The sequence below is a fragment of the Flavobacterium sp. C4GT6 genome, from assembly GCF_036347315.1.
Lineage (GTDB): Bacteria > Bacteroidota > Bacteroidia > Flavobacteriales > Flavobacteriaceae > Flavobacterium.
Genome location: NZ_JAZGZU010000001.1, coordinates 401,210 through 458,880 on the forward strand (window position 1 = coordinate 401,210; position 57,671 = coordinate 458,880).

At 35.6% G+C, this 57,671-nt stretch carries 51 protein-coding genes and 1 riboswitch (2 of these 52 running past the window's edge); of the genes, 34 read left to right on the forward strand and 17 right to left on the reverse strand.

Annotation, left to right across the window (positions count from 1 at the left end; all coding sequences use genetic code 11):
- On the reverse strand, nt 1–1,360 hold the 5' portion of the coding sequence (gene menD / locus V3Z67_RS01865) for a 2-succinyl-5-enolpyruvyl-6-hydroxy-3-cyclohexene-1-carboxylic-acid synthase (protein ID WP_330441718.1). It extends 296 nt beyond the left edge of the window; the window shows 1,360 of its 1,656 coding nt (coding positions 1–1,360); the start codon lies at nt 1,358–1,360; its stop codon lies off the left edge, out of view.
- A 49-nt stretch (nt 1,361–1,409) separates the two neighbouring features.
- The gene (locus tag V3Z67_RS01870) at nt 1,410–2,015 is read right to left on the reverse strand and encodes a glutathione peroxidase (protein WP_330441719.1); all 606 of its coding nucleotides are present in this window, start codon (nt 2,013–2,015) and stop codon (nt 1,410–1,412) included.
- Between the two features lie 87 nt (nt 2,016–2,102).
- Here V3Z67_RS01870 and V3Z67_RS01875 point away from each other — a divergent pair, with 87 nt between their 5' ends.
- Entirely contained in the window at nt 2,103–2,426 is a 324-nt protein-coding gene (locus V3Z67_RS01875; RefSeq protein ID WP_330441720.1) for a potassium channel family protein, read from the forward strand.
- 37 nt (nt 2,427–2,463) lie between these two features.
- Here the strand turns inward: V3Z67_RS01875 and ccsA are convergent, their stop codons facing one another.
- Nucleotides 2,464–5,622, reverse strand: coding sequence for a cytochrome c biogenesis protein CcsA (gene ccsA, locus V3Z67_RS01880; protein WP_330441721.1), 3,159 nt, complete (start codon nt 5,620–5,622; stop codon nt 2,464–2,466).
- A 306-nt stretch (nt 5,623–5,928) separates the two neighbouring features.
- Between ccsA and V3Z67_RS01885 the strand changes: the two genes are divergently transcribed.
- The 7 genes from V3Z67_RS01885 (at nt 5,929) to V3Z67_RS01915 (ending at nt 15,111) form a co-directional block, all read left to right on the forward strand.
- The gene (locus V3Z67_RS01885) at nt 5,929–7,860 is read left to right on the forward strand and encodes a M1 family metallopeptidase (protein ID WP_330441722.1); all 1,932 of its coding nucleotides are present in this window, start codon (nt 5,929–5,931) and stop codon (nt 7,858–7,860) included.
- A 63-nt stretch (nt 7,861–7,923) separates the two neighbouring features.
- Entirely contained in the window at nt 7,924–8,682 is a 759-nt protein-coding gene (locus tag V3Z67_RS01890; protein ID WP_330441723.1) for a Rossmann-like and DUF2520 domain-containing protein, read from the forward strand.
- A complete protein-coding gene (locus tag V3Z67_RS01895; RefSeq protein WP_035131070.1) occupies nt 8,666–9,193 on the forward strand; it encodes a KdsC family phosphatase in 528 nt (175 codons plus the stop codon). The genes V3Z67_RS01890 and V3Z67_RS01895 overlap by 17 nt, the downstream gene beginning before the upstream one ends.
- A 36-nt stretch (nt 9,194–9,229) precedes the next feature.
- Complete coding sequence (locus V3Z67_RS01900; RefSeq protein ID WP_330441724.1) at nt 9,230–10,138, forward strand: geranylgeranylglycerol-phosphate geranylgeranyltransferase; 909 nt, start codon at nt 9,230–9,232, stop codon at nt 10,136–10,138.
- Nucleotides 10,131–10,718: a Maf-like protein gene (locus V3Z67_RS01905; protein ID WP_330441725.1), complete on the forward strand. Its 588-nt coding sequence runs from the start codon at nt 10,131–10,133 to the stop codon at nt 10,716–10,718. The genes V3Z67_RS01900 and V3Z67_RS01905 overlap by 8 nt, the downstream gene beginning before the upstream one ends.
- Before the next feature lie 27 nt (nt 10,719–10,745).
- Complete coding sequence (locus tag V3Z67_RS01910; RefSeq protein ID WP_330441726.1) at nt 10,746–13,235, forward strand: PIG-L family deacetylase; 2,490 nt, start codon at nt 10,746–10,748, stop codon at nt 13,233–13,235.
- 169 nt (nt 13,236–13,404) lie between these two features.
- Nucleotides 13,405–15,111: a sodium:solute symporter gene (locus V3Z67_RS01915; protein ID WP_330441727.1), complete on the forward strand. Its 1,707-nt coding sequence runs from the start codon at nt 13,405–13,407 to the stop codon at nt 15,109–15,111.
- A 46-nt stretch (nt 15,112–15,157) separates the two neighbouring features.
- On the opposite strand, the gene V3Z67_RS01920 is transcribed toward V3Z67_RS01915, so the two are convergent.
- Nucleotides 15,158–16,012: a DUF2911 domain-containing protein gene (locus V3Z67_RS01920; protein ID WP_330441728.1), complete on the reverse strand. Its 855-nt coding sequence runs from the start codon at nt 16,010–16,012 to the stop codon at nt 15,158–15,160.
- Between the two features lie 155 nt (nt 16,013–16,167).
- Here V3Z67_RS01920 and V3Z67_RS01925 point away from each other — a divergent pair, with 155 nt between their 5' ends.
- The 6 genes from V3Z67_RS01925 to V3Z67_RS01950 all read left to right on the forward strand — a co-directional run bounded on the left by V3Z67_RS01925 (nt 16,168) and on the right by V3Z67_RS01950 (nt 20,530).
- On the forward strand, nt 16,168–16,629 hold the full coding sequence (locus V3Z67_RS01925; protein ID WP_330441729.1) for an SRPBCC family protein: 462 nt from the start codon (nt 16,168–16,170) through the stop codon (nt 16,627–16,629).
- A gap of 6 nt (nt 16,630–16,635) precedes the next feature.
- The gene (locus V3Z67_RS01930) at nt 16,636–17,919 is read left to right on the forward strand and encodes a cryptochrome/photolyase family protein (RefSeq protein WP_330441730.1); all 1,284 of its coding nucleotides are present in this window, start codon (nt 16,636–16,638) and stop codon (nt 17,917–17,919) included.
- Nucleotides 17,920–17,979: 60 nt separating this feature from the next.
- Entirely contained in the window at nt 17,980–18,846 is an 867-nt protein-coding gene (locus tag V3Z67_RS01935; RefSeq protein WP_330441731.1) for a bestrophin family protein, read from the forward strand.
- 63 nt (nt 18,847–18,909) lie between these two features.
- Entirely contained in the window at nt 18,910–19,089 is a 180-nt protein-coding gene (locus tag V3Z67_RS01940; RefSeq protein WP_157481487.1) for a hypothetical protein, read from the forward strand.
- A gap of 105 nt (nt 19,090–19,194) precedes the next feature.
- Nucleotides 19,195–19,725 carry a GNAT family N-acetyltransferase gene (locus V3Z67_RS01945; protein ID WP_330441732.1) on the forward strand — a complete coding sequence of 177 codons (531 nt, stop codon included), beginning with the start codon at nt 19,195–19,197 and terminating at the stop codon, nt 19,723–19,725.
- Between the two features lie 103 nt (nt 19,726–19,828).
- Entirely contained in the window at nt 19,829–20,530 is a 702-nt protein-coding gene (locus V3Z67_RS01950) for a hypothetical protein (protein ID WP_330441733.1), read from the forward strand.
- Nucleotides 20,531–20,594: 64 nt separating this feature from the next.
- Here the strand turns inward: V3Z67_RS01950 and V3Z67_RS01955 are convergent, their stop codons facing one another.
- Entirely contained in the window at nt 20,595–22,223 is a 1,629-nt protein-coding gene (locus tag V3Z67_RS01955) for an ABC-F family ATP-binding cassette domain-containing protein (protein WP_330441734.1), read from the reverse strand.
- Nucleotides 22,224–22,352: 129 nt separating this feature from the next.
- Here V3Z67_RS01955 and V3Z67_RS01960 point away from each other — a divergent pair, with 129 nt between their 5' ends.
- Complete coding sequence (locus tag V3Z67_RS01960; protein ID WP_330441735.1) at nt 22,353–23,759, forward strand: TlpA family protein disulfide reductase; 1,407 nt, start codon at nt 22,353–22,355, stop codon at nt 23,757–23,759.
- Here the strand turns inward: V3Z67_RS01960 and V3Z67_RS01965 are convergent, their stop codons facing one another.
- Nucleotides 23,760–24,233, reverse strand: coding sequence for a GyrI-like domain-containing protein (locus tag V3Z67_RS01965; protein ID WP_330441736.1), 474 nt, complete (start codon nt 24,231–24,233; stop codon nt 23,760–23,762).
- A gap of 140 nt (nt 24,234–24,373) precedes the next feature.
- Between V3Z67_RS01965 and V3Z67_RS01970 the strand changes: the two genes are divergently transcribed.
- Complete coding sequence (locus tag V3Z67_RS01970) at nt 24,374–24,931, forward strand: acetate uptake transporter (RefSeq protein WP_330441737.1); 558 nt, start codon at nt 24,374–24,376, stop codon at nt 24,929–24,931.
- Nucleotides 24,932–24,938: 7 nt separating this feature from the next.
- On the opposite strand, the gene V3Z67_RS01975 is transcribed toward V3Z67_RS01970, so the two are convergent.
- On the reverse strand, nt 24,939–25,532 hold the full coding sequence (locus V3Z67_RS01975; protein WP_330441738.1) for a hypothetical protein: 594 nt from the start codon (nt 25,530–25,532) through the stop codon (nt 24,939–24,941).
- Nucleotides 25,533–25,665: 133 nt separating this feature from the next.
- On the opposite strand from V3Z67_RS01975, the gene uvrA reads away from it, so the two are divergent.
- The 4 genes from uvrA (at nt 25,666) to V3Z67_RS01995 (ending at nt 34,826) form a co-directional block, all read left to right on the forward strand.
- Complete coding sequence (gene uvrA, locus V3Z67_RS01980) at nt 25,666–28,497, forward strand: excinuclease ABC subunit UvrA (protein WP_330441739.1); 2,832 nt, start codon at nt 25,666–25,668, stop codon at nt 28,495–28,497.
- 28 nt (nt 28,498–28,525) lie between these two features.
- A complete protein-coding gene (locus V3Z67_RS01985; protein ID WP_330441740.1) occupies nt 28,526–29,248 on the forward strand; it encodes a TIGR00730 family Rossman fold protein in 723 nt (240 codons plus the stop codon).
- A 229-nt stretch (nt 29,249–29,477) separates the two neighbouring features.
- Nucleotides 29,478–32,225 carry an aminopeptidase gene (locus V3Z67_RS01990; protein ID WP_330441741.1) on the forward strand — a complete coding sequence of 916 codons (2,748 nt, stop codon included), beginning with the start codon at nt 29,478–29,480 and terminating at the stop codon, nt 32,223–32,225.
- A gap of 195 nt (nt 32,226–32,420) precedes the next feature.
- Nucleotides 32,421–34,826: an alpha-ketoacid dehydrogenase subunit alpha/beta gene (locus tag V3Z67_RS01995; protein WP_330441742.1), complete on the forward strand. Its 2,406-nt coding sequence runs from the start codon at nt 32,421–32,423 to the stop codon at nt 34,824–34,826.
- Nucleotides 34,827–34,887: 61 nt separating this feature from the next.
- Here V3Z67_RS01995 and V3Z67_RS02000 read toward each other — a convergent pair whose 3' ends face one another.
- On the reverse strand, nt 34,888–36,243 hold the full coding sequence (locus V3Z67_RS02000) for an NAD-dependent succinate-semialdehyde dehydrogenase (RefSeq protein WP_330441743.1): 1,356 nt from the start codon (nt 36,241–36,243) through the stop codon (nt 34,888–34,890).
- A gap of 100 nt (nt 36,244–36,343) precedes the next feature.
- On the opposite strand from V3Z67_RS02000, the gene V3Z67_RS02005 reads away from it, so the two are divergent.
- Nucleotides 36,344–37,606, forward strand: a complete 1,263-nt coding sequence (locus tag V3Z67_RS02005; protein ID WP_330441744.1) for an OmpA family protein — start codon at nt 36,344–36,346, stop codon at nt 37,604–37,606.
- A 74-nt stretch (nt 37,607–37,680) separates the two neighbouring features.
- Nucleotides 37,681–38,082, forward strand: coding sequence for a glyoxalase (locus V3Z67_RS02010; protein ID WP_330441745.1), 402 nt, complete (start codon nt 37,681–37,683; stop codon nt 38,080–38,082).
- Nucleotides 38,083–38,128: 46 nt separating this feature from the next.
- On the opposite strand, the gene V3Z67_RS02015 is transcribed toward V3Z67_RS02010, so the two are convergent.
- From V3Z67_RS02015 to V3Z67_RS02030, 4 genes are all read right to left on the reverse strand, one after another.
- Nucleotides 38,129–38,557: an META domain-containing protein gene (locus tag V3Z67_RS02015; RefSeq protein WP_330441746.1), complete on the reverse strand. Its 429-nt coding sequence runs from the start codon at nt 38,555–38,557 to the stop codon at nt 38,129–38,131.
- A 68-nt stretch (nt 38,558–38,625) separates the two neighbouring features.
- The gene (locus tag V3Z67_RS02020; protein WP_330441747.1) at nt 38,626–40,653 is read right to left on the reverse strand and encodes a hypothetical protein; all 2,028 of its coding nucleotides are present in this window, start codon (nt 40,651–40,653) and stop codon (nt 38,626–38,628) included.
- A gap of 56 nt (nt 40,654–40,709) precedes the next feature.
- Nucleotides 40,710–41,456: a 3-oxoacyl-[acyl-carrier-protein] reductase gene (gene fabG / locus V3Z67_RS02025; protein ID WP_035131108.1), complete on the reverse strand. Its 747-nt coding sequence runs from the start codon at nt 41,454–41,456 to the stop codon at nt 40,710–40,712.
- Nucleotides 41,457–41,616: 160 nt separating this feature from the next.
- Complete coding sequence (locus tag V3Z67_RS02030) at nt 41,617–41,955, reverse strand: hypothetical protein (RefSeq protein WP_330441748.1); 339 nt, start codon at nt 41,953–41,955, stop codon at nt 41,617–41,619.
- A 751-nt stretch (nt 41,956–42,706) separates the two neighbouring features.
- On the opposite strand from V3Z67_RS02030, the gene V3Z67_RS02035 reads away from it, so the two are divergent.
- A complete protein-coding gene (locus V3Z67_RS02035; RefSeq protein ID WP_330441749.1) occupies nt 42,707–42,904 on the forward strand; it encodes a hypothetical protein in 198 nt (65 codons plus the stop codon).
- Between the two features lie 30 nt (nt 42,905–42,934).
- The gene (locus tag V3Z67_RS02040) at nt 42,935–43,204 is read left to right on the forward strand and encodes a hypothetical protein (protein ID WP_330441750.1); all 270 of its coding nucleotides are present in this window, start codon (nt 42,935–42,937) and stop codon (nt 43,202–43,204) included.
- Nucleotides 43,205–43,280: 76 nt separating this feature from the next.
- Here V3Z67_RS02040 and V3Z67_RS02045 read toward each other — a convergent pair whose 3' ends face one another.
- Both V3Z67_RS02045 and V3Z67_RS02050 read right to left on the reverse strand, forming a co-directional pair.
- Nucleotides 43,281–43,901, reverse strand: coding sequence for an L-threonylcarbamoyladenylate synthase (locus V3Z67_RS02045; protein WP_330441751.1), 621 nt, complete (start codon nt 43,899–43,901; stop codon nt 43,281–43,283).
- A 79-nt stretch (nt 43,902–43,980) separates the two neighbouring features.
- Entirely contained in the window at nt 43,981–46,329 is a 2,349-nt protein-coding gene (locus V3Z67_RS02050; protein WP_330441752.1) for an ATP-dependent helicase, read from the reverse strand.
- A gap of 189 nt (nt 46,330–46,518) precedes the next feature.
- On the opposite strand from V3Z67_RS02050, the gene V3Z67_RS02055 reads away from it, so the two are divergent.
- From V3Z67_RS02055 to V3Z67_RS02080, 6 genes are all read left to right on the forward strand, one after another.
- The gene (locus V3Z67_RS02055; protein ID WP_330441753.1) at nt 46,519–47,043 is read left to right on the forward strand and encodes a DUF7935 family protein; all 525 of its coding nucleotides are present in this window, start codon (nt 46,519–46,521) and stop codon (nt 47,041–47,043) included.
- A 48-nt stretch (nt 47,044–47,091) separates the two neighbouring features.
- Nucleotides 47,092–47,272, forward strand: a riboswitch (cobalamin riboswitch).
- A gap of 100 nt (nt 47,273–47,372) precedes the next feature.
- Nucleotides 47,373–48,071 (forward strand): ATP-binding protein, encoded by a 699-nt coding sequence (locus V3Z67_RS02060; RefSeq protein ID WP_330441754.1) that lies wholly within the window; start codon nt 47,373–47,375, stop codon nt 48,069–48,071.
- A 15-nt stretch (nt 48,072–48,086) separates the two neighbouring features.
- Entirely contained in the window at nt 48,087–48,470 is a 384-nt protein-coding gene (locus V3Z67_RS02065; protein ID WP_157481508.1) for an acyl-CoA thioesterase, read from the forward strand.
- Between the two features lie 58 nt (nt 48,471–48,528).
- A complete protein-coding gene (locus tag V3Z67_RS02070) occupies nt 48,529–49,122 on the forward strand; it encodes a hypothetical protein (protein WP_330441755.1) in 594 nt (197 codons plus the stop codon).
- A 7-nt stretch (nt 49,123–49,129) separates the two neighbouring features.
- Complete coding sequence (locus V3Z67_RS02075) at nt 49,130–49,387, forward strand: DUF7660 family protein (protein WP_330441756.1); 258 nt, start codon at nt 49,130–49,132, stop codon at nt 49,385–49,387.
- Between the two features lie 48 nt (nt 49,388–49,435).
- On the forward strand, nt 49,436–50,266 hold the full coding sequence (locus tag V3Z67_RS02080) for a DUF5694 domain-containing protein (protein ID WP_330441757.1): 831 nt from the start codon (nt 49,436–49,438) through the stop codon (nt 50,264–50,266).
- Here the strand turns inward: V3Z67_RS02080 and V3Z67_RS02085 are convergent, their stop codons facing one another.
- Nucleotides 50,267–52,339: a M1 family metallopeptidase gene (locus tag V3Z67_RS02085; RefSeq protein WP_330441758.1), complete on the reverse strand. Its 2,073-nt coding sequence runs from the start codon at nt 52,337–52,339 to the stop codon at nt 50,267–50,269.
- 104 nt (nt 52,340–52,443) lie between these two features.
- On the opposite strand from V3Z67_RS02085, the gene V3Z67_RS02090 reads away from it, so the two are divergent.
- Nucleotides 52,444–53,358 (forward strand): hypothetical protein, encoded by a 915-nt coding sequence (locus V3Z67_RS02090; RefSeq protein WP_330441759.1) that lies wholly within the window; start codon nt 52,444–52,446, stop codon nt 53,356–53,358.
- A gap of 17 nt (nt 53,359–53,375) precedes the next feature.
- Nucleotides 53,376–55,478: an ATP-dependent DNA helicase RecG gene (gene recG, locus V3Z67_RS02095; protein ID WP_330441760.1), complete on the forward strand. Its 2,103-nt coding sequence runs from the start codon at nt 53,376–53,378 to the stop codon at nt 55,476–55,478.
- Nucleotides 55,479–55,532: 54 nt separating this feature from the next.
- Here the strand turns inward: recG and V3Z67_RS02100 are convergent, their stop codons facing one another.
- Both V3Z67_RS02100 and V3Z67_RS02105 read right to left on the reverse strand, forming a co-directional pair.
- Complete coding sequence (locus V3Z67_RS02100; RefSeq protein ID WP_330441761.1) at nt 55,533–56,189, reverse strand: HAD family hydrolase; 657 nt, start codon at nt 56,187–56,189, stop codon at nt 55,533–55,535.
- Nucleotides 56,189–56,845 (reverse strand): HAD family hydrolase, encoded by a 657-nt coding sequence (locus tag V3Z67_RS02105; protein ID WP_157481517.1) that lies wholly within the window; start codon nt 56,843–56,845, stop codon nt 56,189–56,191. Before V3Z67_RS02105 ends, V3Z67_RS02100 begins: the two co-directional genes overlap by 1 nt.
- A gap of 193 nt (nt 56,846–57,038) precedes the next feature.
- On the opposite strand from V3Z67_RS02105, the gene V3Z67_RS02110 reads away from it, so the two are divergent.
- Together V3Z67_RS02110 and V3Z67_RS02115 are read left to right on the forward strand one after the other, a co-directional pair.
- Entirely contained in the window at nt 57,039–57,581 is a 543-nt protein-coding gene (locus V3Z67_RS02110; protein WP_330441762.1) for an RNA polymerase sigma factor, read from the forward strand.
- Between the two features lie 30 nt (nt 57,582–57,611).
- A protein-coding gene (locus V3Z67_RS02115) for a hypothetical protein (protein WP_330441763.1) crosses the window boundary here: on the forward strand, nt 57,612–57,671 show its beginning. The gene runs 348 nt beyond the window's last position; the window shows 60 of its 408 coding nt (coding positions 1–60); its start codon is at nt 57,612–57,614; the stop codon falls past the right edge of the window.

The following is a 57,671-nucleotide window of genomic DNA, read 5'->3' on the forward strand; positions in this document are numbered from 1 at the left end:
TCGGAATATAACTGTTCCAAAGGGCATTACTGTCGTAAAAGAAACTTACATCTCCGGTGATTAGTATATTTTCTTTACCACTGGCAACTGAGGCACCAATAGCGGTAGATGTGCAGCCATCTATACCGCTGGTTCCCCTATTACAAAATACTTCTACCGATGGTTTCATATCAAAAAGCTGCATATATCGTACGGCAGAGCTGTTACTTATCTGTACCTGTGAATTTTCGGGTAATGAAGTAAGAACCGATTCAAACACCTTGAAATCACTAAACGGAATTTGAGTCATGTATTCATCATGTTTCAGTTTCCTGTATGCTTTTATTTCCTGAGCTCTATGATTGTAATTACTCTCCACAAAATGTGTAGCCGGTAAAAAACGATTTAAAAATGTATTTGGTTCGGCTAAAAAATGTTTGGTAAGTACTCCAAAGGTATCATAAGCCCTTAATGTATCAATGTGCCAGTGATCGTGAGGTTTATAGCTCCTTAAAAAGGCTTTAATTCTTTTAGATACTACCATTCCGCCAAAGGTAACAAGTATGTCAGGACAAAATGCCTTAAAGTCCTCTTCTTTAAACGGCGTGATTATAACATCAATACTGTTTAAAAACTTTTTATGATGAATATTTGAAGTCGATTCTGTCATTACCACTACAGAAGGATCTTCCGCAAGGCGTTCCAGTATTTCTTTATCTATAGTGTTTGGTTGATTTACACCTACTAAAACCAGTTTCTTTTTAGCAAGATTCCATTTTTCTATAAACGGACTCAAATCCTCACTAAAAGAATTTTCAAAAGAAACATCAAGTATTTTAGGCTCAACAGTAAGCTGATCTGTAACATCATACAAAGGCTCTTCAAACGGAGCATTTATATGTACAGGACCTTTTTCACTTATAGCCTTTTCTATAGCTACATTAATTTTATTATCATTTTCGGCAGAAGCCTCTTCTTGAAGATTAGCTGAATAAACAATATGATTGGCATATACATTTTCCTGACGAATGGTCTGTCCGTCACCTATGTCAATTTTATCATGCGGCCTGTCGGCAGATATTATTACAAGCGGAATCTGACTGTAAAAAGCCTCTGCAACTGCAGGATAATAATTAAGTAATGCAGAACCCGAAGTACACAGTACAGCTACCGGTTTTTTAAGCTGTTGTGCCATACCTGTAGCAAAAAATGCTGCACAGCGCTCATCGGCTATACTATAGCATTTAAAAGCCGGATTAGTTGCAAAACCTATAGTTAGAGGTGCATTACGCGACCCCGGAGATATTACGATATCAGTTATTCCCTTAGCACGGCATATTTCAATAATGCTTTGTGCCAAAGGTATTGTTGGGTACATCATTATGTGCATATTCTAGATTATAAATGCGGGTGTAAACTAAAATAACCCGTTATGAGTTAATCCAGTTTACAATTTCAGGATCTTTTGGAGTTGTACGCGGGCTAACTACTTTTTCCAATTCTCCGTTAGTATTGATAAGGTATTTTTGGAAGTTCCACTCTACCTCACTATCCTGAAGTCCGTTTTTATCCTTTTGTGTAAGGAACTGGTATATAGGAGCCATATCTTCCCCTTTTACAGATATTTTAGACATCATAGGGAAACTTACACCATAGTTTTGCTTACAAAAAGTAGCAATCTCCTCATTAGTACCCGGTTCCTGGCTCGCAAAGTTATTTGCAGGAAAACCTACAATAACAAGACCTTTATCCTGATATTCTTTATAAAGTGCCTCAAGTTCTTCATACTGCGGAGTTAATCCACATTTTGAAGCGGTGTTTACTACAATTACTTTTTTACCTTTAAGTGTAGAGAAGTCAAACTCTTTACCATAAAGATCTTCTACTTTAAACTGGTATATGTTTTCTTTAGACATGTTTATTGGATTTTCAACTGCCTGTGCAGTCTCAGTTGTTTCAGTTGTTGTATCCTGTGTGTTGTTTTTGCAGGAAGCAAAAAGCACAATTGAACAGGCTAATATTGCTATTTTTTTCATGGTTTTATTTTACTGTAAAATTAAATAAAAATTCGCTTAAGCTAAAGAATTGAGTATATTTAAAGTCTATATATAAATATACTAAATATGTTGTTTTTTAATACCATTACCAGTTTTTTAAGAAACAGGGAATACAGGGACTTACTGTATACCACAACCATAATACTGATAGTTGGTACAATTTCTTATCATTATATAGAGGGCTGGAGTCTTGTTAATTCTCTTTATTTTTCGGTAATTACCCTAACAACCATAGGTTATGGTGATTTTTCTCCACAAACCGATTTAGGCAAAATGTTCACTATTGTTTATATACTTATGGGGCTTGGTATAATACTCCAGTTTATCAATACCGTGAAAAACCATTATAGTGAAACCCGAAACAAACATCATCATAAAAAAGACCGATAAAAAAAGCCTCTTTTTAAAGAGGCTTTTTTGTTATTAATTATTTCTTTGAATAATGTTTTTTGTACTGTACAAAGGATATTGCTCCTATTATCAATGCTCCAAGAGCCATCCAGTAGAAATATGAAGGTGTTCTCACCTCTCCACTTGCATAAGAGTGTAAACCTGTAAGATAGAAGTTTACACCAAAATAAGTCATTAATATAGAAGCAAAAGCCAGAACACTGAAGAAACTAAATGCCCAACGTCCTCTTAAACCAGGAACCAAGCGCATATGTATTACAAAAGCATATACCATAATACTTACTAGTGCCCAAGTTTCTTTTGGATCCCATCCCCAGTAGCGTCCCCAACTTTCGTTAGCCCATTGCCCGCCAAGGAAGTTACCTATAGTAAGCATAACTAAACCTACCGTTAGAGCCATTTCTGTGATGTATGTTATTTCTTTTATGTTTAAGTCCATTTCCACTTTATTTTTATTATTAGTGAAAATCATTAGTAACATAGAAACAAGCCCAAGTATCATACCTAGAGTGAACGGGCCATAACTCGCTACAATTACCGCAACGTGAATCATTAACCAGTAAGAGTTAAGTACTGGCACCAAGTTTCCTATTTCAGGGTCTGTCCAGTTCCAGTGAGCAACCATTAGTATAATTGAAGCTACAAAGCCTGCTGATGCAATTGTAAGTTTTGATTGTCTTCCAAAAGCTAACCCGAAAAATGCTGTAGCCCAGCCTACATAAATCACAGATTCATAAGCATTACTCCAAGGTGCATGCCCTGATATGTACCAGCGGGTAATTAATCCAATTGTATGTAATATGAAAAGTAAACCAATAATAGCATGAAAAAGGTTTACTGTATATTTAACCCATTTTTTAGTATAAAATATATTAATAATTACAAAAAATAACATTAATACACCTGCATACATATACCACTCAAATAATTTTTTAAAAATATCATATTTGTTATATAATATTTCTGCATCAATTTTTTTATCTGAAGGCATAACCTTACCTCCAAACTTATGTTGATAATTGGTTAAACCTTCAATTAGGCTATTTGGCATGGTATAGTCATTTTTTTCGGCAGCTGCCTCAAGTGACTGTGCATAGTAAGGAAGTAAATTCTTTATTTTTTGCAGATCTTCATTTTGTATTTCTGAAGCTTCTAAATAGGAAACCCATTTATTATTTGGGTCATTAGGTACAGGGAAAACTTTTAGAATACTTCCGCTAAGTGCAGAATATAAAAGGTTTATCCTTTTGTCAATATCCATATAATCCTTATCAAACTGATTAGGAATTGTCTCTCTGTAAGCTCTTTCTAAAGTATGCGATAATTTATAGTTCCCTTGCTCATCAAAGAAATCAGCAAGCGATGCATATTTAGCTTTTTTATCAACTCCTGCAACAATACGCAAACTATCGTTTCCTCGTTTCAGGTATATTACAGGTACATTGTACCAAACTTCCGGTAAATGTGTAATAGATATAAAAACCTGGTCAGCATTCATATCCTTATAAGTATCACTCTTACTTACTTTTCGTAAAAGCTCTGATGAAAATGTATTTACAGGCTTCATTCTACCTCCGGCATCCTGTATAATAATACGACCAAATTTAGCAGCATGCTCTTCACTTACCTTATACTTCTCAATTATAGAGTCTAACTGCTTTTCAGTTGGTTTGTCATGAATGTGTTGAGAATATCCACTCAAACCAATAAATAACATTAATACTGCTAATATTTTTTGTTTTTTCTCTTCTATCTTTTTAAGTTTTTTCTTTAAATCACCAAAACGTGTATTTTTATCAAAAAGTAAAGCCATTAACCCAATGTATAAAAGAAAATACCCTATGTAACTCGTCCATGTTCCTGCTACATCATGATTAACAGAAAGCTTAGTTCCTTTTTCATCTGGGTCAAACCCTGCCTGAAAGAAACGGTAGCCACGATAATCCAGAATATTATTCATATATATATGAGAATCAAAAGTATTATTTTCTTCCTGATCTATAACAGTAACTTTACTTTCAAAAGAAGAATAACTTGATTCTGTACCAGGATATTTATCGGCAATAAAATCATTAAGTTTTATACTAAAAGGAAGCTCATATGTTTTACTTCCGTATATAAAAGTATATTCAAGACTACCTATCTTGATAGACTGTGGCACTCCCATTTTTTGTTTACCACCTACAAGTGTAACCTCTTTTTCTACTCCTTCATTTTTAACTACAATAGTAAGAGCACCGTCTTCTTTTGTTTTATAGTCTCCGTTTGACTTGTATACCATCTTACCTTTAATAGGTGCTTCAGGGAATACAAATCGTGAACCTGCAACATTATATAATGACCTAAACATTAAAGGCTGGATAGAGTCGGCATATACTGTACCCTCCATCCTATCGGCCATACGCATAAAATCACCTCCAAAAGATGACTGTAGCATGTATATGTCATTTACAGAAGTAATGTTTACTGCACCCTGAGTAGGCTTGTTAAAAGCATATAGAATATTGTGGATACTTTGTACTTCACCTTCTTTAAGGTAGTGTTCATGGCGTCCGCCGTCTCCGGCTTCAACCATCTTTATGTAGTTAACACCGTCTTTATCCTCTACAATAGTATCTTTAGCACCAAGTATATAATCTTTATACTCAATAGTAAAAGGAATACCATTAAACTCTTCGTTCATAGTAAAGTGATTACTACCCAGCATACCTATAAACCAGGGCTTATCACCTTCGGGAGTCATTAACAAATGTTTCTCAAAGGTTCTTCTTCTCATTTCTCCCTGATATTCACCATCAACCATTACAGTTAAATAAGCTTTATCCGAATAAAAATGGCTTTCGGTAGCACCTTCTCTAATAGGCATCATACCTTCATAACTAATATATCTTGTTATACCGGCACCCAGAATAATGAAGATAAATGAAAGGTGAAGTAAAAGAGTGGCCCACTTCTCTTTTTTATGTAACTGGTAACGTTTTATATTACCTATAAAGTTAATTACAAAAATGAGCATGATGGCTTCAAACCATTTTGCATTGTAAATGTATAATCGGGCTGTTTCGGTATTATAAGCATCTTCTATAAATGTGCCTATCCCCATTGCTAAAGCAAAAGCTATAAAAAGGACGGCCATTAAACGCGTAGAAGAAAGAAAGGAAATAACTTTATCCATGTTGTGAAGCGGAAAATGGTTTTTAAATTGATGCAAAAGTACTCAAAACTTCATTTTTAAAGTTTATTTTAACGATTAAAAATTAAGGAAATTTCTGCCCGAGGCGGTTTTTACAAAATCTCTTTAATTATTTTCGCCTTAAAGACATTCAAAAAACAAAATTCTTTAAAATTATAGTGTCGCAATATTGCATTACAATGTATTGCATTAACTTTATGACTTTTTACAAATTATTGTTTTAAGGGCATGGCTTTTGTGAAATAAAAATCAAATACAAACTAAAAGAAAACTAAACAACCATATTTAATGAAAAGAATTTATTGTACTCTTTTAGTCGGCTTTTTGGGTATAACTGCTTTTGCTCAGGAAGTTGATGCTAACAACCAAAATAAGTTTGACGATTTTATGTACAGGCGCGGTAATGTATACCGCTCTGCATCGGGGATTCCCGGACCGGAATATTGGCAAAACAGTGCCGACTATGTTATTGAGGCCGAACTCGATGATGTAAATAATATACTTAAAGGTAAAATGACAATGACATACCATAATAACAGTCCGCAGGAACTGAAATATGTATGGATGTATGTGGAACAAAATCGTTTTACCGAAGATTCAAGAGGTACACTTACAACCCCTATTGCCGGAAACAGATATTCGGGCGATACAAATGGTGGACTATCAATTAGTAATCTTGTAGCAAAGTCTAAGGGTAAAGAGTCTGGGAAATACCTGATTAGCGATACCCGTATGCAGGTATTTTTTGACAACCCAATTAAAGCAAACGGAGGTAAAGCAACTGTTTCCATGAACTTTGAATTCAAAATTCCGGAAGAAGGAATGGACAGAATGGGACAATATAAAACCGAAGATGGTATTACCTACTCTATGGCACAATGGTACCCAAGAGCAGCTGTTTATGATGATGTTGTAGGCTGGAATACTGAGCCTTATCTTGGAGCAGGTGAATTTTATGTAGAATACGGCAACTTTGATTATAAAGTAACTGTACCGTATAATTTTATAGTAGTAGGATCTGGAGAATTGGTTAACGCTAAAGATGTACTTACCAAAAATGAGATAAACAGGCTTGAAGAGGCTTCAAAAAGTGATAAAACAGTTTATATTATATCACCTGAAGAAGTTGGAAATACCAGTATTACACGACCTGTGCAAAACGGGAAGCTAACCTGGCGTTTTAAAATGGAAAACACACGTGATGTAGCTTTTGCGGCTGCTAAAAACTTTATTTGGGATGCAGCCCGTATTAATCTTCCAAGCGGTAAAAAAGCTATGGCACAATCGGTTTACACAAAAGAAAGCGATGGAAATGACAGGTGGAGTCGTTCTACCGAATATACTAAAGGTTCAATAGAGCATTATTCATCTATGTGGTACGAATACCCATACCCTAATGCGGTAAATGTAGCCTCAAATGCAGGAGGTATGGAATATCCCGGTGTTTCTTTTTGTCATGCCAGAAGTTGGGGAGCTGATTTATGGGATGTAACCGATCACGAATTCGGGCACAACTGGTTCCCTATGATAGTTGGTTCTAACGAGCGCCGTTATGCCTGGATGGACGAAGGTTTCAATACTTTTATAAACTACTATAGTACTGTTAACTTTAATAATGGTGAATACACTTCGGATGTAGCGAAAAGCCGTAACAGGGTTATGTGGTTCAGATGGAAAGGAAGAGAAAGTATCTCTACCTACCCTGATGTTGCAAAAGCAATGAACCTTGGTTATACTGCTTACTATAAACCTGCAACAGGACTTATAATGCTTCGTGAATATATTTTAGGACACGAGCGTTTTGATAATGCTTTTAAAATCTATATCAATAAATGGGCATTTAAACACCCTCAACCATCAGATTTTTATAACTGTATTGAAAATGTGGCAGGAGAAAATTTAAATTGGTTTTGGAAAGGATGGTTTGTTGGAAACGGCAATGTGGACTTAGGGATAACTAAAGTTTCACAATACGATGACAATTCTACCATTATCACATTTGTAAATAAAGGTGATATACCAATGCCTGTAGTGTTTAAAATTTTCTATGAAGATGATTCGAGCGAAATAAAAACACTTCCTGTAGAGGTATGGCAAAGAGGTAATGAATGGAAATACCTGCTTAAATCTCCTAAAAAAGTAAAAATTGTAGATATAGATCCGGGACGTTTTTTACCGGATATCGATTCTACAGACAATACATGGATTAAAGAAGAATAAATACAATAATTTATAAAGCTGGCATTTTTTCTAAGCCAGCTTTTTTTTAATAATTTAGCCTCCATGTTAAAAGTAGTAGTTATAGGGAGTGGTAATGTAGCTCAGCATCTGATATCGGTCTTTAAAGAGAATGAAGCTGTGCAGTTGGTTCAGGTTTATGCCCGTAATCCCGAAAGTTTATATCATGTTATTGATAAAGAGAAAACTACCGCCTCTTTTGAGGAAATAACTGATGCCGATATATATATCATTTCAGTAACAGATGATGCCATAGCGCGGGTATCTTCCTCTCTACCATTTACTAACAAATTAGTTGTCCATACTTCCGGAAGTGTAGCTTTAGAACAGCTAAATAGTAAAAACAGACGCGGAGTTTTTTATCCGTTACAAACATTTTCCAAAAATAAGGCTGTAAATTTTAATACAGTTCCGCTATGTTTGGAAAGTGAATTTGAGAAAGATTATACTATTTTGGAACAACTTGCCAACAGCTTTTCTCAAAGCGTATATAATATAAGTTCAGAACAACGAAAAGCACTGCATGTTGCAGCCGTATTTGTGAGCAACTTTGTAAATCATATGTATGTACAGGGTAAAAACATATGTAACGAACATAATATTCCGTTTGATATCCTTAAGCCTCTTATACTGGAAACGGCAGATAAAGTACAGCAAATGGATCCTATAGCTGCCCAAACAGGCCCTGCAGTAAGAAATGATAAGCAAACTATTGAAAAGCATATTGGTTTTATAAACAACGATATACAAAAAGAAATATATAAGTTAATTACACAATCTATACAGGATGTCAAAAAGTTATAAAGAGATAATGAACGATATTACCACATTTGTTTTTGATGTGGATGGCGTACTAACCGATGGTACAATACACGTAACCCCTACAGGAGAAATGTTAAGAAATATGAACATTCGTGATGGCTATGCCATGAAGGCTGCCGTAGAGAACGGATACACGGTTTGTATCATTTCCGGAGGAAGTAATGAAGGTGTAAGAGTAAGGCTAAGAAATTTAGGAATTACAGATATTCATCTAGGTGTACCAAATAAAGTAGAAACTTTTGATGAGTTTACCGATATTTACAACATAAAGCCTGAAAATGTACTTTATATGGGAGATGATATCCCTGATTATCATGTAATGAAGCTGGTAGGCTTACCTACATGCCCGCAGGATGCAGCTCCCGAAATTAAAGAGATTAGTAAATACATATCTCATAAAAATGGCGGTACAGGGTGTGTGCGTGATGTTATAGAACAGGTAATGAAAGTACAGGGAAAATGGATGGAACATTTTAATGCTAAGTACGATTAATATATAATAAATACTAAACAGGAATTTATAAGCTTAATGAAAATAGCCCGACTTATACAATACGGAAACCTTTTACTTATTGCATTTGCCTTTTGCACATTCAGATATGGATTTTTAGAAATGCAGTCTGGCCTTCCACTGGCATTAAACAACCTCCAGTTTTTACTTCTAACTATATCGGCTGTATGTATAGGAGCCGGTGGTTTTCTTATCAATAACATAATTGATAATGATGTAGAAGAAAAATACGGTATAACCGAAAGTATGGCTTACAACCTATATATGGGGCTTAATATTGTAGGTGTTGGGATTGGGTTTTATATATCCAATTATATTGGCACTCCTAGCTATACACTTGTATTTATAATATTATCCGGTACTATGTATTTGTATGCTACAAGCCTTAAATATACTATTGCAATTAATAACATTATCGTTGCCTGTATTGTAGCAGTGAGTGTTGTGTTAATAGGGGTATTTAATTTATACCCTTCAATAACACCAGATAACAAATTATACATGGCTACTATATTCAGTATATTTCTGGACTATGCAGCTTTTGCTTTTATAATAAGCCTTATCAGGGAAATAATAAAAAATATTAGGGATACTGATAAAGATTATAACAACGGAATCAATACATTACCCATTGCTTTAGGAAAAAGCAGAGTAGCAAAAATAGCAGTAGGACTTACGCTTATACCTGTTGCTATGACGCTTTACTACATTGACAGTTATTTTATTAATGAAAACGGAATGTTACTATATGCTCTACTTTATGTATTGATATTTATACTGGGTCCACTTACTTACTTTATGATAAAACTATGGACTGCTAAAACAGCCAAAGATTTTGACAGGTTAAGCCTTACATTAAAAGTGGTTCTTGCTTTTACTATATTATCCATAGTAGTTATAACTTTTAATATTCAAAACAATGCTTAATGATAAACTGAAACATTACAATATTATACTTGCTTCAGGATCCCCCCGAAGGCAAAAGTTTTTAAAAGAACTTGATATTGATTTTGAAATACGCCTTAAAGATGTTGAAGAAATATACGCAGGTCATTTAAAGGCAGAAGAAATAACTGATTTCCTTGCAGAACTTAAAGCTGCTGCACTTACAGATACACTTTCTGACAATGATATACTTATTACCAGTGATACCATTGTTTGGCATAAGGGTAAGGCTTTAGGGAAACCAACTGATAAGGAAGATGCTTTTGAAATGCTAAAATCACTATCGGGTAATACTCATGATGTAATTACATCAGTCTGTATTAAAAACAGTTTAAAATCAGTAACATTTAATGAGACTACAAAAGTTACTTTCAATACACTGACAGACGAGGAAATAAACTATTACCTTGAAAACTACAGACCTTATGATAAAGCAGGGGCTTATGGTATACAGGAATGGATAGGTCTTGTCGCTATTGCAAAAATTGAAGGTTCGTATGTAAATGTTGTTGGCCTGCCTGTAGATAAGGTATATCAGCATTTAGTTTCTTTTACAAAATAATTACAAGGCTAAATGCCTATTATAACCATGCATAAATATTTTAGTTACCTCCTACTCTTCTGTTATGTTTCTGTGTTTGCACAGCAGCCACAAAAACCATCATCGGTAGAGATTTATCATAAAATTGAAAAACTTAATTTCTTAGGTACAGCATTATATATAGCTGCTCACCCTGATGACGAGAATACAAGGCTTATTTCGTTTCTTTCAAATAAAAAAATGGCTCGTACCGGCTATCTTGCCCTAACTCGTGGTGATGGCGGACAAAACCTTATAGGGCTTGAATTAAGAGAGCTATTAGGTGTTATCCGTACTCAGGAACTGATTGAAGCCCGTAAGATTGATGGAGGCGAACAGTTTTTTAGTCGGGCGAATGATTTTGGTTTCTCCAAAGTGCCAGATGAAACCTTACAAATATGGGATAAGGAAGAAGTATTACAGGATATGGTTTGGATAATCAGAAAATTCAGACCTGATATTATCATTAACCGTTTTGATCACCGTACACCAGGAACGACACACGGGCATCATACATCATCAGCGATGTTAACTCAGGAGGCTTTTGGTTTAGCTAACGACCCTAACTATGCTCCTAACCAACTTAAATTTGTAAATACATGGCAAACACAGCGCGTGTTTTTTAATGTATCATGGTGGTTTTTTGGAGGAAAAGAACAGTTTGATAAAGCCGATAAGTCTAAATACATAAATCTTTCTACAGGAGTATACTACCCTATGCTGGGTAAATCCAATCAGGAAATAGCGGCGCTTAGCCGTAGCAGACACCGTTCACAAGGTTTTGGTACTACAGGAGCCCGTGGTGATGATATGGAATACCTTGAACTTATAAAAGGTGACAACCTAAAAGATAAGCAAAACCTTTTTGAAGGAATTGATACATCATGGAACCGGGTTAAAAACGGAAAGAAAATCGGTAAAGCAGTACAAAACATACTGGATAACTACGATTATAAAAATCCTTCTGCTTCATTACCTGCTTTAATAACAGTTTATAAAGATATACAGGCTCTTGATGACGAATACTGGAAGGAGATAAAAACAAAAGAAATAAAAGATATTATTGCGGCATGCAGCGGACTGTTTGTTGAAGCATTGGCCAATAATCAGTCGGCAACACCAGGTAGCGAAATAACAATAAACTGGGAAGCTATTAACCGTAGTGCAGTACCAATGACTTTAAAGTCTGTTACGGTTTATCCTGATGATGAGACCTTTATTCATAATATTCAGTTACAAAACAATGTAGATAAAGGCGATAGCTTTACGGTTACCATACCTCAGGATATAGAATATACTTCACCTTATTGGCTTAAAGAAAAAGGGAATAAGGGTATGTATACCGTAAACGATCTACAAAAAATAGGTATACCCGATATTATAAGGGAATTATATGTAAGCTTTGAAGTTGAAATTAACGGTATAATAATTCCTTTTAAAAGAGAACTGGTATATAAATACAATGACCCTGCTTTTGGCGAAGTGTATCAGCCTTTTGATGTAGTTCCGGCTGTAACAACAAAAATCCTTAATAAGGTACAGTTGTTTAAAGACAATAAAAAGCAGACTGTACAGGTTAAAATAAGTGCCGGTAGAGATAACTGTATTGGTGAACTTCAATTAAAATTGCCTAACACATGGAAGGTGAGTCCTGCTTCAATTCCGTTTAACTTGGAAAACAAAGGAAGCGAACTAATAGTATCATTTGAGGTTACTCCTCCATCACATTCTGAAGAAGCCATAGCTGAAAGTATAGCTTTAGTTAATAATGAACAATATGATAAAGAACAGGTGATTATAGATTATCCACATATTGCAAAACAGCAGGTATTATTAACATCTATAGCTAAGTTTACAAAAGCAGATATTGAAATTAAAGGCAGAAGGATTGCCTACATAATGGGTGCTGGAGATAACGTGCCTGAAAGCCTTAGGCAAATGGGATATGAAGTAAGCTTACTTAGTCCGCAGTTAATTACTCCAGACATTTTAAAAGACTTTGATGCGATTGTTTTAGGTATTCGTGCCTACAATGTATTGGACGATTTGGTATACAAACAACAAATCCTTTTTGATTATGTGAAAGAAGGTGGTAATATGATTGTACAATATAATACCACAGGCCATTTATCTATCAGGGATTTTGCACCTTATCACCTTCGTTTATCAAGAGATAGGGTTACCGAAGAAGATGCCGAAGTTACCTTTTTAGCGCCCGAAAATCCTGTTTTGAACAAACCTAACAAGATAACTGAGAACGACTTTAAAGGATGGGTACAGGAGCAGGGATTGTATTATCCTGACGAATGGGGAGCAGAATTTACTCCTATCCTATCGTCTCATGATAAAGGCGAGTCTCCTAAAAAAGGAGCACTACTTATAGCAAAGCACGGAAAAGGTTATTATATTTATACCGGATTGAGCTTTTTCAGGGAGTTACCTGAAGGGGTTTCCGGGGCTTACAGGCTCATGGCAAACATAATTGCACTGGGCAAATAAAATTAACAGCTGGTGTAACAAATATGATGTTTGCCATTCCTATTTAAAGCTAAAAAAGAATTGTATGAAAGATAATCCCAATGCTTGGAAAAAAAGTTATTCGTTAGTAATACTACTCAACATTATCTACATACTAGTGTTTTATTTTATAATGCAAATATTTACATAGATGCAGGCAATAGACTGGATTATACTTTCGGTTACACTACTTTTTATTGTTGTTTATGGTGTTATGAAAACCCGTGGCAGTAAAAACGTAGAGGAATTTATACTTGGAAATAACGAAACACCTTGGTGGACAGTAGGGCTATCGGTTATGGCTACACAGGCCAGTGCCATTACGTTTCTTTCTACCCCCGGGCAAGCCTACCATGATGGTATGGGTTTCGTACAGTTTTACTTTGGTATGCCTTTGGCAATGGTGGTTATATGTATCACCTTTATACCTTTATATCACAAACTAAAGGTATTTACAGCCTATGAATTTTTAGAACAACGATTTGATCTTAAAACGCGTTCGCTTGCCTCAATAATATTTTTAATTCAACGAGGGCTTGGTACAGGGCTTACTATTTACGCACCGGCTATTATACTATCATCACTTTTAGGATGGAATCTTAACTTAATGAACCTTATAATTGGTGTATTGGTTATTATCTATACCTTCTCTGGTGGGACAAAGGCTGTAAATGTTACCCAAAAACAACAGATGTTTGTTATCATGTCGGGTATGATAATCACTTTCTTTATCATATTGAGCTACCTGCCTGATGAGCTTAGTTTTGCCAATGCATTACATATTGCAGGCGCTAACGATAAAATGAACATTGTTGACTTTTCATTTGATCCTGCCGAAAAATATACCATTTGGAGTGGTATTGCAGGAGGTTTCTTTTTGATGCTGGCTTATTTCGGGACCGATCAGTCTCAGGTACAACGTTACTTATCAGGTAAATCTATCAGAGAAAGTCAAATGGGACTTATAATGAACGGACTATTAAAAGTACCAATGCAGTTTTTTATACTGCTTATAGGTGTAATGGTTTTCATCTTCTTTCAGTTCCACTCTGCCCCATTGCACTTTAACCCTAATAACGTTAAGGTTTTAAAGGAATCACAATACAGTGATGAGTATGCCGGACTGGAAAAACAGCTTGAAGACCTTGCCCTGGAGAAAAAGGAAATAAGTATGATTTATGTAAATCAACTTAATCAGGATTACGACAATAAGGAGCTTCATAATAAAATGGTTACCCTAAATGCAAGGGAAAAAAGCCTAAGAGATAAAGCAAAAGGACTAATAAAGAAAGTAAACGAGAAAGCTGAAACTAACGATAAGGATTATGTTTTTCTGTACTTTATATTGAACTTCCTTCCAAGAGGACTTGTAGGGTTACTACTTGCTGTAATATTCTCGGCAGCAATGTCATCATCGGCTTCAGGATTAAATGCCCTTGCCTCTACTACCGCAATAGATATTTACAAGCGTAATGTAGGGGAAAAATCAGAGAAGCATTATGTAAATGCCACAAAAATGTTTACCCTTTTGTGGGGAGTTATAGCCATACTTTTTGCTTGCGTGGGCACCTTGTTCGAAAATCTTATCCAGCTCGTTAATATAATAGGTTCTATTTTCTACGGAACCGTACTGGGTATTTTCCTTGTTGCTTTCTATATCAAATATATAAAGGCACAGGCCATATTTTGGGGAGCTTTAATAACACAAACAGCAGTTATTTATATATGGTACGATTACGTAAGAACAGATCATATAGGTTACCTGTGGCTTAACTTTATAGGTGCTATGTTGACTATATTCCTATCGTTAATATTACAACCGTTTCTGGATAAGAATAAACCAATGCAGGAAGCATAAAAAATGCGGGTTTAAAAACCCGCATTTTTTATATAATTTTGAAAAATTACTTTCTGCTCCATTCAAGGATAGAATCCTTATTCATTTTCACATAATCGTAGTTGTTTGCTTTCTCGGCTCCTGCTAACGATTGTTTTGCTGTTTCAATAGCACCTTTCTTGTCTCCCATTTTAGCCTGTATAAGAGATTTTTGTCTCAAAATATAGAACGGCACATCCTGTCCGCTTGGTGTTTTAGCAATAGAATTATTAATCCACTCTAAAGCTTTGTTCATATCGGCGTTAGACTGGTAGTAGTATTGTGCTGCAGAGAAATAATCACCTGCACTTGGTCCAGCCATCGCAGTTTCAATACTTTCAATAGCTTTCTCTTTAGTAGGAACAACGAATTTTAAAGTAACCTTAGTTCTTTCCCATGATAGCTCAAGATTTGCAAAATCATTGTCAAGATCAGCAATATTAATAGTAAAAGTTTCTATGTTTTTAGGAAGGAACTCCGGTTTAACAGTAGTTCTTAAAACCTCTTTTTTCTCATCCCATTTTTCAGGTAATCCCCAGTTGTGTGTATCACCATAAAAAATAATATCCCAACTATCTGCTTTTGGTAAAGTATATAATGCATACTCTCCTTTTGGAAGCGTTTTACCATCAATAACCACGTCGTCACTAAAAGTAATAACAGTATTGGTATTCGCACCGGTTCTCCATAATTTCCCAAAAGGAACTAACTCACCGTAAACAGATCTGCCTCTTGCACTTGGGCGTGAATAATCAATTTTAACATTTGTAAGACCCACAGTCTGTTCAATTTTTGCCGACGGACTTGCCATTGGAGTCTGCACCTGAGCATTTGTTGTTAAACAGCCCAGCATTATAGCACCTGCAATAAGTAATTTTTTCATTTTAACCTGATTTTGTTTTATATATTGATACTGCGAAATTAATCATTATGCGTTTTACGATTGTTAAAAAATACTAAAAATAAGGTTCAACAAAGCTTAAAATTCCCTTGTGTTTCCTAACTTCACACAGTTTAACGCTTTAAATATAGCCTGTTTTGTATACACTACATAAAACACAAAAAATACCTGTAAGTTTAAATGCAGCCTGGAACTTTATTTCTACTCCCAAAAACCTTGCCGTAATTACCCCACCCTCAATGGGTTTCGTAACATTATCAGGTGATGATAGAGAAATGTTTGCCGGACAGATTATACACTACCATGTTAGTCCGCTACTGGGTTTAAAAATGGAATGGGTAACTGAGATAACCCATGTTGAGGATAAGCGTTTTTTTGTTGATGAACAGCGCTTCGGGCCTTATAAGTTTTGGCATCATAAACACTTTTTAAAAGAAATACCCGGAGGTGTAGAAATGGAAGATATTATACACTACAAACTTCCTATGGGTATATTAGGTAAAATGGTACATCCGTTTATAGTAAAACCTAAACTGGAAGAAATTTTTAAGTACAGGAAAAATAAGCTAATCGAACTTTTTGGAGAATTTAACGACTAATTATACATGAACATATTCTGGTTTAGAAGGGATTTACGAATAGAAGATAATACCGGACTCTATGAAGCACTGAACAGTGATGAAAAAGTGCTTCCAATTTTTATTTTTGATAAAAACATTCTTGATGAATTACCTAAAAGTGATGCAAGAGTAACTTTTATATATAAACTTCTTAGTGACCTGAATAAAGCTTTTAAATCGCACAACAGTTCGCTTGCAGTATTTTATGATACTCCCGAAAAAGTATTCAAAAAACTGATTTCCGAAAATAAAATAACGTCTGTTTATACCAATCATGACTATGAACCTTATGCTTTAAAAAGAGATAAAGCAATACTTCAATTATTTAAGGATAATAATATTGTATTTAAGCACTTTAAAGATCAGGTAATATTTGAAAAAGATGATGTGGTTAAAGATGATGGAACACCTTATTTAGTATACACTCCATTCATGAAAAAGTGGAAGGAAAAGTTTACCGAAAGTCATATTAGGCAACATCATCCGGAAAATAAACTTGATAATTTAGCTTCACATTCGTATCCGTTTTTAGGGTTAAAAGATATTGGCTTCTCTAAAAGCGATATAAAAGTAAAACCGTTTAACACTACCTCTACTCTTATTGATAATTATGAGGATACTCGAAACATTCCGTCTATTGAAGGAACTTCGTTTTTGAGTCCGCATTTACGTTTTGGCTCGGTGAGCGTGCGTCAGTTAGTAAAAAAAGCGTTAGAAAGCAAAAATCAAACATTTTTAAACGAATTGATATGGCGTGAGTTTTTTATGCAGATTTTATGGCACTTCCCGGAAACGGTTAGTAAGAGCTTCCGCCCTAAATATGACAATATCAAATGGCGTAATAATGAAACGGAATTTAAAGCTTGGTGTGAAGGCAAAACCGGATATGCTATGGTAGATGCAGGTATGCGTGAGCTAAATAATACTGGTTATATGCATAACCGAGTGCGTATGGTTGTAGCCAGTTTTTTATGCAAACACCTGTTAATTGACTGGCGCTGGGGTGAAGCTTATTTTGCCGAAAAGCTATTAGACTACGAGCAATCCAGTAATGTAGGTAACTGGCAATGGGCTGCCGGAAGCGGTGTAGATGCTGCTCCTTACTTTAGAGTATTTAATCCTATAGAACAGGCCAAAAAGTTTGATCCTGATTTGAAATACATTAAAAAATGGGTTCCTGAGTATCAGGAAATAAACTACAGAGCAATTGTAGATCATAAAGAGGCGCGAGAAAGAGCACTTAAAGTTTATAAGGAAGCTGTACAATAATGTTTGGCAAAACATAAACTTTAAATACATTTGTGTAGCAAACACTATACAACCAAACAGATGATAGCATACAACCCAAAAGAGTGGTTTTCATTCATATTCCGTTTTCATAAGGCCGACACATTCAGAAAGTTACTCCCACTAATGATTGGCATTGGTGTTTATTCATTAGGTGTCGCTTATCTTGAGCTGGAATACTGGAAAATGTCTGAAAGCAGTCATGTTAAAAACATAACAGTGATGCACACTTTATTAGGATTTGTTATATCATTATTACTGGTATTCAGGACTAATACTGCTTACGATCGTTGGTGGGAAGGCCGAAAAGCATGGGGAGCACTTGTGAATAACAGCCGAAACTTAGCTATGAAGATAGCAGTAATGGTAAAAAGTAATGAAGATAAAGAAATCTTCAGAAAACTTATTCCTGCTTATTCTGCTGTTTTGAACCTGCATCTTAAAAATGTTGATGTTAAGCACGAGCTTTTTGATAATGCTACCCTGTCTGATGATCATTATAAACATAAGCCAAATCAAATAGCAAAAACTATAATTGCTAAAATAAATGAGCTATACGAACAGGGGAAAATTACAGGTGACCAGCTTATTGTGCTCAATGCCGAAATGCAGTCATTAACCGATATATGCGGTATTTGTGAAAGAATTAAAAATACGCCTATTCCCTACTCTTACAGTGCTTTCATAAAGAAATTCATATTTATATATGTAATGTCGTTACCATTTGGCTATGTGTTTTCACTTGGTTATCTGGTAATACCTGTTGTTATAGTAATTTTTTATGTATTAGCCAGTTTAGAGCTTATTGCCGAAGAAATTGAAGATCCGTTTGGTTATGATCCTAACGACCTGCCAACAGCTAGGCTTGCTGAAATGATGCAGAAAAATGTAGAAGAGCTTATCTATTAATTTAGTTACCCGTTAACATTTTTACATCTGTTATTTCCTTAATATTATACTTTAAAAAATACTATGGAAGCAGACGATAAAAAAGAAAACGATAATGACGGTGTTACACAGTATACTGATAGTGTAGACACTAATGCGCATTACGATAAATCAGGTAAAATAACCCGTGAAGATTTTAGGGATGAGAAAGACAGCATCAATAACTGGGATGCCGAGAAAAACCGATCAGGAAGGCATAAATAATTAATAATTCCCGGCAAGAGAACTGAATGTACTTTCGCAATGTATATTTATAGTTTTGCTTAAATCTACTTCTTATTTACCTCATACTGAAAATGAAGTAAAAATATGGCTGGAAACAAATTATCTATAAAAGAAATAGAGCATAAAGATGTAAAACTTATTGCGGACTATTGGTTTAATTCTGATAATGAATATCTTTTAAATATGGGGGTTGATGTTGAGAAACTTCCAGCCAGAGAAGATTTTATTAGAATGCTTCAAACCCAGATTACCTTACCCTATAATGAGAAAAAAGTATATGGTGTAGTTTGGTATGTAGATGATAAACCTATAGGTCACAGCAATCTAAATCGGTTTGTTTACGAGGATTATGGTTATATGCATTTGCATATATGGTACAAAGAATACAGAAACAAAGGCTATGGTATTGATTTTATTAAAATGAGTACGGTAGCATATTTTAATAACCTTAAGCTAAAAAAGCTATACTGCCAGCCTAAATCCTTTAACCCATCTCCAAACAAAACACTCGAAAAAGCCGAATTCAAATTTGTAAAAGAATACATTACTACACCTGGTTCTATTACGTTTGAACAGGTAGTAAAACTATGGGAAACAAATGAGGCAATAATATAAACGGAACATTCGTTTTTGTAAAAGCTGATTTATTTTTACTTAATTTGTACAGTATTATTTTAGGCACGCTAATTGCTGCTTAGGTTAAAAGAACAAAATTGACATGAAATACCTTTGTACCCTTTTGCTTATACTTTGCCTTACTCCAAAGCTAATGGCTCAGGGTGGCGATAAGCCACGCGGAGGTATTGCCATACCACGTGAGGAAAATCCGCAAACATCACCAGAACCGGAAACTGATGATGAGATTCCGAGTATGTTTAGCTTTGAACCTCCAAAAAAAGAACTTGATCCTCGTTTCCAGATTGGGGTTGACAGGACAGACACCTCTCCTATGTCTACAGAAAGTCAGTTTGCCGATAATACAGATCAGTATGAGGATAGGGTAAAAATTAAAATGGGTGGTGAATCAAATGAAGCCTACCGTGGCGATATGTTTTTGGGTGAAATACGAACTGATGCTGAGTATGTAAACTCTTTTGCTGCCGACTTTGGTTTACAGGATGGTGACAGGATAAGGATTTGGCTTAACGGCAAAATAGTGATTAGTAATTTTGTGCTTGCTAATAATCCATCGGCCATACAAATACGACTTTCACCAGGCTTTAATAAAATTGACTTTGAAGCATTAAATCAGGGAACAACAGGTCCAAATACGGCAGACATAAGAATATATGACGACAACCGCAAGCTTCTTACATCTAACCAATGGAATTTAGCAACCGGATTTAAAGCTACAGTAATTATAGTTAAGGAAGATAAACCTACTACGGCTACTCCACCAACTACAGACAAATCAGAATAATATTTAATTACAACATATAAAAAAAGCCCGAATCACTTCGGGCTTTTTTTAGTTTATTTATCTGCTAGCTTGAAGCATACATTTTCTTTCTTAATTCTTTGATTTTATCATCATCAAGATAATCATCAAATGTCATGTAACGGTCAATAACTCCATTTGGCGTAATTTCAAGTACCCTGTTACCTACAGTTTGTGCAAACTCGTGGTCATGAGTAGTGAACAGTACAGATCCTTTAAAGTTTTTAAGCGAGTTGTTAAACGCTGTGATCGATTCAAGATCAAGGTGGTTTGTAGGTTCATCAAGCATTAAAACGTTAGCTCTTAACATCATCATTCTTGAAAGCATACAACGTACTTTTTCACCTCCCGATAATACTCTTGAAGATTTTAAAGCCTCTTCACCACTAAATAACATTTTCCCTAAGAAACCACGGATGTAAACCTCGTCACGCTCTTCTTCGGTAGTTGCCCACTGGCGTAACCAGTCTACAAGATTAAGATCAGTATCAAAAAATTCATGGTTTTCTGCCGGAAGGTATGACTGTATAGTGGTAACCCCCCATTCAAACTTACCGCTATCCGGTTTCATTTTACCGTTTATAATTTCATAGAAAGCAGATGTTGCACGAGAATCTCTTGATACTACTACTATTTTATCACCTTTAGCCATATTAAGGTTAAGGTCTTTAAACAGAAGCTCTCCGTCTATAGAAGCACTTAGGTCAGTTATATTTAATATTTGATCTCCTGCCTCACGCTCCTGTTCAAATATAATTGCAGGGTAACGTCTGCTTGAAGGTTTAATATCATCAACTTTAAGTTTCTCAAGCATTTTTTTACGGCTGGTAGCCTGTTTAGATTTAGCCACGTTAGCACTAAAACGCATGATGAACTCCTGAAGTTCTTTTTTCTTCTCTTCAGCTTTTTTGTTTTGCTGAGCTCTTTGTTTCGCAGCCAGCTGACTTGACTCATACCAGAAGGTATAGTTACCTGAGTAGTGGTTAATCTTACTGAAGTCAATATCTGAAATGTGTGTACAAACAGCATCAAGGAAGTGACGGTCGTGAGACACAACAATTACAGTATTCTCGTAGTTAGCTAAGAAATTCTCTAACCATGAAATTGTCTCAAAGTCAAGGTCATTGGTAGGCTCATCCATAATAAGTACATCAGGACTACCAAATAATGCCTGTGCTAATAACACACGTACTTTCAGCTTGCTGTCCATATCTCCCATAAGGGTATAGTGAAACTCATCACCAATACCTAAGCTTGATAGTAAGGCTGCAGCATCAGAATCAGCATTCCAACCGTTCATCTCTTCAAAAACAACCTGAAGCTCACCTACTCTTTCTCCATCTTTGTCAGAAAAGTCAGGTTTAAGGTAAATTTCATCCATCTCCTTTTTAACAGCAAATAATGTCTTGTTACCCATCATTACGGTTTCAAGTACTGTGTGCTCGTCAAACATGTTGTGGTTCTGGTTAAGTACCGACATACGTTTGCCCGGTTCAAGGAACACATGTCCCGAGGTTGGATCTATATCTCCTGCAAGTATTTTTAAGAAAGTAGATTTACCGGCACCGTTTGCACCAATAATACCATAACAGTTACCCTGAGTAAAAGAGGTGTTTACTTCGTCAAATAAAATTCTTTTACCAAACTGAACTGATAAATTTGAAACTGAAAGCATTTTAAAAAATTTTTTGGCAAAAGTAAGAAAAATAGAAGCAGTATCCTATTGACCTATGTTATAATAAACATTAAAATATTTTAACGGTGTTTTAACAGCTTACATACATAAGAACAAATATTTTTGTTAATGTACGGAAAAAACACAATGACAAACAACTTTAAAAAATTACTGCTGTTATTTACAATAATTGTTAGCTTACCATCATGTGGTAATCGCAACAATTATGAAGCTTATTTTGGAGGTGAAATTACCAGTCCAAAATCAGATCATATTTATTTTTGTCGTGATAATAAAGTAATCGATACTATAAAATTAGATGATAACAACAGATTCTTTGTAAAGTTTGACTCTCTTACCCCCGGAATGTATAGTTTTAAACATGAGCCTTATTATCAATATGTATACTTTGATAAAAATGATAGCCTAATGGTTAATATAGACACAAGGCATTTTGATGAATCTATAGTATTTAGCGGTAAGGGTAACGAGAAGAATAATTTCATGATGGAATTATATCTGGCTAATGAAAAAGACCGTAACAGCTGTTTATCTGTTTTTAATTATGATTATGATAAATTCACAAAATGTATTGATTCCACTTACCAAAAAAGAATAAGCTATTATGAAGAAGAAAAATCAAGACTGGACTGGAGTAATGGTTTTGATTTTTATGTAAAAGCCAGGTTAGACTTTAACTATTACTCAAAAAAAGAATATTACCCCTACGCCTGCGCATTAAAAACAGGAAAAAAAATAAACAGTCTTATTCCCGAAAATTATTACGACTATAGGGAGGAAATAGAGTTTAACAACCCAAAACTTACCAACTACACACCATTTGTAAGATACTTTACCGTAATGCTTAATAATATGGCAAAGAGTAAAAACGAAACTTACAAAATACCCGAAGATACACTTGAGGAAAATATTACCAAACTAAACCTTGCAGATTCAATATTCATTAATGAAGGGGTAAAAAACCAGGTTCTTAATACACTGGCTTTTAATTATCTTTTAGAAGACAGGAATATTGTAAATCACGAAGAATTTTTGGAATGTTTTAATGAACTGTCTACTGATGATGATGACAGTAATGAAATTGTCCGTATAGGTCAAGCTGCAGGCGAACTTAGTGAAGGTAAAAAACTACCGGAAATAGAGCTCGTAGACAGTTATGATAACCCCATCGATATTAGTAATGGTATAAATGAAAAAACCGTTATATTTTTCTGGACAAGTTGTTCTAAATCAAGACTAAAGGTTATTGATGAAAAAATAGAGTTACTGAGACAAAAATATGGAGAAGTAGACTTTATAGCTATAAATGTTGATGAAGACAAGGAGTGGAAAAAAACAATGAAGGAATATCATCTTGAAAATGCCTGTCAGCTTAGAGCTTCAAACTTTAAGGTATTAAAGGATAAATGGGCTTTTACTAAAATAAACCGAACGATTGTACTAAATCCCGATGGTACTATTAAAAGAGGTTTTGCCAATTTAATGGACTCAAACTTTGGTCAACATCTTAACTAATTACCTAATAGGTATCCATATTTCTTCTTCCGATTCGTCACTTCCATTTTTATACTTCTCCCCTAACACTTCAAAATGCGGACGATTATCTAAAACATAATCTGATTGCGGTAACCATTCTTTCATTATATAACCAAATACCTGTGCTGCATTAGCCGGATTCCCTTTATAATAAAACACAGCATACATCCCGCCTTCCAGACTGAACGTTTCCATACCTTTGGGTACAGTATTGAAATCAGTTACTTCAATAAGTGCCCATTTTTTGAATTCGGTAGCAGGATTAAATTGTGAGAAGAAGTTTTCATCATACACCTGCAACGAATACATCTCATTGCTAATAGTATTAGCAATTTCTTTTCGCCTTGGCATAAAACCTCGCCATAATTCAGCCGTTTTATTATCAATAAACGACATATTTAGGTTAAGACCAATCAGTTTTTTAGCTGAAATAGTTTTTATCTCAGAAATCATACTTCAAAGATATAAACCTGACTGAATTAACCACATGTTAATCCACTACAAAACTTTGACAGAATAATATATTAAATGTTTTAACAATTAAATTAATAAAATCATATTTTTGAAAGTGTAATAAAATTAAAAATATATTTATGGAAGGAAAATTAGGAAATCCGGCACCTCTTGGCCTTATGGGCTTTGCAATGACAACCATACTACTCAATATACATAATATGGGGTTCTATCCGTTAAGCTCAGTGGTATTATCTATGGGGATATGTTACGGAGGAATTGCCCAGGTAATAGCCGGTTTGCTATCTTTCAAAAAAGGAAACACTTTTGCTGCTACAGCTTTTACTTCATATGGTTTCTTTTGGCTATCACTGGTAGGAATATGGATGCTACCCGCAACAGGTATTGAAAACGCTCAGGCTACCCCACCCGATTTTTTAGGATGGTACTTAGCTTTATGGGGAATTTTCACTGCTTTTTTATGGGTAGGTACTTTTAATAACAGTAAAGTACAGCAGTTTGTATTCTTGTCTTTAACCATATTGTTTTTCCTATTAGCCACAGCTATCTGGACTAAAAACGGTGACTTACATAAAATAGCAGGTGTTGTAGGTGTTATTTGTGGTAGTAGTGCTTTTTACCTTGCTATGGCCGAACTGCTTGAAGAAGTAAAAGGCAGAAGGATTTTGCCTTATTAACCAAGAACTAAGGTAGTAACCATACTTTCCATTTAGGCTTGGTTGTAAATTTTTTATAGTGATATGAAAAATCATTAAAATCTTCAGGCAATGGTAAATTGTTAACCTGAGCATATTGAGTATAATCTTTAATAGTACTTAAAGGAGTACTCGTCTTTTCTTCAAGGTCATAAACAACAAAATCATAATCAGGGGAATTAGAATAATCACGAATTACTTCTGCACAAAGCTTGTTTTGAGATACCGTAAATTTACCAATATCAAAATCTTCGGGGTCGTATGCATCCGGATCCGGATAGAAGTATACCATTTCACCATCACTACAAAACACATGCTGCTCATACCCTACAGGAATCATAACTGTTTCTCCTAAACCATTATCTCTTTCATAAGAAAATCTATATAAAATTAATGTTACAAAAAGAATTGGAATGCAGAAACACCAGAAATATAACTTACGGGTTGTAATTCCTGAAATAAAAGAAAGTCTTGTTATTTTAGCAATCAGTAATACAACCAACAACAAAATTCCTGAATACAGAAGTGACAGCAATAAACAGTGAATTAATATTACTATTAACTCAAAATAGGCTACAATCATGGTAAGGCAATTAAGTATTCAAAAATATAACATGATAATATAAAATCATATTGGTTTTAACAATTTCTTACTCCTACTTCCACTATAAAAATACCTTTAAAATCAGTATCTTTGCGTTTTGCACCAATTTGCTATGCTTAATAACGAAGAAACGATTGAAGTAATGGGCGCACGTGCCCATAACCTTAAAAATATAGACGTAACCATACCAAGGGAAAAGCTTGTTGTTATAACAGGACTTTCGGGTTCAGGTAAATCATCACTGGCGTTTGACACCATTTATGCAGAAGGCCAGCGCAGGTATATTGAAACCTTCTCGGCTTATGCGCGTCAGTTCCTTGGCGGACTGGAACGCCCTGATGTGGATAAAATTGACGGACTCTCTCCTGTTATCGCCATTGAGCAGAAAACTACAAGTAAGAGTCCGCGTTCAACTGTTGGCACTATTACTGAGATATACGATTTCCTGAGGCTTTTATATGCCCGTTCCGGCGAAGCCTACAGTTATGTTACCGGAGAGAAAATGGTAAGCTACAGTGACGACCAAATCAAAGAGCTTATTGTAGAGAAATTCAATGGTAAACGTATAACCATACTGGCTCCTATTATCCGTTCCCGTAAAGGGCATTACCGTGAACTTTTTGAACAGATTTCTAAACAGGGATTCCTAAAGGTTCGTGTAGATGGTGAAATAAAGGATATTGAAAGCGGTATGAAACTGGACCGTTACAAAACCCACGATATTGAAACGGTTATAGACCGTATGCAGGTTGACAGCAGTGACGATTTAGACAAACGCATTAGCGAAAGCATCAAAACTGCCATGTATCACGGTGATGATGTAATGATGGTTATAGAACACGGCACAGATGATGTTCGTTATTACAGCCGTAATTTAATGTGTCCTACATCGGGTATCTCCTACCCTAACCCAGAACCCAATAACTTTTCATTTAACTCTCCAAAAGGAGCTTGTGATAATTGTAATGGTTTAGGAACAGTAAACGAAATCAACATCAAAAAAATAATCCCTAACCCTAAGCTATCTATTAAACAGGGAGGTTTTGCTCCCCTTGGAGAGTATAAAAACTCTTGGATATTTAAACAGCTTGAGGTTATAGGTGAAAAATACGGGTTTAAACTTACCGATCCTATAGAGACCATTTCGCAGGAAGCGATGGATATGATAATGAATGGTGGTAATGAGAAGTTTACAGTAAATTCTAAAACTCTTGGTGTAAACCGTGAATACAAAATTGATTTTGAAGGAATTTCAAGTTTCATTCAAAACCAGTATGACGAAAGTGGTTCTAGTTCTATTAAGCGTTGGGCAAAAGACTTTATGGACGAGGTAGAATGCCCTGTTTGTAACGGAACCCGACTTAAAAAAGAATCACTATACTTTAAGATAGACGGTAAAAACATTGCCGAACTATCTTTTATGGATATATCAGACCTTGCCGAATGGTTTGACAACCTAAACGAAAGGCTGTCTGAAAAGCAAAAAATTATCGCTTCGGAAATTGTAAAGGAAATCAAAACCCGTTTAAGCTTCCTTCTGGATGTAGGGTTAAATTACCTGGCACTTAACCGTAGTTCTAAATCACTTTCGGGTGGTGAGGCACAACGTATAAGGCTAGCCACACAAATAGGCTCTCAGCTTGTAGGTGTATTATATATTCTTGATGAACCAAGTATAGGTTTACACCAGCGAGATAACGAAAAACTAATTCATTCTCTTGAGCAGTTAAGGGATATAGGGAACTCGGTTATCGTTGTTGAACACGACAAGGACATGATAGAGCGTGCCGATTATGTAATTGACATAGGCCCGGCAGCAGGACGTTTTGGCGGACAGATAGTAAGTAAAGGTACTCCGCAGCAATTACTTAAAGAACATACACTTACGGCTGGTTACTTAAACGGAGAAAGAGAAATTGCCGTACCTAAAAAGCGTAGGGAAGGCAACGGTAAAACCATAAAACTTAGCGGAGCTACCGGTAATAATCTTAAAAATGTTACTGTAGAATTCCCGCTTGGTAAACTTATATGTGTAACCGGAGTATCGGGTAGCGGTAAATCAACCCTTATAAACGAAACCCTATACCCTATTCTTAATACACACTTTTTTAATGCGGTCAAAAAACCACAACCGTATAAAAAAATAGAAGGACTTGAGCATATTGATAAGGTTATTGATATAGATCAGTCACCTATAGGTCGAACACCACGTTCTAATCCGGCTACATATACTGATGTTTTCTCTGAAATACGCAGGTTGTTTACCCAAACCCCTGAGGCTATGATTAGAGGTTACAAACCGGGGCGTTTTAGTTTTAACGTTAAAGGTGGTCGCTGTGAAACCTGTGAAGGATCGGGTCTAAGGGTTATTGAAATGAACTTCCTTCCTGATGTTTATGTGGAATGTGAAACCTGTCAGGGAAAACGTTTCAACAGGGAAACACTGGAAATCCGTTATAAAGGAAAATCAATATCAGATATACTGGATATGACGGTTGATGAGGCTGTTCCGTTTTTTGAGAATATCCCTAAAATTTTTCGCAAAATAAAAACCATTCAGGATGTAGGACTTGGTTACATTACTCTAGGTCAGCAAAGTACTACCCTTTCGGGAGGTGAGGCACAAAGGATAAAACTGGCTACCGAACTTTCTAAAAAAGATACCGGAAATACCTTCTATATATTGGATGAGCCTACAACAGGATTGCATTTTGAAGACATAAGGGTGCTAATGGAAGTAATAAACAGGCTGGTTAAAAAAGGTAATACCGTCCTTATTATTGAACATAATATGGACGTTATTAAACTTGCCGACCATATAATAGATATTGGTTATGAAGGCGGTAAAGGTGGTGGTAAGCTAATAGCCGAAGGTACTCCCGAAGAAATTATAAAGAATAAGAAAAGTTATACAGCAAAATTTCTTAAAAAAGAGCTATCTTAGTAAGTGACCTTAAAAATTTAATATTGCTATGTCTAAAGAATATAAAGATGACGATGAGAAAATCCGTGAGGATTTGACCCCTAAAACATGGAATGAAATAAGGAGTAACGATTCGTGGGCTATTTTTAAAATAATGTCAGAATTCGTTAACGGCTTTGAAAGCATGGCCCGTATTGGTCCTTGTGTATCTATATTCGGTTCTGCAAGAACCAAAGGCGATCATAAGTATTATTTACTTGCCGAAAAAATTGCCGAAAAAATATCTAAAGCAGGTTATGGTGTGATTACTGGCGGTGGTCCCGGTATTATGGAAGCCGGTAATAAAGGTGCTGCAAAGGGGATGAGTCCTTCTGTTGGTCTTAATATTGATTTGCCTTTTGAACAACACTTTAACCAGTATATAGATAGTGACAAGAATCTTAACTTCGACTACTTCTTTGTTAGAAAAGTAATGTTTGTTAAATACTCTCAGGGATTTGTGGTAATGCCGGGAGGTTTTGGTACGCTCGACGAAATGTTTGAGGCTATAACTCTCATTCAGACAAAAAAGATAGCCAAATTTCCTATTATACTGGTAGGTTCAGAATTTTGGACCGGTTTGATAGACTGGATAAAAAACGTACTTATAGAAAAGTATTTTAATGCAAGTCCGGAAGACATGAACCTTATCAAAATAGTAGATACCGAAGACGAAGTGCTTGAAGTTATAGATACATTCTATAAAAAATACAACCTTAGTCCTAACTTCTAAATTACTATTTTTAAAATATTTAACTATTTTAAAGGCAACCTTCAGATACTATTATACATCTCTTTTTAAGTAAATATTAATGCTCGCATAGTTGTTATAACCATGCAAAAGCATATTTTAGTAAAAAGATTATTAATTTATACACCATACCTTGAATCGTAATTTTAAACTGTTTTTTTCCCTTTTTTTTGTTCTCACATCGGGAGCCTATGCCCAACATCTTAATAAAATGTTTGTGGTACTGGATTATGAGAATAACACCCTTAGGGTAAAGCAGGACATTACATTTCATAACCAGTCGCAGGATACCCTGCATGAGTTTATCCTTAACGACTGGAATAACGCCTACTCCAGTAAAACTACTCCGCTAGGAAAGCGTTTTTCTGACGAATTTGTGCGTTCCTTTCATCTTGAAAAAGATGAAAAAAGAGGTCATACAACTATCTATTCGGTTACCAATCAATATGGTGTTGCCTTAAAACATACCCGACCAGAAAAACATCCTGATTTAATTAATATACAAATAATTAAACCTATTTATCCAAATGAAAAGTTTAATATAAGCCTTATGTATTATGTTAAGCTACCCGATGATAAATTTACCCGTTACGGATATGATAATAACGGCAACTTAAAACTAAAAGATTGGTACCTTACCCCTGCGCGTGTGGAAAACGGCAAGTTTGTAAAAAACAGTAATGAAAATCTTGATGATATAGCCAATTCGTTTTGTGATTATCAGGTAACTTTAATTGCTGATGAGAAGCTTAATGTCACTACAGATTTGTATCAGGGTAATAAACAAAAAAACGACCGCGGTACTGAATACTTTTTTATTGGTGAAAACCGACATGGGTTTAGTATGATTATTCAGCCTCACAATGATTTTGAGGTATTTACAAACTCAACCGTAGAGGTCAATACAAATTTAAAAGATTATAGGGTTACCGGTATACAAAAGGCTTCTCTTATCAATAACATTATTAACTTTACTAACGATAATTTAGGGAAATATCCTTACGGTAAAATAACAGTGAGCGAGGTGGATTATGAAAGAAACCCGGTTTATGGACTTAATCAGTTACCATCGTTCATAGCCCCCTTCCCTGATTCGTTTATTTATGAAATAAAATTCCTTAAAACCTACTTAAACAATTACCTTAAAAATACTCTTAGGTTAAATCCACGGGAAGATAACTGGATATACGATGGTATACAAACCTACCTTATGTACAAATATATAGAAGAATATCATCCGGAAAAAACCATGATGGGTATTAGGTGGGGTATTCTTAAAGGGCATAATATTTTTAAGGTAGACTATAATTCAAAATTCAGTTATCTGTATTTGGTAATGGCTCGTAAAAACCTTGACCAACCTATTGGTGATCCAAAAAATACCTTTATAAAGTTCAATGAGCAGATGGCTGGTAAATACAAAGCCGGACTAGCCCTTAACTATCTTGACAGTTACCTTGAGAATGATGTAATACCATTATCAATTAAAGAGTATTTTGAACTAAACAAGAACCAGCAAACCACCCGTAATGATTTTAGGGATATTATTAATTCTAAAACAGAGAAAGAAACAAACTGGTTTTACACTTCTGTTGTAGATAGTAGGGATATAATTGATTATAAATTCGGGAAGGTAAAAAAGAAAAAAGACTCGCTAAAGGTTACTATAAAAAACGAAACGAGGGTTAATGTTCCTGTTCCTCTTTACGGGTTAAAAGATGGTGAGGTTATATTTAAACATTGGTTAAACAATGTAAAAAAAGATAGCACATTCACTATTGCACGGCAGGGGGCTGACAGGTTAGCCATTAATTATGAAAACGAGGTAATTGAATACAATAGGCGCAACAACTGGAAAAAACTAAACAAGATTGTTTTAAACAACAAACCTATAAAGTTTACATTTTTCCAGGATTTAGAAGACCCTGGATACAATCAAATTTTCTATGTGCCTAATTTCACATTTAACCTATATGACGGACTATCATTAGGTTTACGTTTCCATAATAAGTCGATACTTGAAAAACCGTTTACATTTAATGTAACCCCAAGCTATTCCAGCAAAACAGGAGAGCTTATAGGTTCTGCCTCTATGCAGTTTAATCATTATATAAGAGATGACGGCCCGTTGTATAATATAAGATACGGCTTAGGAGCTTCTACTTATCACTACGCCCCTAACGCTGCTTATTTAAGGGTTTCCCCTAGTATTCAGTTTAGGTTTAGGGATGAGAATTTACGTAGTAATAAAAAGCAGTTCCTTTTATTACGACATATATTAGTAAATAGGGAAAACTCAAGCTTTACGTTTACCGATCAGCAAAACGAAGATTATTCGGTATTTAATGCCCGATATACTTCATCAGAATCTGAAGTAATAAGGCATCTGGACTACTCTACTGATTTACAGATTGCCAACAACTTTGGTAAATTGGCAGGAGAAGTTCAGTTTAGACGGCTATTTAATGACAATAGGCAAATAAACCTACGCTTTTATGGCGGTATGTTTATGTATAAGGATACCGATTCTGATTACTACAGCTTTGGCTTGGACCGCCCTACTGATTATCTTTTTGATTATAATTTCTACGGACGATCTGAAACTACCGGAATTTACAGTCAGCAGTTTGTTATGGCTGAAGGCGGATTTAAGTCAAAACTGGACACACGATATGCAAATCAATGGATGACAACCGTAAATGCGAGTGTAAATATCTGGAATTGGGTAGAAGTTTATGGTGATGCAGGATTTTTGAAGAATAAGTATCAAAACCCCGAATTTGTTTACGATAGCGGAATTCGTTTAAACCTTCTTACAGATTATTTTGAACTATACTTCCCTGTATATTCGTCAAACGGTTTTGCCCTGAATGACAGCAATTATAGCCAAAATATACGCTTTGTGGTCACTTTAAGCCCGGGTACATTGATTAAATTATTCACAAGGAAATGGCTATAGGATGTATTTTATAACACTTTTAGATGTTGTTAAAAAATACATAATATTTATTTTTATAGAGTTTTTATTGAAAATAATTTATTGAAAAATAGCTATAAAACGATTTTACTGCCAAAAGTGAAATCATTTTTTTGTTTGAAATTTATGAAATTCAATACTTTTAATTAAATTTGTAGTTATTCAATATGTGTGTTTATGACTGAGACAGAAACTAAAAAGACTATTTCTTTTGACGATTTTAAAGCAGAAGTGCTTAATGATTATAAAGTTGCTATAGTAAGCAGGGAATGTAGCCTTTTAGGCCGCAAGGAGGTTCTTACAGGTAAAGCTAAGTTTGGTATCTTCGGTGACGGAAAAGAAGTTCCGCAGCTGGCGATGGCTAAAGCTTTCCGTAACGGAGATTTCCGTTCAGGTTACTATCGTGACCAAACCTTTATGATGGCTATTGGAAAATTAAATATCCAACAGTTTTTTGCAGGACTATACGGGCATAGTGATTTAGAGCACGACCCAATGTCGGCAGGTAGACAAATGGGTGGTCACTTCTCTACACACAGTCTTGATGAGAATGGAAACTGGAAAAGCTTAACTCAGCAAAAAAATTCCAGTGCCGACATCTCTCCTACTGCAGGACAAATGCCAAGATTACTTGGTTTGGCTCAGGCTTCAAAAGTTTTCAGAAACGTTTCGGGTATTGAAAATAAAACTGATTTCTCTATAAACGGTAACGAAGTTGCCTGGGGAACTATTGGTAACGCCAGTACATCTGAAGGGTTGTTTTTTGAAACCATAAATGCAGCAGGTGTTTTACAGGTACCTATGATTATTAGTGTTTGGGATGATGAGTACGGTATTTCGGTACACGCACGTCACCAAACCACTAAAGAAAATATATCTGAAATCCTTAAAGGATTTCAGCGCGATGAGGAAAATAAAGGATATGAAATTATTGTAGTGAAAGGATGGGATTATCCTGAACTGATTTCAGCTTACGAAAGAGCCTCACAAATTGCAAGAGAGCAACACGTGCCTGTACTTATACATGTTCACGAACTTACACAGCCACAGGGACACTCTACTTCAGGTTCTCACGAGCGTTATAAAGATGCCGACCGTTTATCATGGGAAGCTGAATATGATTGTATCGCACAAATGAGAAAATGGATGATTGAAAATGAAATGGCTACGGCTGAAGACCTTGATGCAATCGATTCTCAGGCTAAAAAAGATGTTCTTGAAGCTAAAAAGGCAGCATGGAGCGCTTATACTATACCTATAAAAGAAGAGCGTGACGAACTTGTTAGCGTTTTAAAAACAATTGCAGAGCAAAGTCCTAACAAAGTATTTATTGATAAATACATCAATGATCTTTCCGGCATAAAAGAGCCTATAAGAAAGGAACTTTTAATCGCAGCAAGAAAAGTACTTCGTATCATTATTAAGGAGGCTGGCAAAAGCACACTTTCTACATGGATTACTACTTATACTGAAAAAATTCAGCCAAAATACAGCTCTCACCTATTCTCTCAGTCAGATAAAAACGTACACAGCGTAAACGAAGTACTTCCTGAATATGCAGAGGGTAACGAAGAAGTTGACGGACGTGTTGTTATACGTGATAATTTTGATGCCCTTTTCTCTAAATACCCAGGTACTTTGGTTTTTGGTGAAGATTGCGGACACATAGGTGACGTAAACCAGGGACTTGAAGGAATGCAGGAAAAATATGGAGATTTCCGTGTTTGTGATGCCGGTATTCGTGAAGCAACTATATTAGGTCAGGGTATAGGTATGGCAATGAGAGGGCTTAGGCCAATTGCCGAGATACAGTATCTTGATTACCTTTTATACGCTATCCAGATAATGAGTGACGATCTTGCTACGCTACAATACCGTACAGCCGGTAGACAAAAGGCTCCGCTTATTATAAGAACCCGTGGTCACAGGCTTGAAGGTATATGGCACTCTGGTTCTCCAATGGGAATGATAATTAATGCTATTAGAGGTATCCATGTACTTGTTCCAAGAAACATGACTAAAGCAGCTGGTTTCTATAATACACTTTTAGAAACAGATGAGCCTGCATTAGTAGTAGAATGCCTTAACGGTTATAGATTAAAAGAGAAAAAACCAACAAACCTTGGTGAGTTTAAAACTCCTATAGGTGTTGTTGAGACAATAAAAGAAGGTGAAGATATTACACTAGTATCATACGGCTCTACACTTAGACTTGTAGAACAGGCTGCAAAAGAACTTCTTGAAGTAGGTATTGATGCCGAGATTATAGATGTACAGTCATTGTTACCTTTTGATATTAACCATGACATCGTAAAGAGTGTCGCTAAAACTAACAGACTTTTAGTGATTGATGAAGATGTTCCTGGTGGAGCTTCTGCTTATATACTGCAACAAATACTTGATGAGCAAAATGCTTACAGGTATTTAGACAGTAAGCCGGAAACACTTACTTCTAAAGCACACAGACCTGCTTATGGTACAGATGGGGATTATTTCTCTAAACCATCTGCAGAAGATATCTACGAAAAAATTTATGCGATAATGCATGAAGTTAACCCAACAGAATATCCACAATTATACTAATACAAAAATCCCCGCTCGTTGAGCGGGGATTTTTATTTATAATTACTTCTTACTTAAAACATTACCTGGCTATATAAACTGTTTTCACGTTTACAAACTCCTTAATTCCGTTTTCTGCAAGTTCACGTCCGAATCCCGATTTCTTAACTCCTCCGAAAGGCAAGGCAGGATCTGATTTTACCATCGCATTTATAAATACAGCTCCTTCTTCAAAAAAACTTATCTTCTCTTTTATTCCTTCAATGTCTTCGGTAAAGATATTTACACCTAAGCCAAAATCAGAATCATTACTTAATTCAACAGCTTCTTCAAAAGTATCAAAAGCAATTACAGGAGCTACAGGACCAAAAACTTCCTCATTAAACAAAGGCATGTCTGTTGTAATATTAACCACAATAGTCGGTTCATAAAAAGCATTATTGCGTTTACCCCCTATTATCACCTTAGCCCCCATCTCAACAGATTTATTTACCTGCTTTTCGATATCTTCTGCAAGATCTACTCTTGCAAGCGGACCAATATCAGTATCATCCTCCATAGGATTGCCTGATTTAAGTTTTTTGACTTCCGTAGTAAAACGCTCCAAAAACTCATCATAAAGCGAACTATGAACTAAAAAACGCTTAGCTGCAATACAGCTTTGCCCCGTGTTTTGCATTCTGGCAGTAACAGCTACTGGTATAGCCTTATCTAAATCGGCATCTTCCAGCACAATAAAAGCATTACTTCCTCCTAGCTCCAATACTGATTTTTTTATGAGATTAGCAGCTGTAGAAGCAACCGTAGCTCCCGCTTTTTCACTACCTGTAAGAGACACTCCTTTAATAACAGGATTCTCAATCGCATTTTTAACCTGACTACCGGATATTTGAAGGTTTTGGTATACCGTTTCAGGGAATTCGGCCTCTTTAAAAAGCTCTTCCAGTAACTGAGCACATTCAGCTACGTTTGAAGCATGCTTTACTACAACAGTATTTCCTGCAATAATTGCCGGAATAGCAAAGCGGAAAACCTGCCAGTATGGAAAATTCCACGGCATTACTCCTAAAATAACCCCAAGAGGTTCGTGAGTAACAAAACTTTCACCTGCATCTGAGGAAATTTTTTCATCCTGAAGGAACTTTTCTGCGTGTTCAAGGTAAAATTCACACAAAAGCGAGCACTTTTTCACCTCTGCAATAGCCTGCTTAAGCGGTTTCCCCATCTCCTGAGAGCACTTTTCAGCCAGCAAATGTTGTTTTTTTGTTAAAACAAATATTAAATTTTTGATAAATTTCACCCTTTTTTCAAGGGGTGTTTTCCCCCATTTTCGAAAGCTTTTCTGACTAATTTCAAGTATTTGATTAACCTGAATGTCAGTGTAATACTGATATTCCGACAGGGTACTTAAGTCGTATGGATTAGTTGTTAACGGCATTATAAAGTATATATTTGTAAAAATAACACATATTTTCTTAGATTTAAAATTACTACATTTACAAAAAATTTCAAAGTACTGATAACAATAAACAATTATTATGAAGAAAGTTGTACTACCTTTATTAATGATTTGCCTAACTTCGGCAAGTTTACAAGCACAGGACGTGCAGGAAAGCGGTAACTCAAATGACTACAACAAATGGTCTATTGATGTTAACGGCGGTTTCAGCAAGCCCGCTAATCCAATGAGCCCGGGCTATCATTCATCTGCATTTAATTTTTTCCATGCAGATTTAGGTTTCAGGTACATGTTTAACACTAAATTCGGTCTTAAACTTGACGCAGGTTATGATGTGATGAGTGAAGATGACGGTCCTGAATTCGAATCTAAACTTCTACGTACAAGCTTACAGGGTTATGCTAACCTTGGCCGTATTATGGAGTTTGAATCATGGACTAACAGATTCAACCTTTTAGGTCACATGGGTGTTGGTGTAGGCCAACTTAAAAATGATGACCGTTTTGAAGGTGAAGACTGGATTGGTAACTTCCTTATCGGTTTAACCGGACAGGTAAGACTATCTGACAGAGTTTCGTTAAACGCTGACTTTACCATGATAAACAGCTTCTCTCAACAAAAAACTTGGGATGGTGGTAACAACCAGACAACAAAACAAGGTTTTGACAGCACCCTTTACAATGCTACTGTAGGTCTTTCTATCTACTTAGGTAAAAACGAAAAGCATGCTGACTGGTTTGTTGACGATAAGAGCGATGAGCTAGATGCACTAGAGCAAAGAATTGGAGAAGTCGAAACTATGATGAATGACTCTGATAAAGACGGTGTGCCGGATTATCTAGATGCTGAACCAAACAGTGTAACTGGTGTTGCTGTTGATACAAAAGGTAGAGCTATTGATAAAAACAACAATGGTGTGCCTGATGAGCTAGAGTCTTACCTAGATCAAAGAACTAACGAAATCAAAAAAGAAGTTAGCGAAAGTAATAGCAACGATCTTGCTGGTCTAATCAACAACGGTTATGTGAATGTTTACTTCGACTTCAATTCAGACAAGCCAAACGCACAGTCTGTAAGCGGTGTTAACTTCCTAATCAAATACCTAAAACAAAATCCTTCAGTTTCTGCAGACGTAGTAGGATATGCTGACGAAATCGGTAACAGCGATTACAACAAGCAACTATCTCAAAGAAGAGCTGAAAACGTTAAGAAGATTTTAGTTGACGCTGGTATCGATGCTGGTAGACTAAACATTGTAGGTAACGGTGAAGATACTTCAGTAAACAAAGATTCTAAATATGCACGTCAGGTAGTAAGAAGAGTTACTTTCATCCTGAAATAATATTAGATTCTAACAAATAAACTAAAACCTCTGCTTAATGCAGAGGTTTTTTTATATCTTTAAGGTAAAAGAAAATGAACCAGCGCGACAATGCCCTTCTGGAAATAAGAGGTGGCACTATAGGTGAAATAATGGAACAGTCTTCACAGGAAGAAAAATTCCAAAACAGAACCCTTAGACCTATTCTAAAATTCCAAAATGATTTATTTGTAGAATCTTTCCTTAACTATGTAAACAAGCATAAAACTGATTTTTACAGCCTCTCTACAGAGAAAAAACTTCTTTTTATAGAGAATGCCATACAAAAGGATATAAAGTTTAGAAACACTTTAAAAGGCATGGTTATCGCCATGTTTACTATTGAAGAGTTTAGAGAGTATATAACGAACTCTTCAAACCTTAACAAAAGGATGATGAATATACTCATTGAACGCCTTAAAGATCAGGTACAGATTTTAGTAAAAACCGAAGTATAAAAAAGGGAGCTTTAACCAGCTCCCTTTTTTATTATTTTAATTTTCTCTATTTGACTGAAGGAACAAAAACCATTACTTCCTTGTCGCCATTTAAAAGGATAACTTTTCCTTTTTGGGTTTTAATTCTGTTAGCATCATTAAGTGCTTTTAAAAATTCACTTTCACCTTTTGCATCGGCACAATACATTTTAGTGGCAAAAACCTTATCGGCTTTAAAACTACCATCCTCTCCTATTTGATATTCACCCCCATAACGATTACAACCTGCGCTTCCGTTCATTTTCTTTTCGGCTGTAAAAGTTGCAGTAGGCATTCCACGTCCAAAATCGGCTGTATCAGCAGCTTTTCCGTTTAACATTGACAATTCCCATGCATTTGCGGTTAAAACGTCTGTAGAAATCTTTTCTGTGCATTTACAGGATACAAGAGTGAATAGAAATGCAATAATTGTAGTTAATGTTGCAAGTTTTTTCATAATGCTTATTTTTTGTTTCTATAAAATTAACCAAATAGCATTAATCAAAAATAGTAATTACAATAATTTTATAACAGTCCGTTATATTTTCTTGTAAACCATTCTGTAGCAAGAGAAATACAAAGTATAATAAGAAGTGTAATCCAGTCTATTAACGGAGACTTCGTAGTTTTTACTTTTTGAGTTTCTTTATAACTCTCATTTTTGGCAAGAAAATCGATTAACTCATCTGTTTGAGACGGGTAGTATACTTTACCGTTTGTATTATCTGCTGTCTGTAATAGTCGGTTTAAATCAGGGTTTACAAACTGTTTCTCAATTTCAAAATCAAGTACTTCAAAGTTACCTACATAAGTCGTATTGGAATTATTCTCCTTAACAGTGAAAGTATATTTCCCTGTTGGAAGCCCAGCCATATTAATTTTATACTCGTTATTTCCTTTAAGGAAATCGTAGGTTTTACTAAAGTGAGACTCCTTCCCTTTTACAACAATAGTTAAGCGGGCATTTTCGTCAAACTCGTAGTTTTTATTAAAAAATTGTGCCGTAATATTTATTGGCTCGCCCAAATTGTAAAAACGTTCGTGATTAATCACTAATGATTTTCGTTTTGAGTTGGTTGCCAAATACTGAATTATTTTATCTGTAAACACGTCAAACTCTTCAAACGACTTATTATTCACATGTGTTTCAAGTCTCCACTTCCAGATGTTTTCTCCTAACAGGAAAGCTTTACGCGATGAACCGCTCTCAGAAAAAACTAGTAAAGGGTTATCAGTTTCAACATTTCTTATCCTGGCCTGTAATAAAGTATTCGTTCCCGAATTAAGCTTAACATTACCAAAAGGTTGCTCTAATGGCGGAAACTGTTCAAAACCTATATCATCGGTAGCAAAAAGGTTAAAGGATGAAATATAGCTTGCAAGGTAATCTTCCTTTTGATTTGTCATCTTAAAGGATAACTGCTGCTGATACTGGTTAAGCAAATTAAAATCAGTATGCATACCGGTAATAATCCAAGTGTTTAATCCGGCATTGGCATTCATATCAAAAAGTCCTCTAAAAGTAGCATTAGGCTGATATAAAACCAATACATTGTAATCTTTTAATGATTTTACTTCATTTGGTTTAATAATCGTTACCCTTCTTTGCTGGTTTGACTCAATAGCTCTTTTTAAAGCCCCAAGATCAGGGTGGTTGATGGAAGAAATAATTGCCACCTCACTTCGCTGATCGATTATCTCTACAGCAAAGTTTTTAATGTTATTGTATTTATTTTTCTCCTGTTCCGGTGAAGATAGCACTGCTCTGTAAGTTTGTACTCCTACCTTATCTGCATCCAGTAAAACAGTAATAGCCTGTGCTTTTTTATCTTTAGTAAAAGTGATATTTTGTTTACTTAATACACTATTACCTTGTTGAACCGAAAATACAGCATTAACGGTTTTGTTACCATTATACTGTAAAAACACCTCTACAGGAAATTTGTTTTTCAGGAAAGCGTACTTATTAGCATTAAGCTGATTAATCTTCAAATCTGGAAAAACAGTAGTATCACCCAACACTATTGGGTAAACACTTGTGTTTTGCTGAAAACTGTATACATAATCATTACCTATAGTTTGGTTACCATCTGTTAATAATATAACCGGATAAGATGTATTTCGGTAAAACTGTTTCAGGTTTTGTACTGCCTGGTCAATATGGGTTTGCTTCCCTTTAAAGTCGGGCTCCTTTCCTACTTCAAAACCTTCATCAAAAGTATAAAGCTGTACATCATACTTTTCATTTAATGCCTGGTTTGAAGTAATTTTTTGAGAAAGTAGTTTAGCGATACTATCCTGTCCCAATTCCTTAACTGACTGCGAATTATCCAGCAGTAGCGGAAGTGGTGTTTTAACCGTTTCATAATCCTGTTTTGTTACAACCGGATTAATAAGCAGTAAAAAAACAGCCATAAGTGTAATGAAACGTAAAAAAGCCAAAAAGAAGAACACCGGGCTTTTCTTTTTGGCTTTAAAAAGATATTGATAAAACGATAACGCAAAGGCTACAAGTGCAGATACTATTATTAATAAAACTGTAGATGTAGTCATATTGGCTGGTTATCGATATTCAATTGGTTTTAATTTAAAATTAATGCTTTTTTGAATTAGGTAAGCATACCTCCGTCTACGTTCAGGGTTTGACCTGTTACGTAAGCAGACAAGTCTGAAGCAAGATAAACACAAGCGTTAGCTACATCTTCAGGAGTACCACCACGTTTTAACGGAATGTTCTCTGTCCATCCTTTAATTACATCGGCACCCAGCTTCTCTGTCATTTCAGTTTCAATGAAACCAGGAGCAATAGCGTTGCAACGGATGTTTCTTGAGCCAAGCTCTAATGCTACTGATTTAGTGAAACCAATTACACCTGCTTTAGAAGCTGCGTAGTTAGTTTGTCCGGCATTACCCTTAACACCTACTACAGAGCTCATATTGATAATAGAACCATGACGTTGTTTAAGCATTGTTCTCTGTACTGCTTTGGTCATGTTGAAAACCGACTTAAGGTTCACTTCTATTACCTTATCAAAATCTTCTTCAGATATTCTCATTAAAAGATTATCCTTAGTAATACCTGCATTATTGATTAATATATCTACAGTACCAAAAGTTTCCACTACTTCGTCAACCAGCTTTTGTGCTTCATTAAAATCGGCAGCGTTAGACTGGTATCCCTTAGCTTTAATACCCAATGCTGTAAGTTCATCCTCTAATGTCTTAGCTGCTTCGGCAGAAGAGCTGTATGTAAAAGCAACATTAGCACCATGTTTAGCAAAAACCTGGGCAATACCACGGCCAATACCTCTACTCGCTCCGGTAATAATAGCCGTTTTTCCTTCTAGTAATTTCATAGGTTCGTATTGTTTGTTTTTTTATTTATAGAGCAACAAATATAATAAAATGTTTGAGGTTTATTTACCCCTATTTATCTTTTAGTTCAAGTATTACTACGAATTTTATAGGGAAACTCATTATTAAGATGTTAATGTTGTATAACGAATTATTACAACATTACTTTGATTCTAATTTTAGCAGGTTTAAATGCTTTAATGTTTTAGAACTAACGCGCTGTATTTCGTTAAAATAACCACTTTTAATTAAGTGATTTACAATCTCTTTGATATTTGTATTATTAACTTCTTTTACAAGAACTAAATTTGGATCTGGGGTATACACTCCATATTCTTCAAGCTCAAGCTCAAAGTCTTGTTGCAGGCGAACTATGTCGTAAACATTTAGGTTATAATAATATTCGTTTATTCTAACATAAATATCTCCTCTATAACCTCTGTTAACAGCATCAAATTCTGCATATTCAGTATTATCCAAACAAAAAATATCTATATCCATATATAACTTAATAAAAAACAAATTACTAGAAAATTTAGAACATAGTAATACCAATTTATCAGAAAATGTTTTATCCGATAAATCAATAATACCATAATTTGGTTTTGAGCATTGCGGACTTATAAAAGACTTTTTTAGGGAAGGTAAACCAATTGATAAAATCACTATGGTTAAGTATATCTAACTTTACGAAAAAACTAATTTAATGCTAAATAAGCCCTTAAGTATTAAAGTTTTATTAAATGGAGCCAGCGTTCGGTTTATTATTAGTAATTTCAAGGCACGAAGAAGAAAATCAAAATAATAAACTAAAAAAGCGTAATGATTAAAGTTAACCGATTAAAACAAGAGAAGATGAACATGATGAAATTTTTCCTGGCCATGCTAGCAGGATTTGGACTTATAAGAGTCTATAATTTTATAGCGCAAAGGGAACTTGATGAAGAAGAGAACGACATCTATGATGATGAACACGAGTATCCTCTTTTTGTATAGTTTCACTATACAATCACTTTATTATAAAGCACCTTACAGCAGGTGCTAATCCTTTGTGGGGCAATACCTTTCGACGAGCCTCACATTATTATCTGCATTATATTTTCATGTACTATTATTTAGGTTTTTAAACAGTTTTTCAAAATCTATAATGAAACGTTAAACTGTTCATTATTAGTACTCTTTTAAGACATTATTAATACACTTTGTGATTGATAATAAGTAACTTGTAAGTGCTTTTAAAACCTAATTGATTATGAACAATCCAAACAGAAAACCAGATCAGGATCCGCTTCCTAATAATATGGTTCCTAATCAGGAACCTAAGCCAATACCTCAAAAAAACAGAGGGAGTAACTTAGGGCAATGGGATGAGAAGGACGTGACAAAAGGAAGCCGGCTTACTCCTGAGAATGAAAAGAAGCAGGAAAACAAAACCAATAGTAAAGAATAAATTATTTATTAATCATAAAAATAAACAGCTATGAGTAACAAAAAATTAGTTTTAGGAATTGCTGCCGGAGTAGCAGCCCTTGCGGTAGTAGGAGTTATATGCAAAAGAAAAGGATATCTTGACGGAGCATGTGAAAAAGCTGAGTCGTTAGGTAATGACCTTAAAGACAAATACAACAATGTAAAAGAAAGTGCCCGCAAAAAATTTGATGAAGTGGTGCACAAAGGTGGCGAAATTGCTGACAGACTTAAACACAGAAGCGATGATGCTGCCAAAAATATCGATCCGGCAACAAACTAGCCAGACAAATTATTATTCCATTAAAAACAGAAAGCTGTCCTTTTGGACAGCTTTCATTATTTATATTGATATCTAATTAAAATATATCAGGATCTCCTTTTCCTTCCCTTACAACTACCGGTTCATCTCCTGAAAGGTCTACAATTGTAGAGGCTACATTATCACCATATCCACCATCAATAACGGCATCTACCTGATTTTGCCATTTCTCAAAAATAAGCTCAGGATCGGTTGAGTATTCTAAAATCTCATCCTCGTCATGTATGGAGGTAGAAACTATAGGATTACCCAAAGCTCTTACAATATCCAGCGCTATGTTATTATCAGGCACACGTATACCTACCGTATTCTTCTTTTTAAACTCTTTTGGTAAATTATTATTGCCCGGAAGGATAAATGTATAAGGTCCCGGTAATGATCGTTTCAGTATTTTAAAAGTACTTGTATCAATCTGCTTCACATAATCTGATAGGTTACTCAAATCACTACAAACGAAGGAAAAGTTCGCCTTATCCAGTTTAATACCCTTTATACGGGCAATTCGCTCAAGTGCTTTACTGTTGGTTATATCACAGCCTAATCCGTAAACGGTATCGGTAGGATAAATTATAATTCCCCCATTACGCAATATCTTAACCACTTTTTCTATTTCCCTTTCATTGGGATTTTCAGGGTATATTTTTATGAATTGTGCCATGTTGTAGTCTGTTTTCGGTTTTTGCAAGCTTAAAGTTACGAAAGCTATTTATTATTAGCGTTAATTTAAACGTAAAGCTTTAGCCTATAACATCGAGCTTAGCAAAGCGAAGTAACAGCTTTTTAATTCCTCCTACCTCAAACTTTATTTCAGCCTTTTTATCAGCTCCTACACCTTCAAGGTTAAGTACCTGTCCTTTACCAAAACGTTCGTGCATTACCACGTTACCAATATTAAGCTTACTATCAGGCATTGCAGGTCCTGATGATGCGGGGATCGATCCGCCAGCCATAGGTTTAAGCCTGCGTATTGGCATATCCGGCTTAGGATCATTATCGGTAACCCATTTAGGCGGAATACCACTTTTAGGTTTAGATTGCCTTAGTTTTGATTTATCTACATCACCAAAAACATCGTTATTGATCATTGGTTTATAACGATAGTTCGTTTCTACCGGAGTAAGGTATTCAAGGAAAACACCTGTAATCTCTTCTATAAAGCGCGACGGTTCACTATCAACCAGTTTACCCCAACGGTACCTTGACTGTGCATAAGTAAGGTAAGCCTGATGTTCTGCACGTGTTAGCGCCACATAAAACAGCCTTCGCTCCTCTTCCAGTTCACTACGGGTATTCATACTCATGGCACTTGGAAAAAGATCTTCCTCCATACCTACAATAAATACATGTGGGAACTCAAGTCCTTTTGCAAGGTGAATGGTCATAAGTGCTACCCTGTCATCATCTCCGGTATCTTTATCCATATCGGTAGCCAGAGCAACATCTTCAAGAAATTCAGATAATGCTCCTCTTGCACCGTCTACCTCTTTTTGACCTTCAATAAAGTCTTTAATACCGTTTAGTAACTCTTCTATATTCTCTATACGGGCTATACCTTCAGGTGTTGCATCCTTTTTCAGCTCCTGTATAAGTCCGGTTTTCTTGGTAACATGCTCGGTGAGGTAAAAGGCATCATGACTGTCGTTAATAACCTGAAAGCTTTTTACCATGGTAACAAAATCCTGAATTTTGTTCCTTGTACCCGAATTAAGTCTTAGGTCAATCCTATCGATATTCTCCATTACCTCAAAAATGGAGCGTTTGTAATGGTTTGCCGCTACAGTAAGTTTTTCTATTGTAGTACCGCCTATACCCCTTGCCGGATAGTTAATTACCCTTACAAGAGCTTCTTCATCCTTAGGGTTAATAACAAGCCTTAGGTAAGCCAAAACGTCTTTGATCTCTTTTCTTTGGTAAAAAGAAAGTCCACCATAAATCCTGTACGGGATATCACGTTTCCTTAAAGCGTCCTCAATAGAACGTGACTGTGCATTGGTGCGGTACAGTACAGCAAAGTTTCCGTTAGGAAGCTGGTTCTGCATTTTTTGCTCAAAAATGGTACTCGCTACAAAACGCCCTTCCTCACTATCGGTTAGGCTGCGGTGTACCTTAATTTTTGGTCCGTCCTCATTGGCTGTCCATACAACCTTATCAAGCTTGGTTTTATTTTTATCTATAATGGAGTTAGCCGCTTCCACAATGTTTCGTGACGAACGGTAATTTTGCTCCAGTCGGTACGTTTGTACGTTATCGTAATCCTTTTGGAAGTTAAGGATGTTATTAATATTTGCTCCCCGAAAGGCGTAAATACTCTGTGCATCATCCCCTACAACACAAATATTCTGGAACCTGTCAGACAGTGCTCTTACAATAAGGTACTGCGAGTGATTGGTATCCTGATACTCATCTACCAGTATGTAACGGAAACGATCCTGATATTTCATAAGTACATCAGGAAAACGATTTAGAAGCTCATTTGTACGAAGCAAAAGGTCATCAAAGTCCATTGCTCCGGCCTTAAAGCAACGCTCTACATACTGCTCGTATACCTCACCCATTCTTGGTTTTTTGGACATGGCATCGGCTTCCTGCAATTCAGGATTGTTATAATAAGCCTTAACCGTAATAAGGTTATTCTTGTAGTTGGAAATACGGCTTAATACCTGTTTTGGCTTGTATACATCCTTATCCAGTTGCATTTCCTTAATGATAGACGAAATAAGGCGCACACTATCCTGACTGTCGTAAATACTAAAGTTTGACGGATACCCAAGCTTATCGGCCTCAAAACGGAGTATTTTGGCAAATATAGAGTGGAATGTTCCCATCCAAAGGTTTTTAGCCTCAGAGTTACCCACAATACCCGCAATACGGTTTTTCATTTCACGCGCAGCCTTATTAGTAAAGGTAAGTGCCAAAATATTAAAGGCATCCACCCCCTGACTCATAAGGTAAGCAATACGCAGTGTAAGTACCCTTGTCTTACCCGATCCTGCACCTGCAATTACAATCATAGGTCCGTCTTTTTGCAAAACCGGAGCCCTTTGCGCTTCATTTAACTGGCTTATATACTTTTCAATTTCCGTCATAACTTCCAAAAAAGCAAAAATAGTTATTTTTAGTGGGGAAATAAACCCTAATTATAGTTTCAGTAGTTGTGTTTTGTTAAAAATTATTCACAATAATTTTATCTTACAAAAAGTATTTAATTATTTTCGCCTTTCACAATTTTATATCAACAAACTACGTTAGTCTATTACACCAAACTATTACTAAACATGGATATTACAAAATTTATTGAAATACTGGCATATACGCTACCTTCAATAATAGTAGGACTTGTTGCCTACTATTTTTTTGATGCACAACGCAAAAACGAAGAAAGTCGCCGCCGATACCTTATTCACAAAGAAGCACAAAAAAATGCTATGCCATTACGACTACAGGCATATGAAAGATTAGTACTTTTCCTTGAAAGGATAAATCCTTCAAAACTACTTGTAAGAATTGCTCCGCAATCATCAAACAAACATGATTATGAAGAATATGTAATTGCACAAATTGAGCAGGAATACGAGCATAACCTTACACAACAAATTTATGTTTCTGCCGAAAGTTGGGATATTATCACTACTGCTAAAAATGCTACTATCCAAATGATTCGTAAAACCAACATGAGTGAAAAGGTAGATACTGCAAACAAACTAAGAGAAGTTATACTTACCGATTTGTTTGACACGCAAAGCCCTAGCAGCATAGCTGTAGCTTACCTAAAAAATGAAGTAGCCGAAATGTGGCAATAATGCCAATTTACAATATTTTACAAGGCATCCTGAAAAGGATGCCTTTTTATTTTATATTTGCCAAAAGGTTTTGCTTAACGCAAATTAATAGGGAATCGTGTGGAAATCACGGGCTGTCGCGCAACTGTAAAGTACAAAACAGTTTTATCGTAATAAACCACTGCTATATTTAGCGGGAAGGGCGATAAAATGTACAAGCCAGGAGACCTGCCTTACTAAATAATGACTATGCTTTCGCGGTTAAAGTGATGTCCGGTAATTGTACTCCTTTTTGGACTGTAACTACTGTGTCTTCATTTTATCTCCGTAAAAGCTTAAAAAATATACACGTGCCGGAGAACACACAAAAAACGTATTTTAACTGGAGTAGCGGTAAGGACAGTGCACTTGCTCTTCATTATCTGTTAAATGACAGTAACTATAGTGTAGACTGTCTGCTTACATCTGTAAACTCTCACTATGATCGTGTTAGTATGCATGGATTACGTAAAGAACTCTTGCTACAGCAAATTGAAGCCATAGGGATACTAGGTACGACTATAGAGCTTCCGCTTCAACCTACCAATGAGGAGTATGAAACCATTATGAAAAATAAGGTTCAGGAACTTATAGATGAAGGATACACTACCGCTGCTTTTGGTGATATTTTTTTGGAAGACCTTAAGGTATACAGGGAAAAACAACTGGAACCTTATGGTATAAAAGCAGTTTTCCCTTTATGGAAAAAAGACACTAAAAAACTATTAAAGGAGTTTATAGACCTGGGTTTTAAAACCATAACGGTTTGTGTTAACGGTACAAAACTGGATAAATCATTTGTAGGTCGAATTATAGATCACGATTTTATAAATGAACTACCCGATGATGTTGACCCCTGCGGTGAGAACGGAGAGTTCCATACTTTTTGCTTTGATGCTCCCTACTTTAAAAAACCTGTAGATTTTACCATTGGTGAAACGATTTACAGAGAATATAACAACCACAGTACAAAAACCGGATACTGGTTTTGCGATTTGATTCCACAATAAATAACCATCATAAATATGACATCTGAAGTAAGAATAAAACTATCGGAAACCCGAATCTTTAAAGCGGTTTTTCCAAACACAACAAATCACTATGATACTCTTTTTGGAGGTACCGCCATGCACCTTATGGACGAGGTTGCTTTTATAACAGCTACCCGCTACAGTCGTCAGCGTATGGTAACAGTAAGTAGTGATCGTATTGATTTCAAGAAACCCATTCCTGCAGGTACTATAGTTGAGCTTATTGGTAAGGTTACCTATGTAGGAACTACCAGTCTTAAAGTACGTGTAGAGATTTATGTAGAACAGATGTATGAAAATACAAGGGAAAAAGCAGTAAACGGCGAGTTTACTTTTGTCGCTATAGATGAAAATAAAGTCCCTGTAAAAATACTTTAATTAAAAGGCATCCTTCCATTGGATGCCTTTTTTGTTTATGTTTGTTTTATAAAACATTATGATGAAAAAGATATTTACTGCCTCTCTTATTTTTTTATGCCTTAGTTCGGCTTTTGCCCAAAAAATATATCATAACAAAGGTTTTGGTATTACTATCGAAATACCACAAACCTGGTGGGAAGATAACCGTAACGGATTCCCTGCCGAAATTGAGCTTAGCAAAACCGAACGTAAAAAAATACTGGATGACAGTAACTCGGTTTTCCTTACCCTGTTTTATGATAGGGAAACGATAAAAGAAGGTGGTAATTACATCCCTAAAATGCAGTTTAATGTAGCCAGTAATTATGAAAAAGATTTTAAAGTACTGCTGAAAGCTACCGAGAACAATGTTAAAATACAGAAGAAATTCCAACCTGACTATAAACTGGTTAAAAAACCTAAAGAGGTAAAAATTGCGGGTATTAAAAGTATAGGCTATGTAGCTACCTACTCCATGATGGTAAACGGAAAAACTACAACTATACGCAGTTTTACTTATGTAATACCTTATAACAATTATGTTTTCCATCTTAATTTTACCGATGAGATAAACGGAAAAGACCGCTCTAAAGAGTTTGAAGCAGCAGTAAAGACTATTAAAATAGGATAATTAACAGATGACAGATGAACTCTATAGTAAACAGATTACAAGTAGGAAAGATTTTGTTGAGTTTTTAAAACTTCTGCATAAATACTACGCCTCAAAACCGGAAGATTGGGAGAATAACACCCTCGAATCTTTTTTGGAAGCACTGTCTGCTTACGCTGATGATATACCTAAGTATTATAAAAACACTAAACAGGACAGAAGCCCCGAGACTGCAGACTGGCAGGTATTTGCAGACATGCTAAAAGGTGCTATTGTTTACGAATGACCTCTTTAACCAATTGTTTTTGTTATATTTATAAAAACAAAAACAACTATGAAGAAAGCCTTACCGCTATTATTACTTTTTATTTGTACTACAGTATTTTCACAAAAAACTGATATCGTTATACTGGGAACAGACCATTTTAGCCAGATATATAAGGAAGATAATCCTAATACTGATATCAAATCTGATAAAAGAAAAACTGAAATAAATGAAGTGATTGATTTAATTGGCAAGTACAAACCTGACTGCATCATGGTTGAGGAGCTTCCGGAAAATCAACCTGAAATAGACAGTATGTATAATCTTTATGTAAAAGGGATTTTAAACACTTCCAGCAGAAGAGAGATTTTTAATATCGCTTTTCCTATTGCAAAAAAACATAGCCTAAAAAAAGTATACTGTGTTAATGCTCCCGGAGGAACTTCACAAAGCCTCTTAGATAATGGAGATAATATTGAGTTGTATAAAAACGAAACTCTGGAGCTTCGGGAAATAGTAATGGCAAAATACAAGGCTATTAATAATGGTACGCTCTCTTTTAAAGATTATCTCACTTTTCTAAACCAGCCTGACACCTACAACAAAGTCTACCATTTGAAATACATAACCCCTGCAAGGGTTAGAAACGGTATTTTTAACGGCACTGATGAAATGATCGATTCGGCCTTTGTTAATACAAAATATATAGGTGCAGAGTTAACTTCTGTATGGAAAAACAGGGATTATAAAATTTATTCCAATATTGTTACTACACAATTAAAGGAAAAATCTAAACGTATTTTACTTCTTATAGGTGTAGGTCATGTAGGCTCACTTAAAAGTATTTTCAGGGATGATCCCGAATATAACCTTATAGAAGCAAATACAATTTTAAAATAATTATTCGGCTAAAAGTAATTCCAGCCTTTGTCTTTCATTCTCCTTAAGTTCAGGCATTATATTGGTAAATGCCTCCCTGTAGCCTTCTTCTTTAAGTAGCTTTCGTATATTATCACGTCCAAACTTAGCAAACTGCCATTTGTGATGCTTAGTGGCTCTGGCAAGATTTATAAGTACAATATCATCCTGCTTACCTATATAAATTAAATTAGACAATGCATTTTGACGTATACTGCTTTCATACTTAGGAGAAGCATAATTCTGCAGCTCGGTATAATATTGCTCTTTTTTATCAGCTCTGTAGTCTTTAGTGGTGTAAGCCAGGGTAAGCCATAGTATCCTTAAATTCTTATCGTTAAATCCAACCCAGGTATCAGACATATCAAGAAACTCCCCTATCCTGTCTGGGAAACGCATACTTAACACATTAAGAGCAATCTCCCTTGTTACATACGACTCATCCTGCATAAGTGATTTGTATTCTTCAAAAAACGCATCAGGAATAGTAACAACCGTACGGGCAACCGCCTGCCTTATTTTTATATTATCCGTTTTCATGGCAGTACGTACTATATCTGCTTTATCTTCAAATGGTACTTCTGCAAGCTGGAACAATATTTCTTCTTTTAGAGGCCAAAATGCATCCGAATTCATTACCTGTGTGTACATTTCCTTACCTTCCTTAAACGATTGGCTTTGCAGGTTGCCTATAGCAAAATACTGCTGTATAAATTTGTTTTTATTAAGTAACTCAATTGCTTCACCAACTTCAAATTTCGGGTTTTCAAGCCAACGCTTTTTAAATGATTCGGTATCATAGTCAGACACCTTATTTATCTCTGCCAGAAAATCTTCGGTGCTTACATTCTTAAAAGCATACTTTTCTAAATAAGCTTTAACGGCTTTTCTAAAAGCATCATGCCCTACCCCTTCTCTTAATACATGTAGTGCCCAAGCTCCTTTTTGGTAATAACTCAGGGCACTAGCCTTTTCGTTAAGTATAGGTATGTTGTCGGTTTGTGATGCCTGTTGTAGCCTTTCAGCCATTTGGTACAACTCGTAGTAAAAATGATCTTCCCCATACAGTTCCTGTTCAGCAAGCAGAGCATAGTAAGTCGCAAAACCTTCCTGTAACCAATGGTGTTCACCCGACTTTGCTGTAATCAAATCGCCAAACCACTGATGTGCCAGCTCGTGGGCATTTACATTTACATAAGTTCGGTCGTTAAAACCAATGTTGTCCACCACATAATCCTGTGAGAATATCGTAGAAGTTGTGTTTTCCATACCGGCATATAAAAAGTCGAGCACCGGTATTTGCCTGTAAATTCCCCAGGCATAGTTCACTCCTATTTCCTTTTCAAAAAAATCGAATATTTGTTTGCTATAACGATAGGTAGGTTCAAATTTATCCCTGTCTTCCGGACGGTAATAAAACTCTAACGGCGTACCTGAGGCCGACATCTGCTGTTGTTTTTCAAACCTTCCTATAGCCATCATTAACAGGTAGCTACTCATAGGGTTTTGCATTTCGTAATTCCACTTTTGCAAGTTGCCATCAGGCGACTTTCCTTTTAACTCACCATTAGCTAGTACTTCAAACCCGTCCTGAAATCCTACCGAAAGGTTAAACACCACCTTTTCATTCATGTCATCAAAGCTAGGTAACCAGTGACTGGTATACTTACCCTGCCCCTGTGTCCATATTTGCAGTCCGTCGCCTTCGCCTACAAAGTAAAGCGTTTGTTTGGGCTGTGCCGTATAATCAAACTCCAGTATGTTTTTTCCTTTTTTATAGCCTTTGTATAGCTTTAAGGCATGTGGAGCATCTACAAAACCTGCTTTCTTACCGTTTATGGTAACATTAGTATAATCCATATCATGGGCATCAATGGTAATGGTATCGGTTTTTTCAAGCAAATCAAATGTATACTTCACCTTACCCATAATCTTTTTATGGGGTACATCAAAAGTAAGATAGGCATTAAGGGTTTTAAAATCAGCTTTTTTGTATTGCTGGGCAAAGCCCGAAAGGCTTAGTAAAAGTATAGTGGCAGAAATGTAGTTTTTCATGGAAAATCAAAGTATTTATACAAAACTAATAAATGCATACATATATTACACTTTAATTTTATCGAATAAGTTTTATCTTCGTGACTCAAACCTTACAATTAAAAATGAAAAAAAGCCTTATAGTCTTACTAATACTTTTTTCAATACAACCTTTGTTTAGCCAAAAAAACATTTCTTTTGATAAAAATGTACAGGCAACAGCAAAGAAGCTTATTATTAGCCGATATTCACTGGAAGACAGTATACCAAAATTTGCAGGAAAAAGAGATACCAGAAGAGTTGCGGATATAATTAAAAAAGATACTATATCAGTATTTGTGATTGATTATGCATATACTCAGGAGGGGTTATTATTAGAGTTTACAAAAGGTAAAATAACTCCTAAATATTATCACTGGAATGATGGAGGGGGCTATGTAACTATTAAAGATTTTGATTCATATGAACTTACACTAAACAATAGTTCTTTTGGTTGGGGAGAAACCATTACCGGTAAGTTTAAGGGTACAGTTAACAAAATGAACTTTACCAACCAAACCAAAAATTTTAAAATAGATATTGAAGGAGATTTCACTCATATTATGGAGGACACTCCTCATAAAGAAGAAAGAATTTATGAAGCCATACAAAAAAGGAAATACTGTGAAACAGGTTTTTATACAACAATAAACAAATACCATACAGATAAATATAAACTTCCTAAATACAAATACTTAAACCAACCGGAGGAAGTTAGTATTTATTACCTTAAAAAATTTGAAAATAATATATTTAAAGGTGTCATTATGGAACAAACCGATGATACCGAATTAAAAGCTAAGTTTTTACTTAAAAATGAATATCTTGATAACTGGCCAAATATCAATAAAGGTGGTTATGTGTATGTAGTAAACAATAAACTTTTAGCTTATTGCTCTTATGAGAACCTAATGGAAAACGGACTTTTTATCACCGTAAAAACAAAAGATAAAGCCGAAAAACTTGCTATCTATAAAGAGATAGTTGATAGCTTAAAATAAACAGAATACAAGCCAAAATGAATAACCTATTAGAAACTCCTATAGAATACCTTAAAGGCGTAGGCCCTGCCCGTGGTGAGCTGTTACGGAAGGAGTTGGGCATTCATAAATATGGCGACCTGCTTAACCTTTATCCTAACCGTTATATAGACCGTACCCGGTATTACCGTATTAACGAACTGCAAAACAGTAACTCTGAAGTACAGATTGTAGGGAAAGTAATCAACATAAAAACGGTTGAACAAAAACGCGGAAAACGCCTTGTTGCTACTTTTGTGGATAACACCGGGCAAATGGAACTGGTATGGTTTCAGGGACAAAAATGGATAAGGGAAAACGTTAAGATAAATGTGCCTTATGTAATTTTTGGTAAGGTTACTTCGTTTAACGGAGTTTTCAATATGGCACACCCAGAAATGGAACTGCTTAGCGAACACGAAAAAAGCCTGCGCAGTGCCATGCAGCCTATTTACCCAAGTACCGAAAAACTTACGCAACGCGGTATAACAAATAAAGTGGTAAACAAAATAATGCAACAGCTGTTTATAGAAACACAGGCATTGTTTAAGGAAACACTACCGGCATGGCTTTTAAAGGAAATTAAACTAATTCCTAAAAATGCAGCACTTTTTAATGTACACTTCCCTAAAAGTCAGGAAATACTGGCTCAGGCACAATTCAGGCTTAAGTTTGAAGAACTGTTTTTTATTCAGCTACAGCTCATTACAAAAAATTTACTGCGTAAACACAAAATAAAAGGACATCCCTTTGACAAGGTAGGCGAAATGTTTAATGGTTTTTACCAAAATCACCTTCCTTTTGAGCTTACCAATGCCCAAAAACGCGTACTAAAGGAAATTAGGTACGATATGGGGCATCCGGCACAAATGAACCGCCTGTTACAGGGAGATGTAGGATCGGGTAAAACCATTGTAGCGCTAATGAGTATGCTATTGGCTCTTGATAACGGTTTTCAGGCCTGCCTTATGGCACCTACCGAGATTTTGGCCAATCAACATTTTATAGGCTTATCAGAACTGGCAGCGCCTTTAAATATTAATATCAAAATCCTTACAGGGTCTACCAAAACGGCCGAAAGAAGGATTATTCACGAAGAACTCGAAAACGGTACATTACACATTATAATAGGCACCCATGCCTTACTGGAAGATAAGGTTCAGTTTAAAAACCTTGGACTTGCCATCATTGATGAGCAGCACCGCTTTGGTGTAGAACAACGCTCCAAGCTCTGGAAAAAGAATGAAATTCCGCCACATATACTGGTAATGACCGCCACTCCTATTCCGCGCACGCTTGCCATGAGCCTGTATGGTGATTTGGATATTTCCGTTATAGATGAACTGCCTCCAGGGCGTAAGCCTATTAAAACAGTACACCGTTATGACAGTAACCGACTGAAAGTTTGGGCTTTTCTGAAAGAAGAAATTGCCAAGGGCAGACAGGTTTATATTGTTTATCCGTTAATTCAGGAAAGTGAAAAAATGGATTATAAGGATCTGATGGACGGTTACGAAAGTATTTCGCGCGATTTCCCCCTACCGCAGTACAGTGTTAGTATAGTACACGGACAGATGAAACCTGCTGAAAAGGATAGCGAAATGGATCGCTTCGCCAAAGGGAAAACTAATATTATGGTGGCTACCACTGTGATTGAAGTTGGTGTAAATGTACCCAATGCCAGTGTTATGGTCATTGAGAGTGCCGAACGTTTTGGGCTTTCCCAGCTCCATCAATTACGTGGACGCGTAGGTCGTGGCGCCGAACAGAGTTACTGTATAATGATGACAGGCAGCAAATTAAGTAACGACAGTAAAGTACGTATGGATACTATGGTACGTACTAATGACGGATTTGAAATTGCAGAAGTTGACCTTAAACTGCGTGGACCAGGAGATATAATGGGTACACAGCAAAGCGGTGTGCTTAACCTACAGATAGCCGACTTAGTAAAAGACCGTGAAATACTCCAAATGGCAAGGCATTATGCCATAAAACTGCTTAAGGATGATGCAAACCTTAATAAACCGGAACATGCCGCACTAAGAACAGCCTTTATAGAAATGAATAAAAAGAAGAATATCTGGAATTATATATCTTAGTCTAAACAGAGAAAAAGTCTAACACTATAAAAATAAAAACCTTACTAATTAGTATTAGATAAGGTTTTTAATCGTTTTATAATTAAGTTGTTTAAAGTCGATGATAACCTTATTCGCTAAAGATGTATCCTGCCCCATAGAATGTTCACCTTTGTAGCCAATACAAAATACTCCCGCGCCTGTTGCTGCTTTTATACCGTTTGTACTGTCTTCAATAATAATACATTCCTCTTTTGGAAAACCGGTTTGTTTAACCGCTTCAACAAATATGGCTGGGTTAGGTTTTGATTGCTCAAAATCCTCACCGCTTATTTTAGTTTTAAAATACTGATGTAGGTCAAACCTTGTAAATACAGCCTCTATTTTTCTTTTAGCAGCCGATGAAGCCAATACTAAAGTCATACCGTTATTATATAAATCAATAATAAGGTCTTTTACTCCCGGTATAAGTTCCAGTTCTTCACTGGTATCAAAAGCATCAAAGTAGTATTTATAACTTTCTTCCAGCAATACTTCCTCACTTTGTTCCAGGTTAAACCTGCTACGTAACTTTTGTATTATATTCTTATCAGAATTCCCTATAAAATCAGAGTATATCTCATCAGTAACCTCAATACCAAGTTCCTTATAAAACTTTTGGTTAGCCTCCAGTCCTACGGGTTCGGTATTAACCACTACCCCATCCATATCAAATATTACAGCATTTACCATTATTTAATATCCCTTACTTTTAGGAAATCAAGCTCATTGAAATGGGCAATAATCTTATCAGCCTCTTCAAGCTCCTGTAATTTTGAATTTTCACTTTGGTACCCTACACAAAATATACCGGCACCTTTTGCAGCTTTAATTCCATTTGTACTGTCTTCAATAACAATACATGCTTCTTTTGGAGCAACAGATAATGATGCTGCATGTTCAAATATAGCCGGATGCGGTTTCGATTTAGGAAAATCTTCTCCGCTCACTATATGTGTAAAATACTGATGAAGCCCAAAACGGTTAAACACCCTCTCTATAGTTACCTTAGAGGCAGATGAAGCCAGTATAAGCTGGATACCGTTCCCATGTAAATCCACTATAAGTTCTCTAACACCCGGTAACAAATCAAGGTCTTCCTTTACATCAAAAGCATCATTAAATAGTGATCTTTTGGTTTGTACCAAATGCTCTACCTCATGTTCAAGATCAAAAGTATCTTTAAGTTTTTGGTAAACGTTTTTAGTAGAATTCCCTGTAAATGAAGCATACATTTCGTGTGTAACTTCAATATTAAGGTGTTTAAAATGCTGGTAGTAGGCAAAATGATGTACGGGTTCAGTATCAACAATAACCCCGTCCATATCAAATATAACGGTCTTTATCATAGTCAGAATTAAAGCCGCAAAATTACAACATACTATTGTAAGCTAAAAGTTTTAAGACATTAAGATGTAGTTAAATTGACCCTTTAACACGGGAAAACATTATAATAAACGTTTTCGTAGTTTTTTTTATAAGTCGGTTTTAAACCTTTTGCAGTAACTTTAGTCTTAAATATAAATCAGTACCTTAAAAGAATTGCAGGACGAAAAGGCATTCATAGCACAATTGCTTGACCCAAAAACGCAAAACGATGCGTTTAGACAGCTTGTATCTCAATACAGCAGGCCATTGTACAGCCATATCCGTAATATAGTACTGAATCATGATGATGCCGATGATGTTTTGCAAAACACATTTATTAAAGTATTTAGGAACCTTAGTAATTTTAAGGGCGAAAGCAAGTTGTTTTCCTGGATATACCGCATAGCCACAAACGAATCGCTTACCTTTATTAGTCAAAAAGCTAAAAAAGCCGGAGTAAGTAATGAGGAAATATTAGAGAAACAGGCTCAGGAAATACATGCCGACAATTATTTTAGCGGAGACGAAATACAACAAAAACTCCAACAGGCCATTACTACATTACCCGACAAGCAACAACTGGTTTTTAAAATGCGTTACTTTGAAGATATAAGCTACGAAGAAATGTCGGAAATACTGGATACATCAGTAGGAGCTTTAAAGGCTTCTTACCATCATGCCAGTAAAAAAATTGAAAATTATTTTAACACTCATTAAACCTTTTGTAAATTATTCAGTCTTAAACATATGAAACCATTTAATTTAGATAAAGAACCAAAAATAAAATCGGGATTTACCACACCCGAC

What these genes read in the sequence shown, in the direction of transcription:
- V3Z67_RS01945 (WP_330441732.1), top strand. Translation starts at nt 19,195, where the DNA reads ATGGCTGGAAACAAATTATCTATAAAAGAAATAGAGCATAAAGATGTA.
- V3Z67_RS02035 (WP_330441749.1), top strand. Translation starts at nt 42,707, where the DNA reads ATGAACAATCCAAACAGAAAACCAGATCAGGATCCGCTTCCTAATAAT.
- V3Z67_RS02080 (WP_330441757.1), top strand. Translation starts at nt 49,436, where the DNA reads ATGAAGAAAGCCTTACCGCTATTATTACTTTTTATTTGTACTACAGTA.
- V3Z67_RS01895 (WP_035131070.1), top strand. Translation starts at nt 8,666, where the DNA reads ATGTCAAAAAGTTATAAAGAGATAATGAACGATATTACCACATTTGTT.
- V3Z67_RS01905 (WP_330441725.1), top strand. Translation starts at nt 10,131, where the DNA reads ATGCTTAATGATAAACTGAAACATTACAATATTATACTTGCTTCAGGA.
- V3Z67_RS02055 (WP_330441753.1), top strand. Translation starts at nt 46,519, where the DNA reads ATGGATATTACAAAATTTATTGAAATACTGGCATATACGCTACCTTCA.
- V3Z67_RS01975 (WP_330441738.1), bottom strand. Translation starts at nt 25,532, where the DNA reads ATGATTGTAGCCTATTTTGAGTTAATAGTAATATTAATTCACTGTTTA.
- V3Z67_RS02050 (WP_330441752.1), bottom strand. Translation starts at nt 46,329, where the DNA reads ATGACGGAAATTGAAAAGTATATAAGCCAGTTAAATGAAGCGCAAAGG.
- fabG (WP_035131108.1), bottom strand. Translation starts at nt 41,456, where the DNA reads ATGAAATTACTAGAAGGAAAAACGGCTATTATTACCGGAGCGAGTAGA.
- V3Z67_RS02005 (WP_330441744.1), top strand. Translation starts at nt 36,344, where the DNA reads ATGAAGAAAGTTGTACTACCTTTATTAATGATTTGCCTAACTTCGGCA.
- V3Z67_RS02010 (WP_330441745.1), top strand. Translation starts at nt 37,681, where the DNA reads ATGAACCAGCGCGACAATGCCCTTCTGGAAATAAGAGGTGGCACTATA.
- V3Z67_RS01960 (WP_330441735.1), top strand. Translation starts at nt 22,353, where the DNA reads ATGTACGGAAAAAACACAATGACAAACAACTTTAAAAAATTACTGCTG.
- uvrA (WP_330441739.1), top strand. Translation starts at nt 25,666, where the DNA reads ATGCTTAATAACGAAGAAACGATTGAAGTAATGGGCGCACGTGCCCAT.
- V3Z67_RS02070 (WP_330441755.1), top strand. Translation starts at nt 48,529, where the DNA reads ATGATGAAAAAGATATTTACTGCCTCTCTTATTTTTTTATGCCTTAGT.
- V3Z67_RS01875 (WP_330441720.1), top strand. Translation starts at nt 2,103, where the DNA reads ATGTTGTTTTTTAATACCATTACCAGTTTTTTAAGAAACAGGGAATAC.
- V3Z67_RS02105 (WP_157481517.1), bottom strand. Translation starts at nt 56,845, where the DNA reads ATGATAAAGACCGTTATATTTGATATGGACGGGGTTATTGTTGATACT.
- V3Z67_RS01935 (WP_330441731.1), top strand. Translation starts at nt 17,980, where the DNA reads ATGATAGCATACAACCCAAAAGAGTGGTTTTCATTCATATTCCGTTTT.
- V3Z67_RS01900 (WP_330441724.1), top strand. Translation starts at nt 9,230, where the DNA reads ATGAAAATAGCCCGACTTATACAATACGGAAACCTTTTACTTATTGCA.
- V3Z67_RS02100 (WP_330441761.1), bottom strand. Translation starts at nt 56,189, where the DNA reads ATGGTAAATGCTGTAATATTTGATATGGATGGGGTAGTGGTTAATACC.
- V3Z67_RS01985 (WP_330441740.1), top strand. Translation starts at nt 28,526, where the DNA reads ATGTCTAAAGAATATAAAGATGACGATGAGAAAATCCGTGAGGATTTG.
- V3Z67_RS02015 (WP_330441746.1), bottom strand. Translation starts at nt 38,557, where the DNA reads ATGAAAAAACTTGCAACATTAACTACAATTATTGCATTTCTATTCACT.
- V3Z67_RS01995 (WP_330441742.1), top strand. Translation starts at nt 32,421, where the DNA reads ATGACTGAGACAGAAACTAAAAAGACTATTTCTTTTGACGATTTTAAA.
- V3Z67_RS02040 (WP_330441750.1), top strand. Translation starts at nt 42,935, where the DNA reads ATGAGTAACAAAAAATTAGTTTTAGGAATTGCTGCCGGAGTAGCAGCC.
- V3Z67_RS01940 (WP_157481487.1), top strand. Translation starts at nt 18,910, where the DNA reads ATGGAAGCAGACGATAAAAAAGAAAACGATAATGACGGTGTTACACAG.
- V3Z67_RS01885 (WP_330441722.1), top strand. Translation starts at nt 5,929, where the DNA reads ATGAAAAGAATTTATTGTACTCTTTTAGTCGGCTTTTTGGGTATAACT.
- V3Z67_RS02020 (WP_330441747.1), bottom strand. Translation starts at nt 40,653, where the DNA reads ATGACTACATCTACAGTTTTATTAATAATAGTATCTGCACTTGTAGCC.
- V3Z67_RS01930 (WP_330441730.1), top strand. Translation starts at nt 16,636, where the DNA reads ATGAACATATTCTGGTTTAGAAGGGATTTACGAATAGAAGATAATACC.
- V3Z67_RS02085 (WP_330441758.1), bottom strand. Translation starts at nt 52,339, where the DNA reads ATGAAAAACTACATTTCTGCCACTATACTTTTACTAAGCCTTTCGGGC.
- V3Z67_RS01870 (WP_330441719.1), bottom strand. Translation starts at nt 2,015, where the DNA reads ATGAAAAAAATAGCAATATTAGCCTGTTCAATTGTGCTTTTTGCTTCC.
- V3Z67_RS02045 (WP_330441751.1), bottom strand. Translation starts at nt 43,901, where the DNA reads ATGGCACAATTCATAAAAATATACCCTGAAAATCCCAATGAAAGGGAA.
- V3Z67_RS01890 (WP_330441723.1), top strand. Translation starts at nt 7,924, where the DNA reads ATGTTAAAAGTAGTAGTTATAGGGAGTGGTAATGTAGCTCAGCATCTG.
- V3Z67_RS01910 (WP_330441726.1), top strand. Translation starts at nt 10,746, where the DNA reads ATGCATAAATATTTTAGTTACCTCCTACTCTTCTGTTATGTTTCTGTG.
- V3Z67_RS01915 (WP_330441727.1), top strand. Translation starts at nt 13,405, where the DNA reads ATGCAGGCAATAGACTGGATTATACTTTCGGTTACACTACTTTTTATT.
- V3Z67_RS02075 (WP_330441756.1), top strand. Translation starts at nt 49,130, where the DNA reads ATGACAGATGAACTCTATAGTAAACAGATTACAAGTAGGAAAGATTTT.
- V3Z67_RS02090 (WP_330441759.1), top strand. Translation starts at nt 52,444, where the DNA reads ATGAAAAAAAGCCTTATAGTCTTACTAATACTTTTTTCAATACAACCT.
- V3Z67_RS02065 (WP_157481508.1), top strand. Translation starts at nt 48,087, where the DNA reads ATGACATCTGAAGTAAGAATAAAACTATCGGAAACCCGAATCTTTAAA.
- V3Z67_RS02000 (WP_330441743.1), bottom strand. Translation starts at nt 36,243, where the DNA reads ATGCCGTTAACAACTAATCCATACGACTTAAGTACCCTGTCGGAATAT.
- V3Z67_RS01955 (WP_330441734.1), bottom strand. Translation starts at nt 22,223, where the DNA reads ATGCTTTCAGTTTCAAATTTATCAGTTCAGTTTGGTAAAAGAATTTTA.
- ccsA (WP_330441721.1), bottom strand. Translation starts at nt 5,622, where the DNA reads ATGGATAAAGTTATTTCCTTTCTTTCTTCTACGCGTTTAATGGCCGTC.
- recG (WP_330441760.1), top strand. Translation starts at nt 53,376, where the DNA reads ATGAATAACCTATTAGAAACTCCTATAGAATACCTTAAAGGCGTAGGC.
- V3Z67_RS01990 (WP_330441741.1), top strand. Translation starts at nt 29,478, where the DNA reads ATGTTTGTGGTACTGGATTATGAGAATAACACCCTTAGGGTAAAGCAG.
- V3Z67_RS02030 (WP_330441748.1), bottom strand. Translation starts at nt 41,955, where the DNA reads ATGGATATAGATATTTTTTGTTTGGATAATACTGAATATGCAGAATTT.
- V3Z67_RS01950 (WP_330441733.1), top strand. Translation starts at nt 19,829, where the DNA reads ATGAAATACCTTTGTACCCTTTTGCTTATACTTTGCCTTACTCCAAAG.
- V3Z67_RS01920 (WP_330441728.1), bottom strand. Translation starts at nt 16,012, where the DNA reads ATGAAAAAATTACTTATTGCAGGTGCTATAATGCTGGGCTGTTTAACA.
- V3Z67_RS01970 (WP_330441737.1), top strand. Translation starts at nt 24,374, where the DNA reads ATGGAAGGAAAATTAGGAAATCCGGCACCTCTTGGCCTTATGGGCTTT.
- V3Z67_RS01965 (WP_330441736.1), bottom strand. Translation starts at nt 24,233, where the DNA reads ATGATTTCTGAGATAAAAACTATTTCAGCTAAAAAACTGATTGGTCTT.